General features: G+C 71.9%; 58 protein-coding genes (2 of these 58 cut by a window edge). 38 read left to right on the top strand and 20 right to left on the bottom strand.

All coding sequences use genetic code 11. From position 1 onward, the window contains the following. Together ASC58_RS11200 and ASC58_RS11195 are read right to left on the bottom strand one after the other, a co-directional pair. Positions 1-521, bottom strand: partial view of an alpha/beta fold hydrolase gene (locus ASC58_RS11200; RefSeq protein WP_056919362.1) — the 5' portion only. It extends 352 nt beyond the left edge of the window; only the first 521 of its 873 coding nucleotides appear in the window; the start codon lies at positions 519-521; its stop codon lies beyond the left edge, outside the window. A 1-nt stretch (position 522) separates the two neighbouring features. Next, positions 523-1,308: an exodeoxyribonuclease III gene (locus tag ASC58_RS11195; protein WP_056919361.1), complete on the bottom strand. Its 786-nt coding sequence runs from the start codon at positions 1,306-1,308 to the stop codon at positions 523-525. A 37-nt stretch (positions 1,309-1,345) separates the two neighbouring features. On the opposite strand from ASC58_RS11195, the gene ASC58_RS11190 reads away from it, so the two are divergent. The 7 genes from ASC58_RS11190 (at position 1,346) to ASC58_RS11160 (ending at position 7,206) form a co-directional block, all read left to right on the top strand. Then, complete coding sequence (locus tag ASC58_RS11190) at positions 1,346-2,131, top strand: SDR family oxidoreductase (protein ID WP_056916257.1); 786 nt, start codon at positions 1,346-1,348, stop codon at positions 2,129-2,131. 22 nt (positions 2,132-2,153) lie between these two features. Then, positions 2,154-2,708: an orotate phosphoribosyltransferase gene (gene pyrE, locus ASC58_RS11185; RefSeq protein WP_056916258.1), complete on the top strand. Its 555-nt coding sequence runs from the start codon at positions 2,154-2,156 to the stop codon at positions 2,706-2,708. Positions 2,709-2,753: 45 nt separating this feature from the next. Beyond that, entirely contained in the window at positions 2,754-3,449 is a 696-nt protein-coding gene (locus ASC58_RS11180) for a LemA family protein (RefSeq protein ID WP_056916259.1), read from the top strand. A gap of 188 nt (positions 3,450-3,637) precedes the next feature. Further along, the gene (locus ASC58_RS11175) at positions 3,638-4,519 is read left to right on the top strand and encodes an ABC transporter ATP-binding protein (RefSeq protein WP_056916260.1); all 882 of its coding nucleotides are present in this window, start codon (positions 3,638-3,640) and stop codon (positions 4,517-4,519) included. Next, entirely contained in the window at positions 4,516-5,319 is an 804-nt protein-coding gene (locus ASC58_RS11170; protein ID WP_056919360.1) for an ABC transporter permease, read from the top strand. The genes ASC58_RS11175 and ASC58_RS11170 overlap by 4 nt, the downstream gene beginning before the upstream one ends. A gap of 7 nt (positions 5,320-5,326) precedes the next feature. Next, positions 5,327-6,550: a sensor histidine kinase gene (locus ASC58_RS11165; protein WP_056919359.1), complete on the top strand. Its 1,224-nt coding sequence runs from the start codon at positions 5,327-5,329 to the stop codon at positions 6,548-6,550. Next, the gene (locus tag ASC58_RS11160) at positions 6,547-7,206 is read left to right on the top strand and encodes a response regulator transcription factor (protein WP_082553213.1); all 660 of its coding nucleotides are present in this window, start codon (positions 6,547-6,549) and stop codon (positions 7,204-7,206) included. The genes ASC58_RS11165 and ASC58_RS11160 overlap by 4 nt, the downstream gene beginning before the upstream one ends. Here ASC58_RS11160 and ASC58_RS11155 read toward each other — a convergent pair. Beyond that, positions 7,203-7,775 carry a helix-turn-helix transcriptional regulator gene (locus tag ASC58_RS11155; protein ID WP_056916263.1) on the bottom strand — a complete coding sequence of 191 codons (573 nt, stop codon included), beginning with the start codon at positions 7,773-7,775 and terminating at the stop codon, positions 7,203-7,205. The two genes, ASC58_RS11160 and ASC58_RS11155, sit on opposite strands and share 4 nt — an antisense overlap. Before the next feature lie 50 nt (positions 7,776-7,825). Here ASC58_RS11155 and ASC58_RS11150 point away from each other — a divergent pair, with 50 nt between their 5' ends. After that, positions 7,826-9,061 carry an MFS transporter gene (locus ASC58_RS11150; RefSeq protein ID WP_082553212.1) on the top strand — a complete coding sequence of 412 codons (1,236 nt, stop codon included), beginning with the start codon at positions 7,826-7,828 and terminating at the stop codon, positions 9,059-9,061. Here ASC58_RS11150 and ASC58_RS11145 read toward each other — a convergent pair. Both ASC58_RS11145 and ASC58_RS11140 read right to left on the bottom strand, forming a co-directional pair. Beyond that, positions 9,042-9,728, bottom strand: a complete 687-nt coding sequence (locus tag ASC58_RS11145) for a DedA family protein (RefSeq protein ID WP_056916265.1) — start codon at positions 9,726-9,728, stop codon at positions 9,042-9,044. The two genes, ASC58_RS11150 and ASC58_RS11145, sit on opposite strands and share 20 nt — an antisense overlap. 56 nt (positions 9,729-9,784) lie before the next feature. Then, a complete protein-coding gene (locus ASC58_RS11140; RefSeq protein ID WP_255353301.1) occupies positions 9,785-11,707 on the bottom strand; it encodes a translation factor GTPase family protein in 1,923 nt (640 codons plus the stop codon). A 210-nt stretch (positions 11,708-11,917) separates the two neighbouring features. Between ASC58_RS11140 and ASC58_RS11135 the strand changes: the two genes are divergently transcribed. The 7 genes from ASC58_RS11135 to ASC58_RS11105 all read left to right on the top strand — a co-directional run bounded on the left by ASC58_RS11135 (position 11,918) and on the right by ASC58_RS11105 (position 16,532). Beyond that, on the top strand, positions 11,918-12,592 hold the full coding sequence (locus ASC58_RS11135) for a TrmH family RNA methyltransferase (protein WP_235529199.1): 675 nt from the start codon (positions 11,918-11,920) through the stop codon (positions 12,590-12,592). A 54-nt stretch (positions 12,593-12,646) separates the two neighbouring features. Then, entirely contained in the window at positions 12,647-13,006 is a 360-nt protein-coding gene (locus ASC58_RS11130; protein ID WP_056919356.1) for a YciI family protein, read from the top strand. A 10-nt stretch (positions 13,007-13,016) separates the two neighbouring features. Beyond that, on the top strand, positions 13,017-13,379 hold the full coding sequence (locus tag ASC58_RS11125) for a YciI family protein (RefSeq protein ID WP_056919355.1): 363 nt from the start codon (positions 13,017-13,019) through the stop codon (positions 13,377-13,379). Next, positions 13,376-13,738 carry a YciI family protein gene (locus ASC58_RS11120; protein WP_056916270.1) on the top strand — a complete coding sequence of 121 codons (363 nt, stop codon included), beginning with the start codon at positions 13,376-13,378 and terminating at the stop codon, positions 13,736-13,738. Before ASC58_RS11125 ends, ASC58_RS11120 begins: the two co-directional genes overlap by 4 nt. Next, complete coding sequence (locus tag ASC58_RS11115; RefSeq protein WP_235529198.1) at positions 13,735-15,003, top strand: RNA polymerase sigma factor; 1,269 nt, start codon at positions 13,735-13,737, stop codon at positions 15,001-15,003. The genes ASC58_RS11120 and ASC58_RS11115 overlap by 4 nt, the downstream gene beginning before the upstream one ends. 102 nt (positions 15,004-15,105) lie before the next feature. Then, positions 15,106-16,131, top strand: coding sequence for a class II fructose-bisphosphate aldolase (fbaA, locus tag ASC58_RS11110; RefSeq protein ID WP_056916271.1), 1,026 nt, complete (start codon positions 15,106-15,108; stop codon positions 16,129-16,131). Further along, entirely contained in the window at positions 16,128-16,532 is a 405-nt protein-coding gene (locus ASC58_RS11105) for a DUF3151 domain-containing protein (protein WP_056919354.1), read from the top strand. Before fbaA ends, ASC58_RS11105 begins: the two co-directional genes overlap by 4 nt. Positions 16,533-16,593: 61 nt before the next feature. Here ASC58_RS11105 and ASC58_RS11100 read toward each other — a convergent pair whose 3' ends face one another. Continuing rightward, positions 16,594-17,145, bottom strand: a complete 552-nt coding sequence (locus ASC58_RS11100; protein ID WP_056919353.1) for a hypothetical protein — start codon at positions 17,143-17,145, stop codon at positions 16,594-16,596. A gap of 369 nt (positions 17,146-17,514) precedes the next feature. On the opposite strand from ASC58_RS11100, the gene ASC58_RS11095 reads away from it, so the two are divergent. Next, complete coding sequence (locus tag ASC58_RS11095) at positions 17,515-18,354, top strand: hypothetical protein (protein WP_056919352.1); 840 nt, start codon at positions 17,515-17,517, stop codon at positions 18,352-18,354. A gap of 83 nt (positions 18,355-18,437) precedes the next feature. On the opposite strand, the gene ASC58_RS11090 is transcribed toward ASC58_RS11095, so the two are convergent. Then, positions 18,438-19,937, bottom strand: a complete 1,500-nt coding sequence (locus ASC58_RS11090; RefSeq protein ID WP_235529197.1) for a GAF domain-containing protein — start codon at positions 19,935-19,937, stop codon at positions 18,438-18,440. A gap of 209 nt (positions 19,938-20,146) precedes the next feature. On the opposite strand from ASC58_RS11090, the gene ASC58_RS11085 reads away from it, so the two are divergent. From ASC58_RS11085 to ASC58_RS11060, 6 genes are all read left to right on the top strand, one after another. Beyond that, positions 20,147-21,190: an amidohydrolase family protein gene (locus ASC58_RS11085; protein WP_056916275.1), complete on the top strand. Its 1,044-nt coding sequence runs from the start codon at positions 20,147-20,149 to the stop codon at positions 21,188-21,190. Positions 21,191-21,193: 3 nt separating this feature from the next. Beyond that, a complete protein-coding gene (locus ASC58_RS11080; RefSeq protein WP_056919351.1) occupies positions 21,194-21,982 on the top strand; it encodes an iron-sulfur cluster assembly protein in 789 nt (262 codons plus the stop codon). Further along, positions 21,979-23,013, top strand: a complete 1,035-nt coding sequence (locus tag ASC58_RS11075) for an NAD(P)-dependent alcohol dehydrogenase (protein ID WP_200947809.1) — start codon at positions 21,979-21,981, stop codon at positions 23,011-23,013. Before ASC58_RS11080 ends, ASC58_RS11075 begins: the two co-directional genes overlap by 4 nt. Positions 23,014-23,056: 43 nt before the next feature. Continuing rightward, positions 23,057-23,554 (top strand): DUF1097 domain-containing protein, encoded by a 498-nt coding sequence (locus ASC58_RS11070; RefSeq protein WP_056916276.1) that lies wholly within the window; start codon positions 23,057-23,059, stop codon positions 23,552-23,554. Between the two features lie 33 nt (positions 23,555-23,587). Further along, positions 23,588-23,920 (top strand): putative quinol monooxygenase, encoded by a 333-nt coding sequence (locus tag ASC58_RS11065; protein WP_056919350.1) that lies wholly within the window; start codon positions 23,588-23,590, stop codon positions 23,918-23,920. A gap of 176 nt (positions 23,921-24,096) precedes the next feature. Next, positions 24,097-25,398, top strand: a complete 1,302-nt coding sequence (locus ASC58_RS11060) for an adenylosuccinate synthase (RefSeq protein WP_056916278.1) — start codon at positions 24,097-24,099, stop codon at positions 25,396-25,398. 118 nt (positions 25,399-25,516) lie between these two features. Here the strand turns inward: ASC58_RS11060 and ASC58_RS11055 are convergent, their stop codons facing one another. Both ASC58_RS11055 and ASC58_RS11050 read right to left on the bottom strand, forming a co-directional pair. Beyond that, positions 25,517-27,751 carry an AAA family ATPase gene (locus ASC58_RS11055; RefSeq protein WP_056919349.1) on the bottom strand — a complete coding sequence of 745 codons (2,235 nt, stop codon included), beginning with the start codon at positions 27,749-27,751 and terminating at the stop codon, positions 25,517-25,519. Positions 27,752-27,850: 99 nt separating this feature from the next. After that, positions 27,851-28,849: a LuxR C-terminal-related transcriptional regulator gene (locus tag ASC58_RS11050; protein ID WP_056919348.1), complete on the bottom strand. Its 999-nt coding sequence runs from the start codon at positions 28,847-28,849 to the stop codon at positions 27,851-27,853. Between the two features lie 288 nt (positions 28,850-29,137). Here ASC58_RS11050 and purD point away from each other — a divergent pair, with 288 nt between their 5' ends. Then, positions 29,138-30,421 (top strand): phosphoribosylamine--glycine ligase, encoded by a 1,284-nt coding sequence (gene purD, locus ASC58_RS11045; protein WP_056916281.1) that lies wholly within the window; start codon positions 29,138-29,140, stop codon positions 30,419-30,421. A gap of 26 nt (positions 30,422-30,447) precedes the next feature. Here the strand turns inward: purD and ASC58_RS11040 are convergent, their stop codons facing one another. Beyond that, positions 30,448-31,848: an MFS transporter gene (locus tag ASC58_RS11040; RefSeq protein WP_056919347.1), complete on the bottom strand. Its 1,401-nt coding sequence runs from the start codon at positions 31,846-31,848 to the stop codon at positions 30,448-30,450. Positions 31,849-32,022: 174 nt separating this feature from the next. Between ASC58_RS11040 and ASC58_RS11035 the strand changes: the two genes are divergently transcribed. Together ASC58_RS11035 and ASC58_RS11030 are read left to right on the top strand one after the other, a co-directional pair. Further along, entirely contained in the window at positions 32,023-32,919 is an 897-nt protein-coding gene (locus tag ASC58_RS11035; protein ID WP_056916283.1) for a phosphoribosylaminoimidazolesuccinocarboxamide synthase, read from the top strand. A gap of 27 nt (positions 32,920-32,946) precedes the next feature. Then, positions 32,947-34,338 carry a pyridoxal-dependent decarboxylase gene (locus ASC58_RS11030; RefSeq protein ID WP_200947808.1) on the top strand — a complete coding sequence of 464 codons (1,392 nt, stop codon included), beginning with the start codon at positions 32,947-32,949 and terminating at the stop codon, positions 34,336-34,338. Positions 34,339-34,407: 69 nt separating this feature from the next. On the opposite strand, the gene ASC58_RS11025 is transcribed toward ASC58_RS11030, so the two are convergent. Beyond that, on the bottom strand, positions 34,408-34,848 hold the full coding sequence (locus ASC58_RS11025; protein ID WP_056919346.1) for a nitroreductase family deazaflavin-dependent oxidoreductase: 441 nt from the start codon (positions 34,846-34,848) through the stop codon (positions 34,408-34,410). Between the two features lie 181 nt (positions 34,849-35,029). Here ASC58_RS11025 and purS point away from each other — a divergent pair, with 181 nt between their 5' ends. The 6 genes from purS to ASC58_RS10995 all read left to right on the top strand — a co-directional run bounded on the left by purS (position 35,030) and on the right by ASC58_RS10995 (position 40,960). Continuing rightward, a complete protein-coding gene (gene purS / locus ASC58_RS11020; RefSeq protein WP_056916286.1) occupies positions 35,030-35,302 on the top strand; it encodes a phosphoribosylformylglycinamidine synthase subunit PurS in 273 nt (90 codons plus the stop codon). Beyond that, positions 35,299-35,970, top strand: coding sequence for a phosphoribosylformylglycinamidine synthase subunit PurQ (gene purQ, locus ASC58_RS11015; protein ID WP_056916287.1), 672 nt, complete (start codon positions 35,299-35,301; stop codon positions 35,968-35,970). The genes purS and purQ overlap by 4 nt, the downstream gene beginning before the upstream one ends. Next, a complete protein-coding gene (purL, locus tag ASC58_RS11010) occupies positions 35,967-38,267 on the top strand; it encodes a phosphoribosylformylglycinamidine synthase subunit PurL (protein WP_056919345.1) in 2,301 nt (766 codons plus the stop codon). Before purQ ends, purL begins: the two co-directional genes overlap by 4 nt. A 54-nt stretch (positions 38,268-38,321) precedes the next feature. Beyond that, positions 38,322-39,518 (top strand): ATP-binding protein, encoded by a 1,197-nt coding sequence (locus ASC58_RS11005; protein ID WP_082553208.1) that lies wholly within the window; start codon positions 38,322-38,324, stop codon positions 39,516-39,518. Positions 39,519-39,614: 96 nt separating this feature from the next. Continuing rightward, complete coding sequence (locus ASC58_RS11000) at positions 39,615-40,370, top strand: histidine kinase dimerization/phospho-acceptor domain-containing protein (protein ID WP_056919343.1); 756 nt, start codon at positions 39,615-39,617, stop codon at positions 40,368-40,370. 227 nt (positions 40,371-40,597) lie between these two features. Then, positions 40,598-40,960 (top strand): sterol carrier family protein, encoded by a 363-nt coding sequence (locus tag ASC58_RS10995; RefSeq protein WP_056916291.1) that lies wholly within the window; start codon positions 40,598-40,600, stop codon positions 40,958-40,960. Positions 40,961-41,032: 72 nt separating this feature from the next. On the opposite strand, the gene ASC58_RS10990 is transcribed toward ASC58_RS10995, so the two are convergent. The 3 genes from ASC58_RS10990 to ASC58_RS10980 all read right to left on the bottom strand — a co-directional run bounded on the left by ASC58_RS10990 (position 41,033) and on the right by ASC58_RS10980 (position 44,059). Further along, the gene (locus ASC58_RS10990) at positions 41,033-42,067 is read right to left on the bottom strand and encodes a Gfo/Idh/MocA family protein (protein WP_056919342.1); all 1,035 of its coding nucleotides are present in this window, start codon (positions 42,065-42,067) and stop codon (positions 41,033-41,035) included. A 64-nt stretch (positions 42,068-42,131) separates the two neighbouring features. Further along, the gene (locus tag ASC58_RS10985; protein WP_200947807.1) at positions 42,132-43,010 is read right to left on the bottom strand and encodes a spermidine synthase; all 879 of its coding nucleotides are present in this window, start codon (positions 43,008-43,010) and stop codon (positions 42,132-42,134) included. Between the two features lie 2 nt (positions 43,011-43,012). After that, a complete protein-coding gene (locus tag ASC58_RS10980) occupies positions 43,013-44,059 on the bottom strand; it encodes a zinc-dependent alcohol dehydrogenase family protein (RefSeq protein ID WP_056919341.1) in 1,047 nt (348 codons plus the stop codon). Between the two features lie 117 nt (positions 44,060-44,176). Here ASC58_RS10980 and ASC58_RS10975 point away from each other — a divergent pair, with 117 nt between their 5' ends. Next, entirely contained in the window at positions 44,177-45,235 is a 1,059-nt protein-coding gene (locus tag ASC58_RS10975) for a hypothetical protein (protein WP_056919340.1), read from the top strand. Positions 45,236-45,289: 54 nt separating this feature from the next. Next, positions 45,290-46,162 (top strand): LLM class flavin-dependent oxidoreductase, encoded by an 873-nt coding sequence (locus tag ASC58_RS10970; protein ID WP_056919339.1) that lies wholly within the window; start codon positions 45,290-45,292, stop codon positions 46,160-46,162. Here ASC58_RS10970 and ASC58_RS10965 read toward each other — a convergent pair. The 4 genes from ASC58_RS10965 to ASC58_RS10950 all read right to left on the bottom strand — a co-directional run bounded on the left by ASC58_RS10965 (position 46,155) and on the right by ASC58_RS10950 (position 50,043). Beyond that, on the bottom strand, positions 46,155-47,003 hold the full coding sequence (locus ASC58_RS10965; protein WP_056919338.1) for an anti-sigma factor domain-containing protein: 849 nt from the start codon (positions 47,001-47,003) through the stop codon (positions 46,155-46,157). The genes ASC58_RS10970 and ASC58_RS10965 overlap by 8 nt on opposite strands. Beyond that, positions 47,000-47,548: an ECF RNA polymerase sigma factor SigK gene (gene sigK / locus ASC58_RS10960; protein ID WP_235529196.1), complete on the bottom strand. Its 549-nt coding sequence runs from the start codon at positions 47,546-47,548 to the stop codon at positions 47,000-47,002. Before sigK ends, ASC58_RS10965 begins: the two co-directional genes overlap by 4 nt. A gap of 73 nt (positions 47,549-47,621) precedes the next feature. After that, the gene (locus ASC58_RS10955; protein WP_056916297.1) at positions 47,622-48,260 is read right to left on the bottom strand and encodes a fasciclin domain-containing protein; all 639 of its coding nucleotides are present in this window, start codon (positions 48,258-48,260) and stop codon (positions 47,622-47,624) included. 214 nt (positions 48,261-48,474) lie between these two features. Further along, on the bottom strand, positions 48,475-50,043 hold the full coding sequence (locus ASC58_RS10950) for a molybdopterin-dependent oxidoreductase (protein ID WP_157598461.1): 1,569 nt from the start codon (positions 50,041-50,043) through the stop codon (positions 48,475-48,477). Positions 50,044-50,139: 96 nt separating this feature from the next. On the opposite strand from ASC58_RS10950, the gene ASC58_RS10945 reads away from it, so the two are divergent. Both ASC58_RS10945 and purF read left to right on the top strand, forming a co-directional pair. Continuing rightward, complete coding sequence (locus tag ASC58_RS10945; protein WP_056916299.1) at positions 50,140-50,367, top strand: hypothetical protein; 228 nt, start codon at positions 50,140-50,142, stop codon at positions 50,365-50,367. 30 nt (positions 50,368-50,397) lie between these two features. Next, positions 50,398-51,936, top strand: a complete 1,539-nt coding sequence (gene purF, locus ASC58_RS10940; protein WP_056916300.1) for an amidophosphoribosyltransferase — start codon at positions 50,398-50,400, stop codon at positions 51,934-51,936. 25 nt (positions 51,937-51,961) lie between these two features. Here the strand turns inward: purF and ASC58_RS10935 are convergent, their stop codons facing one another. Then, positions 51,962-52,945, bottom strand: a complete 984-nt coding sequence (locus ASC58_RS10935) for a hypothetical protein (RefSeq protein ID WP_157581459.1) — start codon at positions 52,943-52,945, stop codon at positions 51,962-51,964. Positions 52,946-53,128: 183 nt separating this feature from the next. Here ASC58_RS10935 and purM point away from each other — a divergent pair, with 183 nt between their 5' ends. The 3 genes from purM (at position 53,129) to ASC58_RS10920 (ending at position 55,470) form a co-directional block, all read left to right on the top strand. Continuing rightward, entirely contained in the window at positions 53,129-54,244 is a 1,116-nt protein-coding gene (gene purM / locus ASC58_RS10930; protein WP_056916301.1) for a phosphoribosylformylglycinamidine cyclo-ligase, read from the top strand. 197 nt (positions 54,245-54,441) lie between these two features. Next, positions 54,442-54,894, top strand: a complete 453-nt coding sequence (locus tag ASC58_RS10925) for a hypothetical protein (protein ID WP_056919336.1) — start codon at positions 54,442-54,444, stop codon at positions 54,892-54,894. 54 nt (positions 54,895-54,948) lie between these two features. Next, the gene (locus ASC58_RS10920; protein ID WP_056919335.1) at positions 54,949-55,470 is read left to right on the top strand and encodes a hypothetical protein; all 522 of its coding nucleotides are present in this window, start codon (positions 54,949-54,951) and stop codon (positions 55,468-55,470) included. On the opposite strand, the gene ASC58_RS10915 is transcribed toward ASC58_RS10920, so the two are convergent. Beyond that, positions 55,467-55,859: the 3' portion of a cysteine hydrolase family protein gene (locus ASC58_RS10915; RefSeq protein WP_056919334.1), read on the bottom strand. The gene runs 156 nt beyond the window's last position; only the last 393 of its 549 coding nucleotides appear in the window; its start codon lies beyond the right edge, outside the window; its stop codon occupies positions 55,467-55,469. The genes ASC58_RS10920 and ASC58_RS10915 overlap by 4 nt on opposite strands.

Raw genomic sequence — 55,859 nt, 5'->3', positions numbered from 1 at the left:
ACGAACCGTCCGGCCCGGATCCGGGGCAGCCGCGCGATCAGCCCCATGGCCCGCCGCTGCCGGATCGACACCGGGCGGTCGAACGTCTCCGCCATCGTCGACACCAGCACGGTGCCCCGCACCCGCGTGGTGAACGCAGCCGGGTGCAGCCCGGCGTACGCCATCACGGTCATGCCGCCCATGGAGTGGCCCCCGAGGACGAGGGGGCCGTCGGGAGCCACGACCGCGAGCACCGCGGCGAGGTCGTCACCGAGGACCCGCACCGACGTCGGTCCGGTCAGGGCGCCGGACCGGCCGTGCCCGCGCTGGTCCCAGGTCACCACGCGCAGTCCCCGGGCGGTCAGGCGCTCGACGACCGGCAGCCAGGAGGCGTGGGTGAGGGTCCAGCCGTGGGCGAGCACGACGGTCGGGAGGTCAACCGGTGGTGCGGCGTCGAGGTGAGTAGGCGCGGCGGCACACACCTGGACGCGCAGGCGGACCCCGTCGGGCGCGGCAACGGTCAGGATCGAGGGGGTGGGCATCTCAGTCGGCCAGCTCGACGACGACCGGCGCGTGGTCGGAGGCGCCCTTGCCCTTGCGCTCCTCACGGTCGATCGCTGCGCCCAGCACGCGGTCGGCGAACGGCTGCGTCCCGAGGATGAAGTCGATCCGCATGCCGCGACGCTTCTGGAAGGCCAGGCGGGTGTAGTCCCAGTAGGTGAACGTGCCCGGCTCCGAGGTGTGGGGGCGGACCACGTCGACGAACCCGGCGTCCAGGATCGCCTGGAAGGCGGCCCGTTCGCCGGGGGAGACGTGGCTCTTGTCGAGGTAGTACTCCATCGACCAGACGTCCTCGTCCTGCGGCGCGATGTTCCAGTCGCCCATGATCGCGGCGGTCTCCCCGGCCTCGGCGGACCGGATGGCGTCCTCGCGGAGCGCTGCCAGCCACGCCAGCTTGTAGACCATGTGCGGGTCCTCGAGCTGGCGGCCGTTGGGGACGTAGACGGAGGTGACCTTGACCCCGCCGCAGGTCGCGGTCAGCGCGCGGGCCTCGACGACGGCCGGGTCGCCCCAGGCGGGGGCGTCGGCGAACGACGGCACGGCGTTGGTGAGGCCGACACGGGAGATGATGGCCACGCCGTTCCAGTGGTTGAGGCCGTGGTGGGCGACCTCGTAACCGAGCGCCTGCAGCCGGTCGAACGGGAACTGCGCGTCCGTCGCCTTGGTCTCCTGGATCGCCAGGACGTCGACGTCGCTGCGCTCCAGCCACGCCTCGACCCGGTCGATCCGGGACCGGATGGAGTTCACGTTCCACGTCGCAATTCGCACGATGCCAACCTTATGTGGCGCACCTAGAGTGGGCCCCATGAGCACCGCCCTCGTCACCGGCGCCACCGCCGGCATCGGACTGTCCTTCGCCCACCAGCTCGCCGAGCGCGGGCACGACGTCGTGCTCGTCGCCCGTGACCGGGTCCGGCTGGAGAACCTGTCCGACGACCTGCGCGCGAAGTACAAGGTCGGCACCGAGATCCTCGTCGCAGACCTGTCCGACCGGGCCGACACGGGCAAGGTCGCCGAACGTCTGGCCGACGCCGCCCGGCCCGTGGACCTGCTCGTCAACAACGCGGGCTACTCGCTCAAGAAGCGGTTCCTGGACAACGACATCAGCCAGGAGGAGGCCCTGTTCGACGTGCTCTGCCGAGCCGTGCTCGTCCTCTCCCACGCCGCGGCCCGGGCCATGCGCGAGCGCGGCAACGGAGCCATCGTCAACGTCTCCTCCGTGGCCAGCTTCATCACCTCCGGCACCTACTCGGCCGAGAAGTCCTTCGTCACGGTCTTCACCGAGGGCCTGTCCGGCGAGCTCGCCGGCTCCGGGGTGACGGCGACCGCGCTGTGCCCCGGTTTCACGCACACGGAGTTCCACGACCGGGCCGGCGTCAACATGTCGGGCGTCCCGAAGTTCATGTGGCTCGACGCCGACCGCCTGGTCCGTGACTGCCTCGACGACGTGGCCAAGGGCAAGGTCGTGTCGGTCCCCGGACCGCAGTACAAGGCGATCGTCGCCGGCCTGCGCCTCGTGCCCCGGGCGCTGGTGCGCTCGCGGGCCAGGACGGTGCACCGCCCGAAGGACGGGTCCAAGGGCAGTCGCTGAGTTCTCGCTAGGCTGCTGAGCCGTGACCGACTCCACCGCCGCCCGTGCCCGCCTCCTCGAGCTCGTCAAGGACAAGGCCATCGTCCACGGCCGCGTGACGCTGTCCTCCGGCAAGGAGGCCGACTACTACGTCGACCTGCGCCGCATCACCCTCGACGGCGAGGGGTCCCCGCTCGTCGGGATCGTCATGCGTGACCTCATCAGCGACCTCGACTACGACGCCGTCGGCGGGCTGACGCTGGGCGCCGACCCCGTGGCCACCGCGATCCTGCACGCCAGCGCGGCCGCGGGCGACCGCAAGGACGCGTTCGTGGTCCGCAAGGCAGGCAAGGCCCACGGCCTCCAGCAGCGCATCGAGGGTCCGTCCATCGAGGGCCGCCGCGTCGTCATCGTCGAGGACACCTCGACCACCGGGGCCTCACCCCTCGATGCAGCGAACGCCGCGCGTGAGGCCGGCGCCACGGTCGTCGCGGTCGCCACCATCGCCGACCGTGCCACCGGCGCGGCCCAGGTCTTCGCCGATGCCGGCTTCGAGTACCGCCACGTCTACGGCCTCGAGGAGCTCGGCCTCGCCTAGGATCGGGCGCAGCGCCAGTCGCCGCGCCTGAACAAGGGGAGTTCCATGATCAAAGCGATCGTCTTCGCCGTCGTCGTCGTCCTGCTGGTCCTGTGGGGCGTCAGCATCTACAACGGCCTGATCAAGCTGCGCAACCTCGTGCAGGAGGCCTGGCGCCAGATCGACGTCGAGCTGACGCGCCGCCACGACCTCATCGGCAACCTCGTCGAGACGGTCAAGGGTTACGCGGCCCACGAGCGCGGCACCCTCGAGGACGTCATGAAGGCCCGGTCCGCCGCGATGGCGGGCGGCCAGTCACCGGCGCAGCAGGCGCAGAGCGAGGGGCTGCTGAGCCAGGCGCTCGGCCGCCTCATCGCCGTGGCCGAGGCCTACCCCGACCTCAAGGCCAACCAGAACTTCCTCGCCCTCCAGCAGGAGCTGACCTCGACCGAGGACCGCATCGCCTCCGCCCGGCGCTACTACAACGCCAACGTCCGCGAGCTCAACACCAAGGTCGAGACCATCCCCTCCAACATCATCGCCGGCCTCGCCCAGGTGAAGCGCGCGGAGTACTTCGAGGCCGAGGGCGAGCAGCGCGACCCGGTGAAGGTCGACTTCGGCCAGCGCGACGCGACGATCCCCCCGCCGAGCGGGTATGCCGCCGGGACCGAGGCCGGCGTCCCTGCGGCCCCGCCGGTGGCCGCCCCGGAGAGCGCCCCGCCGACGACCCCTCCGCCCGCGCAGCCCCCCACCCAGTCCTGACGTTCCGGCACAAAGCCGGTTGCGCTGCATACCGCGGGTTGTCGTCCCGAGGTCTGCCCCGCAACCGGCGTTCTGCGTGAGCGCACGGAGGGCGGGCGGAGTGCAGGGCGGGGGTCCACCGGTCGGTGGACGGCGATTCCACCGGCTGATGCTGCCGCGATGCGGTCCGGCCGCGGGAGGGTGGTCCCATGGACGCACCGATCACCGTCACCGGACTGCGCAAGACCTATGGAACCCGTGAGGCCGTCGACGGCCTCGACCTGACGATCGAGGCGGGCGAGGTGTTCGCGCTCCTCGGGCCGAACGGCGCCGGCAAGACCACCACGGTCGAGGTGCTCGAGGGGTTCCGGCGCCGGGACGGCGGTGAGGTGAAGGTCCTCGGCGTGGACCCGGAGGCGGCCGACCTCGCCTGGCGCAACCGCATCGGCATCGTCCTGCAGTCCTCCACCGGGCTGGACCTGATCACCCCACGAGAAGCCATCACCAGCACGGCGAAGGTGTACCGCAGCCCGCGGGACGTCGACGAGGTCATCGCCGCGGTGGGCCTCGAGGACAAGGCCGACGACCGGATCGGCAAGCTCAGCGGCGGCCAGCGGCGTCGACTCGACGTGGGGCTCGGCATCGTCGGTCGCCCTGAGCTGCTGTTCCTCGACGAACCCACGACGGGGTTCGACCCGCAGGCCCGCCGCGACTTCTGGGACCTCATCCGGTCGCTCGCCGACGGCGGCACGACCATCCTGCTCACGACCCACTACCTCGACGAGGCCGAGCAGCTCGCCGACCGGGTCGGCGTGATCGCCGCCGGCCGGATGCTCGCCCTCGACACCCCGGCCAACCTCGGCGGCCGCGCCTCCTCGGAGGCCACGGTCTCCTGGGAGGAGGGCGGCACCCGACACAGCGAGAGGACCAGCATGCCCACGCAGTTCGTCACCGCACTCTCCGCACGGCTCGGCGGGGAGGTGCCCAAGCTGACCGTCACCCGGCCGTCCCTGGAAGACACGTACCTGTCGCTCATCGCCCCGCACCTCGGTGCCGACGCCGCGGTCGAGCCCGTGGGGGTGTCGGCATGAACGCCGCAGCCATCGGCTGGGACCGGACGGTCCTCGAGCTGAAGATGTACTTCCGCGAGAAGGAGGCGGTCTTCTTCTCCTTCGTCTTCCCGATCCTCATGCTGTCGATGTTCGCGACGATCTTCGGCGACCAGTTCGGCAAGGAGGACCAGTCCGGCGTCAATGCCGCACGGTTCTTCCTCCCCGGGATGGTGGCCGCCGGCGTGATGCTGACGAGCTTCCAGTCGATGGCGCTCAGTGTCGCCGTGGAGCGCGACGACGGCACGCTCAAGCGGCTGCGCTCGACGCCGATGCCTCCCGTCGCCTACTTCCTGGGCAAGGTCGGCCTGGTCGCCTTCACCTCGCTGGCTCAGTTCGCCCTGCTCATCGCCATCGCGAAGATCGGTTTCGGGGTGCAGCTGCCGAGCAGCGCGAGCAACTGGGTGACGTTCATCTGGGTGTTCCTGCTGGGCGTCGCGACAGGCACGGTGCTCGGGATCGCCTACTCCTCCATCGCCTCCTCGTCCCGCTCCGTCGGGGCGGTCGTCATCGCGCCGACGCTGATCCTGCAGTTCATCTCGGGCGTCTACTTCGCCTTCACCGACCTGCCCGACTGGCTCAAGCAGGTCGCCTCGGTCTTCCCGCTCAAGTGGATCGCGCAGGGCATGCGCTCGGTGTTCTTCCCCGACGACTGGCAGACCCAGGAGATGGCGGGCGTGTGGGAGCACGGCCGCACCGCCCTCGTCCTCGGCGTCTGGCTCGTGGCCGGCCTGCTGGTGTGCGCGCGGACCTTCCGCTGGACCAAGCGCGGCACGACATGATGGGCAGATGAGCACCGACCAGCCTGTCGACTGCCGTCCCCTGCCGGGGACGTCGTCCGGCGAGCTCGACGAGATGTGGCGGCGCCAGCTGGTCTGGTGGCACGTGTTCTTCGCCGTCCTGCTGGCGACGACGGCGGGCGTCCTCGTGGCCGCCGAGGCCGACCACCTCGGGTGGTCGCTCCTGGGCGTCGGTGTGATCGCTGTGGCCTACCTCGTGTGGGGTCGGCGCGGCATCGGCGAGCAGCAGCCGCCCGCGGGGATCCTCTACGTGACGGTCTCCTGGGTCGCCCTCATCGCGCTCATGGCCGTGGACGGGTCGGGTACGGCGTGGATCCTCACCTTCGGGCTGTTCCCACAGTCCTGGGCGATGCTGCGTCGCAACCAGGCTGCCGCCGTCGTGGTCGTGGCCGTCCTGGCGATCGGCGGGGTCCGGCTCTGGCAGGGGCCTCGGACCGGGGACGACCTGGTCGGCATCGCGATCAGCACCGCCATCACGCTCTCGTTGTCCCTCGTCATGGGCCTGTTCATCCACAAGATCATCGGGGAGGCCGACTCGCGTGCGTTCACCATCGACGAGCTGCGTCGCACCCAGGCCCAGCTCGCGGCTGCCGAACGTGCGCAAGGCGTTGCAGGAGAACGGGAACGCATCTCCCGCGAGATCCACGACACCCTCGCCCAGGGGTTCACGTCGGTCGTCACCCTGGCCCGCGCCACGGAGGCGGCGCTGGACCGCGGCGACCTCGACGTGGTGCGGGAGCGGGTGCGACTGATCGAGCAGACGGCGGCCGACAACCTCTCCGAGGCGCGTCTCATCGTCGCCGAGATGACCCCGGGCCACCTCCAGTCACGCACGCTGTCCGAGGCGCTCGGGCGCCTCGTGGACGCCGTCGCGGCCGAGTCCGGCATGACGGGGAACCTCGTGGTCCAGGGCGAGCCGACCGTCCTGCCGGCCAACTCCGAGGTGGTCCTGCTGCGCACGGCCCAGGAGGGTCTCGCCAACGTCCGCCGCCACGCGCGGGCCCGCACCTTCGAGGTGCGCCTCACGTATGCCGCCGACGCCCCCGTGTCCCTCGAGGTCGCCGACGACGGGGTCGGGTTCGCCCCCGACACCCCGGACCGCGGCTACGGGCTGGACGGTGCGACGGCCCGGGCCGACGAGGTCGGTGGCCGGTTCGAGGTGCAGAGCACCCCGGGTGCGGGTACCCGGCTGCGGATGGAGGTTCCGCGGTGACCTCGGTGACCCCGAGCCCGGTGCCCGCTGCGACGCTGCGGCTGCTGGTCGTCGACGACCACCCGGTCGTGCGGATGGGACTCGTGGCGATGCTGTCGGAGCACGAGGACTTCGAGGTCGTGGGGGAGGCGGCCGACGGTGCCGAGGCGGTCCTGCTCGCCGAGCGACTGACGCCCGACGTCGTCCTCATGGACCTGCGGATGCCCGTCCTCGACGGGGCTGCCGCCACTGCCCGGCTGCGGTCGCGTGCCGATGGACCGGCGGTGCTGGTGCTCACGACCTACGACACCGACGCCGACATCGTCCGTGCGGTCGAGGCGGGGGCGAACGGCTACCTGCTCAAGGACTCGCCCCGCGAGGTCCTCGCCGACGCGATCCGGCGGGCGGCCCGCGGCGAGACGGTGCTGGCGCCGCCGGTCGTGGCGAGGCTCGCCAGCCGGATGCGGGCACCGGCGGGTCCGTCCCTGACCGACCGCGAGACCGACGTGCTGCGGTGCGTCGCCAGAGGTCTGTCCAACGCCGCGGTCGGCCGGGAGCTGCACATCGGTGAGGCGACGGTGAAGACCCACCTGCTCCGGGCCTTCGAGAAGCTCGGTGTGGCCGACCGCACCGCGGCGGTGACCGCGGCGCTGCGGGCGGGCATCATCGAGCTCTAGTCCGATCCCTCGGTCGGGAGCAGGAGCCAGTACGCGTTCCTGGCGCGAGCGCCTTCCGGGTGGTTGCGTGAGGTCCGGCCGCGATACCGGTCGAGCACCCCGGTCATCTCCTCGCGCAGGGCGACGGACTCCTCTGCGGTGAGCCAGAGCCGGCCCCGGCTGAGGGTGGTCCAGTCGTCCGCGTCGTCGTCGGCCAGGCTGTCCGCAGCCCGCTCGAGACCCGCCTGGAGCTCACCCACCCAGGGCAGGAGGAACGCCTGGCTGGCTGCGGTGCCGGCTGCCCGGTGGGTGCGGGGCGCGATGGAGAAGTGGTCCGCCGTGGCACGCCAGGGCCGCTCCCGGCCGTCGGCCGAGGTGTCACGCTCGACGATGCCCCACTGCTCGAGGGCCCGGAGGTGGTAGCTCATCGCGGACGGCGTGATCCCGCACAGCCGCGCGGCCTCCGTGGCGGTGAGGACCTCCCCGTTGAACAGCTCCTCGATGACGCGCTGGCGCGCGGGGTGGGCCAGCGCGCGCAGGGCGTGGGGGTCGTCGATGGTGAGCGTCGTGCGCTGGCGTGGCCGCGGCATACGGGAAGGGTAGTTGACCGATGCAGATGTGAAGGGCTACCTTCACAAATATGAAAGACACGCTTCACACATCGTGGCCCTGGGACGTGCGCCTCGCCGTCCCGGCCGGCGCGGTCTCGGTGGCCGGCGACGCGATGGCGATGGTGGCGCTCACCCTGCGCATCCACTCCACCGGCGACGGCCCGTATGCCGTGGCGGTGCTGCTCGCGTGCTTCTCCCTGCCCGTCGTGCTCACCATGGGGGTGGCGGGGTCACTGTCGGACCGGGCCGACCCGCGGCTCGTGCTGGGCGTGGGAGGGGCGGTCCAGGTCCTCGCCGCGGCCGGCCTGGCGACGTGGCACTCGGTGCCGGCGACGCTCGCGCTCGTCCTGCTGCTCCAGACGGGGTTCGCCTTCACCAACCCGGTGTGGTCGTCGGTGCTCACCCGGGCGGTGGGGGACGAGCGCGTCGGCGGCCTCGTCTCCACCCAGCACGCGCTGGCCGCGATCGCCGCACCCGTCGGCGCCGCGCTCGGTGGGGTCCTCGTCCAGCTGCACGGCGACCCGGTCGTGTTCGTCCTCGACGCCCTCACCTACCTGGTGCTCGTCGCGGTGGGGGTGTCGTTGCGGATGCGGTCCGAACCCTCGCCCGGGATCGGCGGCGGGGCGCGCGCCGGGCGGGTGGCGCGCGTCCTGGGTGGGGTGTTCCCCCGGGCCGGTCTGGACGTCATCCGGGGTGAGCTCGTGGTCTGGGTCCTGGTCCGGGCGCTGCTGCCGTTCGTCGTGACCCTCGAGGGGATGAACACCGTGGAGGTGTTCCTGCTCCGCGACGTCCTCGGCGCCAGTGAGGCGCAGTTCGGGCTCGCGCAGGCGGTCACCGGGGCCGGCGCGGTGGTCGGGGCCGGCCTCGCGGGCCTCATGGCGACCGACACGGCCCGGCTCCGGGCGGTGGTGGCGTGCGTGGCAGCCATGTCGTCGGCGCAGGTCGGTCAGGGCCTCGCCCCGGGGCTCGGGGTCTTCCTCGGGTTCGCGGTGGTGCTGGGGCTCACGAACGCGACGAGCAACGCGGCCATCATCGCGGTGCTGGTGCGACGGGTGCCGGCCTGCGACCGGGGCAAGGCGATGGCCGTCGTCAACGGCCTGGCCCGCTCCTGCACGATGCTGGCGCTCGCCCTCGGAGGCGTCGCGGCGACGCTGCTCGGGCCGCGTCCGTCGTTCGTCGTCGCGGGGACCCTGGGGATCGCGGTCGCGGGCTGGGCGTGGTGGTCGCTGCAGAGGGTCGGAGCCCTCAGCGGCGCTCGTCCCTGAGGTCGCCCAGCGCCTCGCCGGTCTCCTCGACCACGGCCTCGGCGGCGGTGTCGCCACGACGGGCGCGCACGACCTCGATGACCATGGGGATGACGGACACCGCCACGATGGCGAGGATCGCGAGCTCGAGGTGGTCCTTGAGGGCGGGGAACGCGTTGCCCAGGAAGTAGCCGAGCAGGGTGATGACCCAGACCCACAGCACCGCGCCGACGCCGCTCCACACGAAGAAGTGACGACGCTCCATCCGGCTCACGCCGGCCACCACCGTGATGAAGGTGCGGACGATCGGCACGAAGCGTCCGATGACGAGGGCCTTGGCGCCGTGCTTCTCGAAGAAGGCGTGGCTGTCGTCGAAGTACTTCTTCTTGAGGATGCGGCCGTCACGCTCGTACAGCGGTCGGCCCACCGCGCGCCCGATCTCGTACCCCACCACGTTGCCGGCGAATGCGGCGACGCTCAGGAGCACCAGGGCGACGACGAGGTTCATGCTGAAGTCACCGGTGCTGATGAACAGGCCGATCGCGAAGAGCAGCGAGTCCCCGGGGAGGATCGGGAAGAGCAGCCCGCACTCCACGAAGACGATGGCGACGCTCACCCAGAAGAACTGCGATCCGAAGTGGTCGAGGAGCCACTGGGGGTCCATCCAGTTGGTGCTGAGTGAGTGCATGGCCCCAAGGGTACGGGTCGAGGGGGCCTGCTTCCTGAGCGCCGGCTGAGGCCCGGTCAGTCGGCTGGCCAGGCCCGCTTCACCCGGGCCCAGTCACGCACCTGGGCGAACGGGTCGGGTCGGGCCCGCGAGCGCTCCGGGGGCGGGCCGGTGACGGGCGCGTGGTGGTCGAGGACCGTGGTCAGGACGGCCTCGCCCCGGGTGAGGTGCGGCAGGCGCTGCGCCAGGCCGTGCACCTCCCCGGCCGGGACGTCACCGCTGAGCACCGCTGCGGCGCCCAGCGAGCGGTCCGGCACGCGGGTGGTGTGGGGCACCGCCCGGTGGTGGGGCAGCTCGGCCAGCACCACGCCCACCAGGTCCTGGGGCACCTCGAGCTCGAACCGGTGGACGGGGACGCAGACGACCGTGCCGGCCCGTGCCAGCGCCTCGGCGAGCACGAGCCGGGCCAGGCTCCGGAAGTCGGCAGCCGTGCTCGACATCTTCTTGTCGAAGCCCGCGTGCATCGCGCTCTGCCGCGGGTAGTAGCCCGAGTGCGTCACGACGACCCGGCAGTCCGGCACCGCCCAGCCGTGCACAGCCTCCCCGAGGGTGAGCCCGGCCCCCTCCCGCACCGCCGCGAAGAAGGCCGGCGGCATCGACCCCAGCTCCACCTCGAGGCCGAGCTCGATGCCGTGGCCGACCTCGGCCGGTTCGACTCGCAGCCCCACGGTGGCGAGGAACGGGTTGGGGCTGACGTCGATGAGCTGGTGCGCGGCGGCCACCGCCCGGACCCGCTCGACGCAGATCGGGGTCGTCGGCCGGAACGTCGCCGCGACGCCGTGGTCCTCCTCGAGGAACGTCGCGATGACCTCCTTCTGCACCTCGCCGTAGAGCGAGACCGCCACCTCGCCGCGACCGTCGTCGAGCCGCAGGTCGATGAGCGGGTCCTGCTCCGCCAGCTCGGTGAGGGCGGTGAACAACCGCCCCCGCTGTCGCGGGTCGACCGGGTCGACCACGGTCTCCAGGCTGGGCCGCCCCAGCTCGACGTCCCGGGTCCCCTGCCCGTGCGGACCGAACCGGTCGCCCACGCGGGCCGTGGTGGGGCCGCGGAGCACGGCGATCCGCCCGGCCTGCACTTGCCGGGCGCGCTGCAGCCCGTCAGGTCCGAACACCTCGACGCCGGTCACCCTCTCGGGCTCGCGGCCCGCCAGTGCCAGCCGGTCGCGCACCCGGAGCGTGCCGCGCCTCAGGCGCACGTAGGTCAGGCGAGTCCCCGAGGGGGACCGGTCGAGCTTGAACACGGTGCCGGCCGGCGCCTCGAGGGCGTCGTCCTCGGTCGCGAGCGCTGGGCCGTTCTCCTCGGCGACGAGGTCCGTGAGCGCGTCGAGCAGGGCCGGGACACCCGCCCCCGTGATGGCCGACCCGAAGACGACCGGCTGGACGCGGGCCGCCCGCGTCCCCTCCCGCAGGTCGGCCTGTTCGCCGTCGGACGCGGCGAACGCCAGGTATGCCGCGTGCGGGCTGCCGGGGGCGTCCGCGGCGCCGAGCGGGACCGCCTCCGCCGTGAGCCGTTCGCCCACCTGGGCCAGGACGCGGTCCGGGTCGGCGCCGGCGCGGTCGAGCTTGTTGACGAACAGCAGGGTCGGCAGCCCCAGCCGCTGCAGCGCGCGCATCAGCACGAGGGTCTGCGCCTGGACCCCCTCGACGGCGGAGACGACGAGCACGGCGGCGTCGAGCACCGCCAGCGACCGCTCGACCTCGGCGACGAAGTCCGAGTGCCCCGGGGTGTCGACGAGGTTGACGAGGGTGTCGTGCCACTCGAAGGACGCGACGGCGGAGCGGATCGTGATCCCACGGCGGCGCTCGAGCTCGAGGGAGTCGGTGCGGGTGTCGCCGGCATCGACGCTGCCGGGTCGGTCGAGCACCCCTGCCTCGTGCAGGATCCGTTCGGTCAGGCTGGTCTTGCCGGCGTCAACATGCGCCACGACCCCGACGGTCAACGTACGCAACTGCCTTCACATCCATTCGGTAGGTGGGTACCTGGCGGGACGTGGAAGCAGCTCGCATGGGTTTCTCCGGTCTGGTGTCGGTGGTGCGTACCCACTCATGGCAGCAGACCCACCCCGCAGGCGACAAAGGGTTTTCGGGCTGACCCGGAGCGACCCGGGAGTGACCCCGGGGCGGCGCCGGGCGCGCCTAGGGTGGGACCCGTGAGCGAGCAGACCCCCGACGTCGAGGTGTCGGACGTCGAGGTGGGGGTCGGTCCCTGGGCCGGCGAGTGGCCCGTCGGTGACCACTGGGACCCCGACCTGCTGCGCGAGGGGGACCGGCGCAACGTCGTCGACGCCTACCGCTACTGGCGGCACGAGGCGATCGTCGCCGACCTCGACACCCACCGCCACGACTTCCACGTGGCCGTCGAGAACTGGGGCCACGACTTCAACATCGGCTCGGTCATCAGGACCGCGAACGCCTTCAACGCCAAGGCCTTCCACATCGTCGGCAAGCGCCGCTGGAACCGTCGCGGCGCGATGGTGACCGACCGCTACCAGCACGAGCACCACCACCCGACCGTCGACGACCTCATCGCCTGGGCCGCCACCGCGGGGCGGGACGAGCAGGGCCGTCCGCGCGCCATACCGCTGATCGGGATCGACAACCTGCCGGGCTCGGTGCCGCTGGAGACCCACGACCTGCCGCGCGAGTGCGTCCTGGTGTTCGGGCAGGAGGGGCCGGGCCTCTCGGCGGAGGTTCGGGAGGCGTGCGAGGTCGTGCTGCACATCGAGCAGTTCGGCTCCACCCGCTCGATCAACGCCGGGGCAGCGGCAGCCGTGGCGATGCATGCCTGGGTCCGGAGACATGTTTTCGGGCAGGCTGTCGATTAGCGCGGAGCTCGTGCGTCATCAGGGTGGAAGCACCCACCGATGAGAGGACCAGCCATGACCGAGTACCTCGTGCTCCTGCCGAGCCCCGAGGCCAGGTACGCGACAGCGACCGACCAGGAGAAGCAGGACCTGCACGCCGCCCACACCGAGTTCGTCCAGCTCCTCGCCGAGCGCGGGCACAAGATGACCGGCGGCGCCCAGCTCACGCCGTCCCCGATGGCCAGGGTCGTGCGCGGCACCTCGCTCGACGAGGTGACCCTGACCGACGGTCCCTTCGCCGAGAGCGCCGAGCAGGTCGCCGGCTACTACCTGGTCGAGTCCGACGACGTGGAGGACCTGGCCCGTGTCTGCGGCCGGCTCCTCGCGACGCCGTTCCACCCGGCCGTCGAGATCCGCCCGACCGTGGGCATGTGAGGGGAGCGCCATGACCGAGTACGTCGTGTTGATCGTGGGGGACGCCGACCGCTGGTGGACCACCATGAGCGTCGAGCAGCGCACCGCCGGGTATGCCGAGTACAACCGCTTCGGGGAGGAGCTCGCCAAGCGGGGGCACAAGATCACCGGCGGGGCCGAGCTGCACTCCTCGAAGGAGGCGCGCAGCATCCCGGCCGGCGGCGGCAGCCCCACCGACGGGCCGTTCGCCGAGGTGACCGAGCAGGTCGGCGGTTTCTACCAGGTGGAGACCGAGGACCTCGACGACCTCGTGGACTGCTGCCAGATCATCGCCGCGCTCGGCGACGGCATCGAGGTCCGACGGGTGGTCAAGCCCCAGGACCGTCCGTCGTGAGGTACGTCGTCCTCATCGCCTACGCGCCGGGGCGGTGGGAGGCGGCCGGGGCCGAGGAGCGGCAGGAGTTCTTCGACGCCCACCACGCGTTCGAGCGGTTCGTCGACGAGCGGGGCCGACGGCTCGAGAGCGCAGCCCTGTGCGACGCCGACCTGGCGACGACGATCCGGCACGGTGAGGACGGCACGCCTGTCGTCACCGACGGCCCGTTCGTCGAGCTCACGGAGCAGGTCGGCGGCTACTACGACGTCGAGCTCCCAGACCTCGACACCGCCATCGCGGCCGCGAAGCTGCTGCCGAGGTCGTACACCGTCGAGGTGCGCCCGACCGTGCAGGTCGAGGGGTACCAGAGCCTGTGACGTCCCTCCCTCCGCACGACCCGGCCGACCTGCTCGCCCGGGTCGTGCGCGAGGAGTGGGGGCGCCTGGTGTCCCTGCTCCTCGCGCGGTTCCGTCGCCTCGACCTCGTCGAGGACGCGCTCGGCGACGCCGTGGAGGCCGCCGCACGGCGCTGGCCGCAGGACGGGGTGCCCGACAACCCGGTCGGCTGGCTGCACACGACGGCACGGCGCCGGATCCTGGACCGCCTCCGCGGCGAGGCGATGGCCCAGCGCAAGGTGCCGCTGCTCGTGGTGGCGTCCGAGGAGGGAGGGGTGGTGAGGGCAGACCCGGGTGACCTCGTCGAGGACGACCTGCTGCGGCTGGTCCTCATGTGCAGCCACCCCGCCCTCGACCCCGCCGCCGCCAGCGCCCTGACCCTGCGGCTCGTGCTCGGTGTCGGGACGCCCGACGTGGCGCGGCTCTTCCTCGTGCCGGAACCGACGATGGCGGCCCGGATCACGCGGGCCAAGAAGAAGATCGTCGCCGCCGGCATCCCCTTCTCCGTGCCCTCGGCCGCCGAGCTGCCCGAGCGCCTCGACGTCCTGGCCCAGACCGCGTACCTCGCGTTCACCGCCGGGTACGCCCCGGGAAGCGGCCCGGACGCGGTCCGCACCGAACTCGCCGGCGAGGCCATCCGCCTCGTGCGCGTGGTGCTCGGCCTGCGCCCCGGTGAACCGGTGCTCACCGCGCTGCTCGCCCTCATGCTGCTCCAGCACTCGCGACGGGACGCGCGCGTCGACGCCACCGGGGCGATCGTGCTGCTGCCCGACCAGGACCGCAGCCGGTGGCACCGCGACGAGGTCCACGAGGCGCTGGCGCTCCTCGACTCGGCCGTCCTCACCGGACCGGTCACCGTCCAGACCGCCGGGTATGCCGTGCAGGCTCGGATCGCGGCCGAGCACGCGACGGCCCCAGATGCCCGCTCCACCCGCTGGGACCGGGTCGTCGCCCACTACGACACGCTGCTCGCCCTCGCGCCGACCCCCAGCGCCCAGCTCGCGCGGGCGGTCGCCGTGGCCGAGTCCGACGGTCCCCGGGCCGGGCTCGCCCAGCTGGACGGTCTCGACGACCAGCTCCCGCACAGCCACCGGCTCCCCGCCGTGCGCGCCGAGCTGCTCAGCCGCGCCGGCGACGACGAAGGCGCCCACGCGGCATACGCGCTCGCGATCTCGCGCTGCGCGAACGACGCGGAGCGGGCGCTGCTCACGGCCCGCCTCGAGGCCCTGGACGCCGCGCCCGGCTGAGACACGGGTGTCGCCGGCGGCGACCGACGTGGAAGGATCGGTGGCGACGCAAGGCCTTGCTGCCCTCGCCGTGCCCGTCGCCGTGCCAACGAAGGAGAGACCATGCCCATCGCCACCCCCGAGGTGTATGCCGACATGCTGGACCGCGCGAAGGCAGGCTCCTTCGCGTACCCCGCCATCAACGTGTCGTCCTCGCAGACGCTCAACGCCGCGATCCGCGGGTTCGCCGAGGCCGGCAGCGACGGCATCGTCCAGGTCTCGACCGGTGGCGCGGAGTACCTCTCCGGCCCGACGGTCAAGGACATGGTCGCCGGCTCGCTGGCGCTGGCCGCGTACGCGCACGAGGTCGCGAAGAACTACGACGTCAACATCGCGCTCCACACCGACCACTGCCCCAAGGACAAGCTCGACGGGTTCGTGCGCCCGCTGCTGGCCGCCTCGGCCGAGCGGGTCAAGGCCGGCGGCACCCCGTGGTTCCAGTCGCACATGTGGGACGGCTCGGCCGTGCCGCTCGACGAGAACCTCTCGATCGCACGTGAGCTGCTCGACGCCTGCAAGTCCGCCCACGTCATCCTCGAGATCGAGGTCGGCGTCGTCGGTGGCGAGGAGGACGGGGTCGCCAACGAGATCAACGACAAGCTGTACTCCACGCCGGAGGACGCCATCGCCACGGCCAAGGCCCTCGGCACCGGTGAGAACGGCTACTTCATGACGGCCCTGACCTTCGGCAACGTCCACGGCGTCTACAAGCCGGGCAACGTCAAGCTCAAGCCCGAGGTGCTCAAGGCTGCGCAGGACGCCGTGCACCGGGAGTTCGGCACCGCCGACGAGAAGCCGTTCCACCTCGTCTTCCACGGTGGGTCCGGCTCGACCGCCGAGGAGATCGCGGCCGCGGTCGACTACGGCGTCGTGAAGATGAACATCGACACCGACACGCAGTACGCCTTCACCCGTCCCGTGGCCGGCTACATGCTGACCAACTACGAGGGTGTCCTCAAGATCGACGGCGAGGTCGGCAACAAGAAGCAGTACGACCCGCGTGCCTGGGGCAAGGAGGCCGAGGCCGGGATGGCTGCCCGGGTCGTCGAGGCCTGCCAGCACCTGCGATCGGCCGGCACCCACGCATGAGCGACAACCTGCTCGGCATCCCCGAGACCCGGCTGCCCGTCGACCCCGCAGCACGCCTGCTGGACGACGGCGTGGCTGCCGACCAGGTGGCCGCGGCGCACCCCACGTCGTCGCTCGCCTGGGCGACGCTCGCCGAGGACGCCCTCGCCGATGGCCGCACCGTCGAGGGTTACGCCTACGCCCGCACCGGCTACCACCGGGCCCTGGACTCGTTGCGCAAGAACGGTTGGCGCGGCCAGGGCCCGGTGCCGTGGGAGCACGAGCCCAACCGCGGGTTCCTGCGTGCGCTCGCCGCGCTGGCCAAGGCCGCAGGAGCGATCGGCGAGACCGACGAGCAGCACCGGTGCACCGAGTTCCTGCGCGACTCCTCGACCACCGGGGCGCGCGAGCTCGGCCTCTAGGTCACCGACCTGCCCGCAGTGGGCGGGTCATCGAGGGCGTGGGCGCACGGCGCCCACGCCCTCAGTGCTGGAAGACCACCTCGGTGACCGCGTGCGGCTGCCCCAGGGACGCAAGGTCGTTGCGGAGTCGAACCTGCATCGTGTACTCGTCGCCCTGCCAGGTGCAGTAGCTCGAGCCGGCCGCCCCCTCGCAGCGGACGAACCTCGGCATGGTGTCGACCCGGCTGGCGAAGGCCGCCTTGACCGACGCCGGGGTCCCGAGCTGGTCGGCCCGGGTGCGGTCGTCGTCGACCCAGGCCTTAACGAACGCCGTGCCGTAGTCCTGCGCCGATCGAGGGATGGCGGGGGCGTCCTTGGCTGCCGGCGGCGTGGTGGGCGACGGGTCGATGTGCGGGGTGCGAGTGGGGGAGCCGGCGGTGACGGTGACGGTGACCGTCGTGGGGCTCGGTCCAGCGGTCGAGCTGGTGGACGAGGGGCTCGAGGTGGTGGACGAGGGGTTCGAGGTGGCCGACGAGCCGGACGCCCCACCCGGGCTGCCGCAGGCAGCGAGCGCCCCCACGACGAGCAGTCCCGCGGTGGCGGTCAGGGCGGTGGTCGTGCGCTGGCTGGTCATCGGTCTCCCCTGTCGTGCGGTCCGGGCGCGTGCCCCCTCACCCTCGTCGACGCCATACGGGGCCGTGGGGTTGGGTGCCCCGTGGTCGTGACGGGTGCGTGCTGCCCGGTCGTGACGCATCGGTGGACCGGCGGAGGGGCCCCCAGCGAAGCCCCACGCTGTGAAGCCGGGGGGTGGGATCCATCGGATCCCACCCCCCGGCGTCGCCCCCTGCGGACTGGTCCGGAGACCGGCCCTGCGTACCGCCCGTCTGGTCGTCCCCTGCCGATTCGACGAGCTGGCGGACTCATTGTGCCCTGCCGTACCGGCGGGCAGGTGGCACTATGGTGTCAATGGCCAGATGATGACGAAATGTCGGGGGAGGGGCCTGTGACCAGCAAGGACGTACCCGCGCACGAGCTCGAAGCCCTGTTCGCGGGCCCGCTCGAGCGCATGCACCGCATCCTCGAACGCGGGGAGCGCAACCTCGAGGTGCGTCGGGCCGAGCTGGCCGAGGTGCGCTACGCGTTGTTCGAGCTCGCCGCCCACCCCGCGACCTCGGCGGCCCGGGGGCAGGTGGTCCTCGAGGCGCTCCCCGCGCACCTGGCGCCGCCACTGCTGCGCCACCTCATCGACGCCACCACGACCATCGCCCGCAACTGCGCCCTGAGCATCGACATCGGTTCGGGCACCGACGCCGACAACATCCGCAACACCCAGTCCCTCATCAGCAGCGGTGCCTTCCGCCAGCAGACCATCTACCCGATGGACATCCTCGACAGCGAGGCCGGTCGGGCGTGGGTGCGGTCGTGGGCCGATGCCGGGGAGGAGCAACGGGTCAGCCTCGTGCCGCCCAGCGAGTTCGCCATCTTCGACGACCAGGCGCTGGTCGCGGTCGCGGAGTGGGCCAACCCCGCGGCCGACTACGTCCTCATCCGGGACCCCATGGTCATCGCGGCGTTCACCGCCCTGTTCGACCGCTCGTTCGCGCGGGCCCTGCCGATCGCGTCCGACGGGCCGGGCAACGACGACGACGCCGAGCTGGTCCGCCTGCTCGAGCTGGGCCTGAAGGACGAGTCCATCGCGCGCTACCTCGGGTGCAGCCTGCGCACCGTCCGGCGGCGGATGGCGCAGCTGATGGACCAGTACGGCGTGCAGACGCGGTTCCAGCTCGGCGTCGCCGCTGCGCGGGCCGGACTCGTCGCCCTCGACCGCTCCACGGACCGGTAGCCCTCACCTCCTTCATCCTCTCGCGAGCGGCGTCGACCCGGGCCGGTCGGGACCTCAGGCGTCGGGACCTCGGCGTCGGGACCTCAGCCGGGCCGCGTCACCCCGTAGTAGCGCAACTTGCGGTACAGCGTTGCGCGGCTCATGCCGAGCCGGGTGGCGGCGTCCCCGACCGACGCGGGGTGACCGGCCATGACGCGCACGATCTCGTCGCGCTCCACCGTCTCCATCCGCGTCAGCCGGTGCCCGCCGGGAGCGGAGAAGGCGGGCGGGAGGTGGCGGACGTCGATGGTCTCCGCCCTCGTCGCGGCGTCGTGGACGACCGCGACGAGCTCGTCGACGTTGCCGGGCCAGTCGTGGGCGAGCAGCGCCTGCTCGGCGGCGGCGGTGAAGTCGACCTCGCGCATCCGGGCCTGGTGCGCGGCCCACCTGGCGAGGAGCAGGAGGTCCTCGCCGCGTTCACGCAGGGGCAGGACCGGGACGACGGTGTCGACCAAGGGGCCGAGTGGCGCCGGAACGGCGTCGAGGTCGACGGCGGTCACCGCCCACGTCAACGGGTGCACACCCTCCGGAGACCTCTGCTGCAGGGCGGCCACCGCCCGCTGCCGCAGCTCGTGGGCCGCCCACGCGGGGAGGCGGTCGACGTTCTCGACGACGACCGCGGTGTCGGGCTTGGCGAGCTCTGGGGTCCAGAGGCTCAACCAGGCCTCGACGTCCTCGGGGGCCGGGACGTCGGCGCTGAGGATGCGGATCCGTGGGTGGGCCCGGCGCAGGGCCTGACCCAGCAGCGTCGCCCGCCCGGACCCGGGCTCGCCCACGGCGGCCACGACCCGGCCGGAGCGCAGTGCCGCGCAGGCGGCGTCGAGCGCATCCACCCACGGCGCCGACATCGCCCGCACGGTCCCGGCCGCGGGCTCGAGCCGTGCCCGCTGGACCCGGAAGACGCCGCCTCGGGTCGCGGGTCGTGGCGTGCGCCCGCTCGACCGGGCGAGCATGAGCGCACTGGTGGTGCTGGCGGCCGACTCCGCCAGGGCGAGCAGCAGGCCCGCGGAGGAGCGCGACCACGTCGTGATGTTGACGCAGCCCTCGAGCTGGCCGCCGACGGGGTCGATCACGGGCACGGCAGCACAGGTGTAGGTGCACAGGCTCGCGCTGTAGTGCTCCTCGGCGCGGACCAGGGTGGGCGAACGGTCGGCGAGCGCGAGGCCGAGGCCGTTGGTGCCGGCCTCCCGCTCCGAGAAGGCGAACCCCGGTGCGAGGTGCACCCTGTCGAGCGCCCGCAGCAGGCTGGTGTCACCCGAGAATCTGTTGAGCACCAGGCCGTCGGCGTCGGTCAGCATCAGGCTGAGCGGCTCGTCGGCGAGGGTCTGGTACAGGTTGGTGAGGACCTCGTGACCGCACTCGCTGAACAGCGAGTCGGTCACGGGTGACCCGGCCCACACAGGCTCGACCTCCTCGAGGGACACGCCGTACTCCGCGCTGCGGCGCCACGACGCGAGCAGGCGCTTGGACGGCGCGGCGACCGCGCCCACGCCCGGGGGCGCGGTCGCGCGCTGCGGCAGGGCCGCGTCGTCCTCGGCGGTCACCCTCGACCTCCTCTCGCTGGTCCGACGGTAGCTCCGCCACGCCCGGATGACGAGGGGTCGCCGTCTCAATGTGAGACGAGCGGGTCGTCTCACATTGAGACGCCGACCCCCTCCCGGCCGGATCGATGCCTGCCTAACTTCGGGAGCACCCGGGACGACGACGTCAGGGGAACGGTCCGCGACGACGAGGTCGCGGGAAGGAGAAGTCCATGTACACCAAGGACGGCGAGAGCTACTTCATCGTCGACGCGCACATCGCCCTGTGGGACGCGCGTCCGGAGAACCTGCGCAACGAGCACGGCAAGCAGTTCATCGACTGCTTCTACGACTACCACCGAAACCTGTCCCCCGAGGCCGAGGTGTGGAGCTACGAGGACTACCTCTACCAGGGCGGCCAGCGCCTCATGAAGGACCTCTTCGAGGACGGGTACGTCGACCACGCGATCTTCCAGCCGGCAGCGCTGACCGAGTTCTACAACACCGGCTTCGGTCAGACGAAGGAGGCGTACGAGCTCGCCGCCGCCAACCCGACCAGGCTCACGTACAACCACAACTTCGACCCGCGCAACGGCGAGCAGGGGCTGGACCAGCTGCGCGCCGACCACGAGGCGATGAAGTTCACCGGAGTGAAGCTGTACACGGCCGAGTGGCACGGTGAGTCCCGGGGTTGGAAGCTCACCGACCCCTGGGCCTACCGGTACCTCGAGGAGTGCCGCAAGCTCGGTGTCACCAACATCCACGTGCACAAGGGCCCCACGATCCGCCCGCTCGACCGGGACGCCTTCGACGTGGCGGACATCGACGCCGTGGCAACGGACTTCACTGACCTCAACTTCATCGTCGAGCACGTCGGCCTCCCCCGCCTGGAGGACTTCTGCTGGATCGCGACGCAGGAGCCGAACGTCTACGGCGGCCTGGCCGTCGCGATGCCCTTCATGCACACCCGCCCGCGCTACTTCGCACAGATCCTCGGCGAGCTCCTCTACTGGATCGGCGAGGACCGGATCTTCTTCTCCAGCGACTACGCGATCTGGACCCCGAAGTGGCTCGTGGAGCAGTTCGTCGACTTCCAGATCCCTGCGGACCTGACGGAGTACGCCCCGCTCACGACCGCGCAGAAGAAGAAGATCCTCGGTCTCAACGCGGCGAAGATGTACGGCATCGAGGTGCCCGCGGAGCTGCGCCTCCCGGAGGCCGACACCACCGAGACCGGTCCGCGCGACCCGGCCGCGGCCGACCTGGCGACGGTCTGAGCGATGACCGTCCTCACCGACCGGCAGACGGTGTCGAGGGCTGACGTCCGCCGCGCCCTCGACACCGTCATCGACCCCGAGCTCGACGAACCGGTCACCGACCTCGGTTTCGTCCGCTCGGTCGACATCGACGGCGACGACGTCACGGTCCACCTGCGGCTGCCCACGTCGTTCTGCTCGCCGAACTTCGCCTACCTCATGGCCTCCGACGCCAAGGACGCCCTCAGCGCACTCGACGGTGTCGGCGTGGTGGTCGTCGAGCTCGACGACCACCACGACTCGGCCCTCATCAACGCCGGGCTGGCCGCCGATGCCGGGTACGTCGGCACCTTCGGCCACGAGGCGGAGAGCAGCCTCGACGAGCTCCGGATGACCTTCCGCCGCAAGGCCCACACGGCCGCCGCGGAGCGGGTGCTGACCGAGCTCCTGCGCTCGAAGCCCACCCTGCCCGAGAGCATGGTGGGTTCGGTCCGGCTGCGACACCTCGGTCCGGGTCGCACGACCGAGGCGCTGCTGCGCCGGCGGGAGGCCATCGGCCTGCCCGACGACCCCGACGCGCTGGTGCTCGTCGACCACGAGGGTCGCGGGTACTCGCCCGACGAGGTGCCGATGGCACTGCGCCGGGCACGGTCGACCCGGATCTCGATCGACGGCAATGCGCACTTCTGCCGGGGTCTGCTGCGGACCCGCTACGAGGGGTCGGGTGCGGACCAGGCGCCTCGCCCCGACGGTGCGGAGCCGGCAGACCACCACCACCTGATCCCCGTGACCGTGAAGGAGATTCCCCGATGAGCACCATGCGAGCCGTCCAGGTCGTCGCTTACCACGAGAAGCTCGAGATGACCGAGGTCCCCGTGCCCGAGGCGCAGGGTCCGTGGGACGTCGTCGTCCGGATCGGCGGCGCCGGAGTGTGTCGCACCGACCTGCACATCCTCGAGGGTCAGTGGGCCGAGAAGTCCCAGGTGACCCTGCCCTACACGATCGGCCACGAGAACGCGGGGTGGGTGCACGCGGTGGGCTCGGCCGTGACGAACGTCAAGGAGGGCGACAAGGTCATCCTCCATCCCCTCATCACCTGCGGCCTCTGCCGCGCCTGCCGCTCCGGCGACGACGTCCACTGCGAGAACAACGCCTTCCCCGGCATCAGCACCAACGGGGGGTATGCCGAGTACCTGCTCACGTCCGCCCGTTCCGTCGTCCGCATCGACGACTCCCTCGAGCCCGCCGACGTGGCCGCGCTCGCGGACGCCGGGCTCACGGCATACCACGCCGCTGCCAAGGCGGCCCGCCGCCTGACCCCGCGCGACACGTGCGTGGTCATCGGCGCAGGAGGTCTGGGGCACATCGGCATCCAGGTCCTCCGGGCCCTCTCGCCCGCCCGTCTCGTCGTCGTCGACCGCAACCAGGCGGCGTTGGACCTGGCGACCACGATCGGGGCTCACGAGGGAGTGCTCGCCGACGGCGGCCAGGTGGACGCGGTGCTCGGGCTGACCGGTGGCTTCGGTGCCGAGGTGGTCGTCGACTTCGTGGGGGAGAACGGGTCAACCTCCGAGGGCATCGCCATGACCCGACAGGCCGGCGACTACCACGTCGTCGGCTACGGCGAGAACGTCGACGTCCCCACCATCGATCTCGTCTCCACCGAGAAGAACGTCGTCGGCAACCTCGTCGGGTCCTACAACGACCTCCAGGACCTGATGGCCCTGGCGGCGACCGGGGCGGTCACGCTGCACACCCAGAAGTACGCGCTCGACGACTTCCAGCAGGCGGTCACCGACCTCGACAACGGCGACGTCCGCGGGCGCGCCATCCTCGTGCCGTGACCCGGCCGGAGCCCCACCCACCACTCGGACAAAGGAGTCCGTCATGAAGAACTACCTCGGCGTCGCCGTGTCGATCGGCGTCCTCGCAGCAGTCTGGACCCAGGTCAGCGTCAGTCTCGACCTCGTGACCTGGGTCGGGTTCCTCGCCTGGGCCTGCTACTTCGCCGCCGGCACGGGGCGCGTGGGCTTCACCCGCGGCCTCGCGGCAAACCTGTCCGGGCTGGCGTACGGCTGGCTGGTCGCCGCGTTCATCGGTGTGGCGTCGTTCCCCGGCGCCCTCGCCATCGCCGTGGGCGTCGTGGCCGCCCTCATGTGCCTGCAGGCCGGATGGTCGACGCTCTCGTTCATCCCCGGGGCGTTCGTCGGCGCCGCCGCCTACTTCGGCACGGCCTTCTCCTTCTGGCCCACGGCGATCGCCCTCGTGGTGGGTGCCCTGCTCGGCTGGGCGTCCGGGGTGCTCGGTACCCGGCTGCAGGTGGCCGTGGACGGACGGACGCGGACGACCGAGCCCCCGGTCGCCCCGGCCCAGGCCGCGGCCTAGGTCAGCCCAACCCCTACCCAAGGAGCGAAGCCGATGATTCTCATCACCGTGAAGTTCCCGATCCGCGAGGACAAGCTCGACGAGTGGGGCGAGCTGTCGTCCTTCTACGCCAAGGCCGTCAACGAGGAGCCCGGGTGCGTGTTCTTCGAGTTCTCCAGGAGCCTCACGGAGCCGCAGACGTACGTCTGCATCGAGGGTTTCCGTGACTCGGACGCCGGCCGGGAGCACATGGGCCAGGAGCACGTCGCGCGGTTCATGGCCGAGATGCCGGACATCGTCTCTGCCCAGCCGCAGATCATCTACGTTGACGCGGACGAGGTGACCGGCTTCGGTCCGATGGGGGAGATCTCGCCCCGCGGGTCCTGACGGTGCCCATCGGCCCCGCCGCAGCCGGCGCGGCGGGGCCGACGCCACGGCTGCGTGGTCGCCGGTGCCCTGCCTCCCCACGGACCGGTAGCCTTCACCGGTACGGGCCCCGCGCTGTACGCGAGGGGCTCGCTGCATGACCGCAGGACAACCGTAGTGATGGAAGAGGTGCTGGTATGCCGGCAATCGTGCTCGTGGGCGCGCAGTGGGGCGACGAGGGCAAGGGCAAGGCGACCGACCTCCTGGGCAGCGACGTCGACTACGTCGTGAAGTTCAACGGTGGCAACAACGCCGGTCACACGATCGTCATCGAGAAGGACGGCAAGCGCGAGAAGTACGCGTTGCACCTGCTGCCCTCCGGCATCCTCACGCCGACCTGCACCCCCGTCATCGGCAACGGCGTGGTGGTCGACCTCGCCGTCCTGTTCGAGGAGCTCGACGGGCTCGAGGCCCGCGGCGTCGACACCTCGCGCCTGCTCGTCAGCGCGAGCGCGCACATCATCGCGCCGTACAACCGGGTCCTCGACAAGGTCACCGAGCGCTTCCTCGGCTCGCGCAAGATCGGCACGACCGGTCGTGGCATCGGCCCCACCTACGCCGACAAGATGTCCCGCAACGGGATCCGCGTCCAGGACCTCTTCGACGAGAAGATCCTGCGCCAGAAGGTCGAGGCCGCCCTGGCCTTCAAGAACCAGATCCTCGCCAAGATCTACAACCGTCGCGCCGTCGAGGTCGACGAGGTGATGGACGAGCTCCTCGGGTATGCCGAGCGGTTGCGTCCCATGGTCGCCGACACCTCCCTGGTCCTCGAGAAGGCCCTCAACGAGGGCAAGACGGTGCTGCTCGAGGCCGGCCAGGCGACCCTGCTCGACGTCGACCACGGCACCTACCCGTTCGTCACGTCGTCCAACGCGACCGCCGGTGGCGCCTGCACCGGTTCCGGCATCCCGCCGACTCGCGTCGACCGGGTCATCGCGATCCTCAAGGCGTACTCGACCCGTGTGGGCGAGGGGCCCTTTCCCACAGAGCTGTTCGACGCCAACGGCGAGTTCCTGCGCAAGACGGGGGCCGAGTTCGGGACGACCACCGGCCGCCCGCGTCGCTGCGGCTGGGTCGACACCGTGGTCGGCCGCTACTCCACCCGGATCAACGGCACCACCGACTTCGTCATCACCAAGCTCGACGTGCTCACGGGTCTCGACACCGTGCCGGTCTGCGTCGCCTACGACGTCGACGGGGTGCGGCACGACGAGATGCCGGTCAACCAGACCGACTTCCACCACGCGAAGCCGATCTACGAGGAGCTGCCGGGCTGGTGGGAGGACATCACCGAGTGCCGCAGGTTCGAGGACCTGCCGGCGAACGCGCAGGCCTACGTGCTGCGCCTCGAGGAGCTCATCGGCGCCCGCGTCTCCGCGATCGGTGTCGGCCCCGGCCGCGACGAGATCATCAGCCGCCACTCCCTGCTCGGCGACTGACCCTCGGCCCTGCGCCTCACTCAGCACAGGCTGCTGCCCGAGCCGTAGGCAGCAGCGTGATCCTCCTGCAGCAACCTCTGCTAGCAGAGGTTGCTGCAGGGCAGGCGGGCTCGACCTGTCAGGCGGGTCGCAGGACGGTCATGCGGTGCGCTGCTCGGGTCAGCGCGACGTAGAGGACCCGCACGCCACCGGGTGACTCGGCCGTGATCTCGTCCGGGTCGACGACGACCGTGGCGTCGTACTCGAGGCCCTTGGTGGACATCGGGTCGATGACGACCACGCGGTCGCCGAGCTCGCCGACGGCGGCCAGCGCCGAGTGGTGGCGTTCGGGGGTGATCACGGCGATCGAGCCCTCGACCTCGCCGAGCAGCACCTCGACGGCCTCGGTGGCCACCGCCGCCCAGTCGCCGTCGCCGACCGTGAGGTCGAGGGGGTGCGCGCCGGTCTCACGGACGGCCTGCGGGATGTCGGCGTCGGGGACCTGCGCCTTCACGACCGCAGCCGCGTAGTCGAAGATCTCGCGGGCGTTGCGGTAGTTGGTGTCCATGTGGAACAGCCGTCGCGCCTGCGTGCCGAACGCCTCCTCCCGGGCGCGCCCCGACTCGGCGGCGTCGGGCCACGAGGCCTGCGCGGCGTCGCCGACCACGGTCCACGACGAGTAGCGGCCGCGGCGGCCGAGCATGCGCCACTGCATGGGGGAGAGGTCCTGCGCCTCGTCGACGAGGACGTGGGCGTACTCGCCGGGGCCCTCGACCCGTCCCTGCAGCAGCCGTTCGCGCGGGTCGGTGACGGCGATCCGGGACCAGGCGTTGGCCGAGCCCGCTCCCGACTGCCGGGTGGCCCGCACCTCCGCGACGCCGAACTGCGAGACGTCGTCGAGCTCCTCGATCTCGTAGAAGCCGCGCTCCTCGACCGCGGCTTCCTGGACCGACCCCATGCGGGCGGCCAGGTCGTCGACGAGGGCTGCGTCGGCCACGGACCAGGTCCCGGTCCGCAGGGCCTCCCGCATGGAGGCTGCGAACGCCTCGCACTCGGAAGCGGTCAGCACACCGCGCCCGTGGCGGGTGGCCAGCTCGGGGTCGGCGAGCCAGAGCAGGACCTCGCGCGGGTCGACCTGGGGCCACCAGCGCTCGAGGAACGCGTCCACCTCGAGGTGGTCCTCGAAGTGGTCCATGAACTCGCCCCGGTCGCCCTCGCGCACGCTGTTCCAGGCGGCCTCCGCCAGCTGCGCGCGGACGGCCTTGGCGGAAAGGTTGCGCTGGTGGCTGCGCAGGACCTGGGCGCGGATGCGGTCGAGGGCAGGGGTGTCGATGCGGACGGCGTTGCCTCCCACGAACGCCCGGAACTGTGTCGGCGCACCGGGAGGGCTGTCGGCGGCGGCCCTCGACAGGAGGCGTCGCACGCGCAGGGACCCCTTGACCGCCGCGACCTGGGGGCTGTCGAGGCGCACCGCGGTGACCCCGTCCACGACGTCGCCGAGGGAGCGCAGCGTCACCGACTCCTCGCCGAGCGAGGGGAGGACGCGCTCGATGTAGGCGGTGTAGGCCGACGACGGCCCGACGACGAGGATCCCGCCGTTCTCGAAGCGGCGCCGGTCGGAGTAGAGCAGGTAGGCGGCCCGGTGCAGGGCGACGACCGTCTTCCCGGTACCGGGTCCGCCGGTGATCTCGGTGATGCCGCGGGCGGAGGCGCGGATGGCCTCGTCCTGGTGGCGCTGGATCGTGGCGACGATGTCGCGCATCTGGGCGCCGCGGCTGCGGGTCAGCGCCGCGAGCAGGGCGCCGTCGCCGACCACGACGAGGTCGTCCGGTGCCTCCGCCACCATGAGGTCGTCTTCGACGCCGACGACGTCAGGGCCCTTGCAGCGCAGCACCCGGCGGCGCAGGACGTCCATCGGCTCCACGGGGGTGGCGCGGTAGAAGGCCGCCGCTGCCGGCGCGCGCCAGTCGACGACCAGCGGCTCGTAGTCGTCGTCGCGGACGCCGAGCCGGCCGATGTAGCGGGTCTCGCGGTCGCTGTCGGCGCCTTCCTTGGACAGGGCGTGGTCGAGGTCGAGCCGGCCGAACACCAGGCCCTCGAACTGCGTGTCGAGGGTCGAGCGGCGTCGGGCGGCGTTGAACACCAGGGCGTCGCGCTCGAACAGCCCGGTCAGCTCCTCGTCCCGGACGTCGCCCGTGCGGTCGGTGCGCCCCCGCGCGAGCCCGTCGGTCTCGACCAGGCCCGCCCGGAGCTTGGCCTTCGCGAGCTCGGCGTAGACGACGTCGACGTGCGCCTGCTCGACGGCGATCTCGCGCGCCACCTCGGCGGTGGTCGCCCTGTTGGAGGTGGAGGACTGGTGATCCGGAGCGGTCACGGTGGTGACTTTCTTGTCGAACGGCCTGCTCGTCCCGCAGAGAACGCACGAGTCTAGCCCCGCGTCCCCGGGTGTCTTCGCGCCATCCCACGCCGGGCCTCAGATCAGGCCCCGCCTCCCTGCCTGGACGCCGGCCTGGAACCGGGTCCCGGCGCCGAGCTGGTCCATGAGCGCGCGCACCCGCCGCTCCACGGTGCGTTGGGAGACGCCGGTCTGGCGGGCGATCGTCGCATCGGGCGCGCCGGCCGCGAGCAGCGACAGGATGAGCTGGTCGCGTTGCTCGGCGGCGCTGCCCGTCCCCGCACGCTGCAACGGCGAACCGAGCGTCCACAGGTGGTCGAACAGCGAGATCAGCGCCAGGACCATCGCCCGCGCGCGCACGAGCGCCGACCCGAACCCCGTCGGGTCGAACGAGCTGACGTCCACGATGGCGGCCGACTCGTCGACGATCACGCAGGAGAACGGGACGCTGGTCGTGAGGCGGAAGCGTTCGCCGCCGCGCTCCCGGGCCTCGAGGATGGTGAGAGCGTCGGGGATCTCCAGGATGCGGGAGTCGTACACCGAGGCCATGTCGAGGACGATCCCGCCGGCGCCCCTGCTCGGCTCCTCGTGGCTGTGCATCGGGCTGTCGAAGATGGCGTCCGTCCGTGGCGACGGCGCGCGGAAGACGCGGACGATCTCCGTTCCTGCCGCAACGGCCTCGGCGGTCACCGCAGCCATCTCGTCCAGCGAGGCGAGGATGCGTATGGTGCCCGCGTCGGGGGTCGTCGTAGCGGCCCGGGCCTGGAAGAAGACCTGCGCGAGCTCGTGCGCCGCCGACCGTGTCTCGCGTGCCCGTCGTTCGTAGCTGAGTGCGAGCGTCGGCAGGGAGATGTCGGGCGGGATGACCTCGATGACACCACCGGGCTGCAGACGGACGAGGCCGCGCTCCTGCAGCACCTCCAACGAGTGGTCGACGAGAGGCGCCTTCATCCCCTGCGCCACGAGCAGGGACCGGGTCGGCTCCGGGTGCTGCAGCGCCGCGAGGTAGACCCGCGTCACCACGGCGTCACCGTCACCGTGGTTGCCGAGTCCCAAGGCGGCGACGGCGTCGCTCACGAGGTCCTGCCCATGCTCTGCTCCTCGGTCCGAGGTGAGTGGCCGCGACCCATGGTGCTGTGTTGGCGAGATCCCGTCAATGGCGCAAGTCCGCCACGTCGAGACTTTACGTGCGGACCCGTCATGGTCCAATCTGGGCCGAGTCGATTCGTCGACCCACGTGCCCGGTCGCAGGTTCCCCCGCCAGGCGACCGCACGTCGGCTGCGCGGCGTCCCCGGGAGAATGTCCCCCCTGCCTCCCCGGGACGCCGCGCACTCATCTCCCGCCCGGTTCTCTACGCTGGGCGCGTGAAGGTTCTCGTCGTCGGGTCCGGTGCTCGTGAGCACGCCATTGTCAAGGCGCTCGGCGCGGACCCGGACGTCGACGCCGTGGTGGTGGCTCCCGGCAACCCCGGCATGGACGCCGTGGCCCTGTGCGAGCCGCTCCCCGCAGGCCTGCTCGACGGCGACGGTGTGGTCGAGCTGGCGCGCCGGCACTCGGTCGGCCTCGTGGTCATCGGCCCGGAGGCCCCGCTCGTCGCCGGAGTGGCCGACGTGGTGCGCGCGGCCGGCTTCCCCGTCTTCGGCCCGTCCGCCGAGGCCGCCCGCCTCGAGGGCAGCAAGGCCTTTGCGAAGGAGGTCATGGCTGCCGCCGAGGTGCCGACGGCCCTCGCCCGCGTGTGCGCGACCGAGGACGAGGTGGCCGACGCGCTCGACGCCATGGGCGCGCCATACGTGGTCAAGGACGACGGCCTCGCCGCGGGCAAGGGCGTCGTCGTCACGGACGACCGTGACGCCGCCCTCGAGCACGCCCGGGGCTGCCTCGCCAAGGAGGACGGGCGGGTGGTCGTCGAGGAGTTCCTCGACGGGCCGGAGGTGTCGTTGTTCGTCCTCTGCGACGGGGAGACGGTCGTGCCGTTGGCTCCGGCGCAGGACTTCAAGCGGGTCTTCGACGAGGACCGCGGCCCCAACACCGGCGGCATGGGTGCCTACTCCCCGCTCGACTGGGCGCCGGCCTCGATGGTCGACGAGCTCGTCACCCGCGTCGCCCAGCCGACCGTCGACGAGATGCGCCGCCGCGGGACGCCGTTCTCCGGGGTGCTGTTCATCGGGCTGGCGCTGACGAGCCGTGGTCCTCGGGTGATCGAGTTCAACGCGCGGTTCGGCGACCCGGAGACCCAGGTGGTGCTGGCGCGGCTGCAAACCCCCCTGGGTGGGCTGCTCCTGTCAGCGGCCACCGGACGGCTGGCCGAGGTCGGCGCGCTGCACTGGTCGCCGCAGCACGCGGTGACCGTCGTCGTCGCCTCGCACAACTACCCGGGCACCCCGCGCACGGGTGACCCCGTGACCGGGATCGAGGCCGCCACCGAGGTGCCGACCGTCTACGTCCTGCACGCCGGTACCGGCCGCGCCGACGACGGCACTCTGGTCTCGGCGGGCGGCCGCGTGCTGTCGGTCGTGGCCCTCGGGGAGAGCCTCAGCCAGGCCCGGGAACGGGTCTACGAGGGGGTGGCCTCGATCGAGCTCGACGGGTCCCACCATCGCACCGACATCGCCCTGGCGGCCGAGCGCGACGAGCTCCACGTCGGCTGACGACCCCGCCGACTGAGCGGCACGGTCTACCCGGCTCGGCGGGCGGCGGCCCACCCCAGGGCCCCGAGCGCTGCACTGCCCACCATCACGGCGGCGAAGAGCCACCCGGGCAGTGCCGGGGCCTGCCAGGCGATCAGCGCGCCGGCGCCGGCCAGCGCCACGGCCTGGGCCACCGACGCGGTCAGGCTCGACGCAGCGGTGATCCGGCCCTGGTCGGACACGGGTGCGAGAAGGAGCAGCTGGGTCGACAGCGTCGGCGACACGATCCCCATGCCGAGCCCGGCGACCCCCCACAGCACGAGTCCGGGTGCGACCGGGAGCAGCCCGAGGCTGGTCAGGGCGGGTCCGGCGATCCCGACGGCGATGAGGGCGAACCCGACCTGCAGCCGCCGCACGGCCCCCACCCGTCGCTGCACCGCGTCGAGCCCGTGCAGCTGCGAACCCGCCGCCCAGCACAGCCCCGTCACCGTGAGGCTCACGCCCGCGGCGGCCGGCCCGAGGTGGTGGATGGTCGTGAGCATGAGGGGCAGCAGGCTCCCCGCGGTCCCGAACGCCGCGGCGACGAGCCCACGCAACGCCACGAGGGCCGGTATGCCGTGGACGAGCCGCAGCGTGCCGGCCGGCAGCACGGCGCGCACCGCCGGGACGGTGCAGGCGAGTCCGGTGGCCACCAGGATGAGGCCGAGGACTCGGGCGGTGCTGCTGCCACCGAAGAGGGACCCCCCAGCGGTCAGGGCGCCGAGCCCGACCGCGGCGAGGGCCGCTGCCCGCACGGCTCGGTGCTCCTGTCCCGTCCACGGCGTGGCAGGACCGGTGGCCGCCGTGGAGGCGCGCATCGACGGTCGGAGCAGGAGGGCGGCCGGCACCATGAGGGCGATGCCGACGGCGAAGACGGATCGCCACGACCAGGTCTGCGCCAGGAGCCCGGCCACCGGCGGCCCGAGCAGGGAGGGAAGCACCCAGGCCGCTGCGAACGCGGCGAAGACCTTGGCCCGCAAGGCCTCTGGCAGTGCCCGCGCGAGCAGGACCGTGAGCGACACGTCCATGAACGCCTCACTGATGCCGGAGCCGAACCGCCCCACGGTGAACAGCGCCATACCGGGGGCGACGGCCATGAGGACCTGGGAGGCGACGAAGACCGCCATCCCGGCCAGCAGGGGGCGGACGGGCCCGCGGTGGTCGGCCCAGGCGCCGGCGACAACGGTGGCGAGGACGAACGACACGAGCGGTGCGGCGCTGGCCGCACCGAACAGCCACAGCCCGTCGAGGTCGCGGGCGACGGTGGGCAGCACCGTCGTCGTCGCGCGGTTCTCGAACGCCCCGAGCGTCACGAGCGCCACCGCCCCGATGGCGAAGGGGAGGTGCGCTCGGGTGAACAGGCTCGGGGGCAGGTCGGTGGGTCGGCTCTGCGCCGTGTCGGTGGACATGCCCGCCATCCTCAAAGATGAAGTGGACTTCAAGTCAAGCCGCACGAGGATCGGTTGAGTGAGCAGCAGCTGTCGGTATGGCACGCGGACTCCGACGGTTGCTGCTCACTGAACACGGGCGAGGGCGCCGGACCGGCACGCGCGGACCACCGGTCGGCTGGGAGGATGTGGTGCATGACGTCCTCCCAGCCGCTCACGGTGCCCGGCTACGCCCACGTCTACTCGGGCAAGGTCCGCGACCTCTACGCCCCGCTCGACGAGTCGGGGACGCCGCGGAACGACCAGCTGCTCCTCGTCGCCAGCGACCGCATGTCCGCCTACGACTTCGTCCTCGACACCCCGATCCCCGACAAGGGTGCCGTCCTGACGCAGCTGTCGCTCTGGTGGTTCGAGCGGCTGCAGGACCTCGTGCCCAACCACGTGGTGTCGGCCGACGTGCCCGATGCCGTTGCCGGGCGGGCGGTGCTGGTCAAGCGGCTCGCGATGCTCCCCGTCGAGTGCGTCGCCCGCGCCTACCTGACCGGTGGCGGACTCACCGAGTACCGCGCCGACGGCCACGTCTCCGGGGTGGCGCTGCCCGAGGGCCTGGTCGACGGCTCGCGCCTGCCCGAACCCGTCTTCACCCCGTCCACCAAGGCGCCGATGGGGGAGCACGACCAGCCGATGCCGTATGCCGCCGTGGAGGCCGAGATCGGCGCCCCCCTCGCGTCGCGGGTGCGGGACCTCACGACCGCGATCCTCGCCCGCGGCAACGAGATCGCCGCCGAGCGCGGCATCCTCATCGCCGACACCAAGGTCGAGTTCGGGCTCGACGGTGACGAGGTCGTCCTCGCGGACGAGGTGCTGACGCCGGACTCGTCCCGGTTCTGGCCGGCCGAGCTCTGGGAGCCGGGCCACCCGCAGCCGTCGTACGACAAGCAGTACGTCCGCGACTGGTTGACCTCGTCCGCCAGCGGCTGGGACAAGGCGTCGGGCGAGGCTCCGCCCGACCTGCCCGAGGACGTCGTGGCGCAGACGCGGGCGAAGTACGTCGAGGCCTACGAGCGCCTGACCGGCCGCACCTTCTCCTGACCGCCGCGCGGGCGTAGCCTCACCGACGTGGAGGACCTGGAGGGCCACCCGGCCCTCGCCGCGGCGTCGGCCGCTGCGCGCGCCCACCTCGACGGGCTGCGGGAACGCCGGGTCGGGGCGCCTCCGGACGTCACGGCGCAGAGCCTGAGGGCGGCGCTCGGCGGACCTGTGCCGGTCCGCGGCTCCGAACCGGCGGAGGTCGTCGAGCGCCTCGCCGCCGCCGTCGGCCCGGGACTGGTCGCCTCCAGCGGGCCGCGCTACTTCGGGTACGTCGTGGGCGGCACCCTCGAGGCCGCCATGGCCGCTGACTGGCTCGCGGTCGCCTGGGACCAGGTGGCCGGCCTCGAGGTGATGTCGCCGGCTGCGGCCGCCGTCGAGGAGGTCGCCGGCGGCTGGCTGCTCGACCTGCTCGGCCTTCCGGCGCAGGCGTCCTTCGGGTTCCCGACCGGCGCCCAGATGGCGAACTTCACGGCGCTCGCGACAGCCAGGCACGCGGTGCTCGAGCGGGCGGGATGGGACGTCGAGGCCGACGGTCTCCAGGGCGCACCCCGCATCCAGGTCGTCGTCGGCGGCCAGGTGCACGCGACCGTGCCTCAGGCCCTGCGCTTCGCCGGCCTGGGCAGCCGTCCCGACGTCGCCGCCAGCGACGAGCAGGGTCGGATGCGACCCGCGGCCCTCGCGCAGGTCCTCCGGCGGGACGGGGGACCGGTCATCGTGTGCGCACAGGCCGGCAACGTCAACACCGGTGCCTTCGACCCGTTCGGGGAGCTGGCAGACCTCTGCGCGCAGGCAGGTGCGTGGTTGCACGTGGACGGAGCGTTCGGGCTGTGGGCAGGGGCGAGCGAACGGCTGCGACCGCTGGTCGACGGCGTGGAGCGCGCCGACTCCTGGGCCACGGACTGCCACAAGTGGCTCAACGTCCCCTACGACTCCGCCTTCGTCGCCACCCGCGATCCCGTCGCCCACGTCGCCGCCATGTCGTGGGAGGCGCCGTACGTCGTCCCCGGGGCGGGCCGCGACCCCTACAGGTATGTCGTCGAGTCCTCCCGTCGCGCAAGGGGATTCGCGATCTGGGCCGCCCTCTCCCAGCTCGGCCGGGACGGCGTCGCCGACCTCGTGGACCGCTCCTGCGCCCACGCGCGCCGCTTCGCCTCGGCCCTGGTGGCCGCCGACGCACGGGTCGCGGTCCTCAACGACGTGGTGCTCAACCAGGTGCTGGTGCGGTTCGACGACTCCGACGACGTCACCCGCGCGGTCCTCGCTGGGGTCCAGGCCGGCGGCGAGGCGTGGATCGGTGGCAGCACCTGGAACGGCGACGCGGTCATGCGGATCTCGGTGTCCGGCTGGATGACGACCTCGCAGGACGTCGACCGCTCCGTCGAGGCGGTCCTGGCTGCCCTCGCCGCAGCGCGCACCTGACGCCGGCTGGCCCCGGCGAGGCCCCCGCGCAGCCGACGCCGCCCGCGCAGCCGACCCCGCCCCGCTGGACTAGCCGCGCGTGGGGGTCAGGAGGGCGAGGGGCATGGTCCGCGACGTCTTCAGCTCGTACTTGCCGAAGGGTGGACAGCGGACGAGGACCACGTCCCGCCAGGCAGCATCCCGCTCGTCCCCGGTCAGCTCCCGGACCGTGACGGCCTCGGTGGCCCGGCCCCGCTGCACCTCCGCGCGACCGGCGGCCCGCAGGTTGCGGAACCACTGCGGGTCCTCCGGCATCCCGCCCGCCGACCCCACGACGAGGTAGCCGCCCTCGTGCTCGAAGTACCCGACGGGGGTGGTGTGCGGCTTCCCCGTCTTGCGGCCGGGGACGGTGAGCAGCAGGACCGGGACACCGCCGGAGCCCTTGCCCCCCACCTTGCCGCCCGACACCCGGTAGACACCGACGCCCACCTTGTTGGCGGTCCGCATCACGGTCTTCATCACGGTGTTCATGGCGCCTCCCGGGCTCTCCCCACGGACGCTCCTCCGGGCGCCACGACGTGTCAACCACTCGCCCGGCCGTGCGGGGACGTCCGGGAGGTGACCACGCGGCATACCTGCTCCGTGGCCCGGATAGACTGCGGTCGCTTCCATCCCCCGCGCTAGTCCCGTGCTGAACCCAGGAGACACCCGAATGGGCCACGTCGTCATTGACGTCATGCTGAAGCCAGAGATCCTCGACCCCCAGGGTCAGGCCGTGAACGGGGCGCTCCCCCGGCTCGGCTTCGAGCAGTTCACGGATGTGAGGCAGGGCAAGCGCTTCGTCCTCACCGTGGACGGCGAGGTCACCGACGAGGTGCTCGCGGCGGCGCGGGAGGCAGCGGACAAGCTGCTCTCCAACCCCGTCATCGAGGACGTCGTGTCCGTCCGCGCGAGCGACGGCGAGACCACGGACCCCGGCCAGTGAAGGTCGGGGTCGTCACGTTTCCGGGCTCCCTCGACGACCGTGACGCCGCCCGCGCGGTGCGCGCCGTCGGCGCCGAGGCCGTCAGCCTCTGGCACGGCGACGCCGACCTCAAGGGCGTCGACGCCGTGGTCCTCCCCGGCGGTTTCTCGTACGGCGACTACCTGCGCTGCGGTGCCATCGCCCGTTTCGCGCCGGTCATGGACGCCCTCATCCCCGCAGCCCAGGGAGGGCTGCCGGTGCTCGGCATCTGCAACGGCTTCCAGGTGCTCTGCGAGAGCCACCTGCTCCCCGGTGCGCTGATCCGCAACGACCACCGCAAGTTCAACTGCGTCGACCAGCGGCTCGTCGTCGAGAACGCCTCGACCACCTGGACCTCCGACTTCGAGGCCGGGCAGGAGATCACGATCGTCCTCAAGAACGGCGAGGGCGGGTTCGTCGCCGACGAGCGAACCCTCGACGAGCTCGAGGGTGAGGGCCGCGTGGTCTTCCGGTATGCCGGTGACAACCCGAACGGCTCGTACCGCGGCATCGCGGGCATCAGCAACGAGCGCGGCAACATCGTGGGCCTCATGCCCCACCCCGAGCACTGCGTGGAGGAGGGCTACGGCCCCTCGACCGATGGGCTCCCCTTCTTCACTTCTGTTCTGCGACAGGTGGTTTCAGCATGACGGCCCAGGTCGACCGTCCGACGCTCGACACGGTCTCCCACGCGGCGACGACCCCCGACACCGAGCAGCCGTGGAGCGAGCTCGGGCTCAAGCCCGACGAGTACGCCGAGATCCGCGAGATCGTCGGCCGCCGCCCCACCAGCGCCGAGCTCGCGATGTACTCCGTCATGTGGAGCGAGCACTGCTCGTACAAGTCGTCCAAGGTGCACTTCTCCCTCTGGGGCGAGAACACCACCGACGAGATGCGCGAGAAGCTCCTCGTCGGCATCGGTGAGAACGCCGGGGTCGTCGACATCGGCGACGGCTGGGCGGTCACCTTCAAGGTCGAGTCGCACAACCACCCGTCCTACGTCGAGCCGTACCAGGGCGCCGCCACCGGCGTCGGCGGCATCATCCGCGACATCATGTCGATGGGTGCCCGGCCGATCGCGGTCATGGACCCGCTGCGCTTCGGCAACCTGCACCACCCCGACACCCAGCGCGTGCTCCCGGGCGTCGTCGCCGGTGTCGGTGGCTACGGCAACTGCATCGGCCTGCCCAACATCGGCGGCGAGGTCGTCTTCGACGACTGCTACCAGGGCAACCCGCTCGTCAACGCCCTGTGCGTCGGTGCCATGCGCATCGAGGACATCCACCTCGCCAAGGCCTCGGGCGTCGGCAACAAGGTGATCCTGTTCGGCGCCAGGACCGGTGGCGACGGCATCGGCGGCGTGTCGGTCCTCGCCTCGGAGACCTTCGACGAGGGTGGTCCCACCAAGCGTCCTGCGGTCCAGGTCGGCGACCCGTTCGCCGAGAAGGTGCTCATCGAGTGCTGTCTGGACCTGTATGCCGCGCACGTCGTGGACGGCATCCAGGACCTCGGCGGTGCGGGGCTGTCCTGCGCCACCAGCGAGCTCGCCTCCAACGGTGACGGGGGCATGCAGATCGAGCTCGACCGCGTGCCGCTGCGCGACGCCTCCCTGCGACCTGAGGAGATCCTCATGTCGGAGAGCCAGGAGCGCATGATGGCCGTCGTCGAGCCGGGCAAGCTCGACGAGTTCATGGCGATCACCGACCGGTGGGACGTCGAGGCGACCGTGCTCGGGGAGGTCACCGACGGCGACCACCTCGTCATCACCTGGCACGGCGAGGTCATCGTGGACGTGCCGCCGCGGTCGGTCGCCCACGAGGGCCCGACCTACCACCGGCCCCTGGCCCGTCCGGACTACCTCGACCAGCTCCAGGCGAACGGCACCGGCACGCTGGCCCGTCCCGTCGACGGCGAGGGCCTGAAGTCCGACCTGCTCACCCTGCTCGGGTCGCCGAACCTGTGCGACAAGTCGTGGATCACCGACCAGTACGACCGCTACGTCCTCGGCAACACCGCGCTCGCGATGCCCGACGACGCAGGGGTGGTGCGCGTCGACGAGGAGACCGGCCGCGGTGTGGCCATCTCGACCGACTGCAACAGCCGGTTCGCCAAGCTCGACCCCTACACCGGGGCCCAGCTCGCGCTCGCCGAGTCCTACCGCAACGTCGCGACCGCCGGCGCCGTCCCGCTCGCCGTCACCGACTGCCTCAACTTCGGTTCCCCGGAGGACCCGGGCGTCATGTGGCAGTTCCGTGAGTCGGTCAAGGGCATCGCCGAGGGCTGCAAGACCCTCGGCATCCCGGTGACCGGCGGCAACGTCAGCTTCTACAACCAGACCGGTGACACGGCCATCCACCCCACGCCCGTCATCGGTGTCCTCGGGGTCATGGACGACGTCTCCCGCCGCACCCCGTCTGGCTGGAAGGCCCCCGGCCAGGTGATCTACCTGCTCGGCTCGACCCGCGACGAGCTCGCAGGCGGCGAGTGGGCGCACGTGGTCCACGGCCACCTCGGCGGGCTGCCGCCGAAGGTCGACCTCGGGGCCGAGCAGCTGCTCGGCGACATCCTCGTCAACGCGAGCCGGGACGGTCTCGTCGACGCCGCGCACGACCTCTCCGACGGTGGCCTCGCCATCGCCTTGGCCGAGGCGACCATGCGGTACGGCGTCGGCGCGCGGATCTGGCTCGACGAGGTCTGCGAGCGCGACGGCATCGACGCGTTCACCGCGTTGTTCAGCGAGTCGACCGCCCGTGTCGTCGTCAGCGTGCCGCGCTCGGAGGAGGTGCGGTTCACCGACATGTGCACCGCCCGCGGCCAGGTCCACGCGCGCATCGGTGTGGTCGACGACGAGACCGACGGGCTGGACGTGCAAGGTCACTTCACGGTGGGTCTGTCCGCCATGACGCAGGTCCACACGCGTACGCTGCGAGAGGTCTTCGCCGGCTGATTCGTCCGGTTTCCGGGTCGACGACGATGTCGACGGGTCCCACTGAGGAGTGTCGTGAGTTCAGGGCAGGACCTCGCCAGGCGCGAGGCGATCGAGGAGTACGAGGTCGTCGGACGCCCGGCGGAACCCGACCTCCAGCGCCTCGTCGAGCTGGCCGCCGCCGTGTGTGACGTCCCGACGGCGGTCATCAACATCATCGACGACCGTCAGCAGCACCAGATCGCAGCGATCGGGCTGTCTGCTGCGGTCTGCTCCCGCGAGGACTCGATGTGCGCCCGGGTCCTGCACGACCCCCAGCTCGTGGCGGTGCCCGACGCGAGCCTCGACGAGCGCTTCGCGGACAACCCGTTCGTCACGGGCGTCATCGCGAACGTCCGCTTCTACGCCTCCAGCCCGCTCGTCACGCCGGCGGGCGTGCCGATCGGCACCCTGTGCGTCTTCGACGACGTGCCTCGCCGCTTGTCCGTGGCAGCGGGCAAGGCCCTGGGGGTGCTGGCCGAGCAGGTGGTCGACGTCCTGGAGCTGCGCCGCCTCACCCGTGAGCTGGCGCGCTCCAACGAGCAGCTGACGCAGTTCGCCGGGCAGGTCAGCCACGACCTGCGGAACCCGCTCGCGGCGCTGACCGGTTTCCTCGAGCTGGCCGCCGACAGCCCGGAGCTCGCTGACGCCCCTGACGCTGCCGAGCTGCTGGCGCGGGCCGAGTCGTCCGCAGCGCGGATGACCGCGATGATCGGCGACCTGCTCGACTTCGCCCGCATCGGTGGCGGTGGGCGCAAGGGCATCGTCGACCTCCAGGGCGAGGCCGACGCCGTGCTCGAGGACCTGTCCGCCCAGATCGCCGACGCCAGGGCCGACGTCCGCGTGGAGGGCCTGCCCAAGGTGTCCGGCGACGCCACGCTGCTTCGCGCCCTGCTCCAGAACCTCGTCGCCAACGCCGTGAAGTTCAGTGCCGCAGCCGGTACCGGGCAGCCCGTGGTCCGCGTCGGCGCCGAGCGCATCACCGGCGGCTGGCGGGTGACCGTGGACGACAACGGTCCCGGGGTGCCCAGGCAGGACCGCGACCGCGTCTTCGAGCTGCTCGCCCGGGGGGACGACAAGCAGGACGTCGAAGGACTGGGCATCGGCCTGAGCACGTGCCGCCGCATCGTGCAGTCGCACGGCGGCCGCATCGGCATCGTCGACTCCGAGCTCGGCGGCGCCAGCGTCTGGGTGTCCTTCCCGGACCGGCCGCAGTCACAGGGCAGCGGGTAGGACGAGAACGGCCACGGGGACCGGGGACCGAGGGGGCGACCGGCCGGCAGCTGACGAGAGGGGGACGTGGGTGTGGGAATCCCTGGGGGGAGCGAGATGAGCACGGTCCAGGACCTCGCACGCCGCGAGGCGATCGAGGAGTACGACGTCGTCGGCGCTCCGGCCGAACCGGATCTCGAACGGCTCGTCGAGCTGGCGGCAGCGATGTGCGACGTCCCGACCGCGGTCATCAACATCATCGACGACCGCCACCAGCACCAGATCGCAGCGGTGGGCCTGCTCGCTGCGGTGTGCTCGCGTGAGGAGTCGATGTGCGCCCAGGTCCTCAGCGACCCGGTGCAGGTGGCCGTCCCGGACGCCCGGGTCGACGAACGCTTCAAGGCCAACCCGTTCGTCACCGGTGAGATCGCCAACGTCCGCTTCTACGCCTCGAGCCCGCTCGTCACGCCGGCCGGGGTGCCGATCGGGACCCTGTGCGTCTTCGACGACGTCCCGCGCAACCTGTCCGTCGCAGGTGGGCGCGCGCTCGGAGCCCTGGCCGACCAGGCCGTCGACCTCCTCGAGCTGCGGCTCGTGTCCCGTGAGCTGGCGCGCTCCAACGACCACCTGCTCAAGTTCGCCGGACAGGTCTGCCACGACCTTCGCAACCCGCTCGCCGCCCTCACGTGGTTCATCGAGCTCGCGGCGGGCAGTCCCGAGCTGATCGACTCCCCGAACGCTGCCCAGCTGCTGGCCCGGGCCGAGTCCTCGGCGGCAGGGATGGGCGCCATGATCGCCGAGCTGCTGGACGTGGCCCGGTCCTCTGGTGCCGACGCCGGGCCGGCGGACGGCCGCAGACCGGACCGACGCTGACCCGACACAGCGAGCGGCCCGGTCACGCTTCCCCCTGCGTGGCCGGGCCGTTCGTCCCCTGTGGTGTCCCCTGTCGTGAACCATAGGCCTGCCCACCGACAGGCGTACATGGGTAGAAGTACCCATTCCCTGGAGCCGCCGCCGACAGGTCGCGAGCGACCCGCGCCGGCCGGTCGCGTCGGACCGCCGCGTCCGGCCGCCCCCTGCTCGCTGCCTACGATGGAGGCATGCCGCCGCGCCGCCGAGTCCCTGTCGCCGCTGGACGCTCGGCGGTGCAACGCTGGCAGGCAGAGGGTGCGGACCTCGCCCGCGCGGACCTGGCCACCGCCGTGCGCTACGCGCTCGAGGAGCTCGCGACGGTCGCGCCCGGTCGCAGCGTCGAGGTGCGCGTGCCACCGTTCGGCGCGGTCCAGTGCGTGTCCGGCACGACCCACACGCGAGGCACCCCGCCCAACGTGGTCGAGACCGACGCGCAGACGTGGCTGCAGGTGGCCACCGGCTCCCTGAGCTGGGACGGGGCCTGGGAGGCGGGCAGCCTGCGGGTCAGCGGCCACCGGGCCGACCTCACGGCATACCTCCCCCTGGTCTGACCCCACCACCTGCGCGCCCTGCCCACGTCCCGGACCTCGGCGCAGCACGCGCGGGCAGCGTACGGGCGCGGATCACTCGCCGGGCAGGCGGAACCCGATCTGCTCGCGCACGGCGTCCATGGCGTCCATGACCCGCAGCGTCTCGGCCCACGGCAGGAGCGGCGACTCGAGCAGCCGGGCGTCGACGCAGGCAGCCACCTCAACGATCTCGTGGTGCAGGCCGTGCTCGCGGTCGCTGGGTTCGAGGACGTCGAGCACCTCGTCGTGGGGCGACAGCAGGGTCATGGTCGACTGGCCGTAGAAGGCGCCGGTGAACTCCAGACGCGCCCGGGTCCCGGAGATGGACGCGGTCGTGGGGGTGCTCGAGACCATGCTGGCGCTGAGCAGCCCGAGGGCCCCGGCGGCGTTCTGCACCGTGACCACCTCCTGGGCGTCCACGCCCTCGGTGGTGAGGAGCCCGGTCGCGGACAGCGAGTCGAACTCGCCGAGCACCATGGAGGCGAACGAGATCGGGTAGACGCAGAGGTCGAGGAGGGCACCCCCGGCGAGGGCCGGGTCGCTGAGCCGTTGGGGTCCGTCGGGATAGAGCTTCTGACCGTGGTCGGCGGCGACCACCTGCACCTCACCGAGCAGCCCCTGCTCGAGGACCTGGCGGACGACGTCCATGTGGGGGAGGAACCGCGTCCACATCGCCTCCATGGCGAACAGCCCGGCGCGCTCCGCCGTGTCGAACACGGCGCGCGCCTCGGCACCGGTGCGCGTGAACGCCTTCTCGACCAGGACGGGCTTGCCCGCCTCCAGGGCGAGCTGGGCGTGGGCCAGGTGTTCGGAGTGCGGCGACGCGACGTACACGGCGTCGACGTGCGGGTCCGCGACCAGCTCCTCGTAGGAGCCGTAGGCGACCTCGACGTCGAACTCCCGCTGGTACTCCTGCGCCCGGTCGAGGCTGCGCGAGGCCACCGCCCGGAGCTCCTGGCCCGTCCGTGCGCGCAGTGCCCGCCCGAACGTGCGGGCGATGCCGCCCGGGGCGATCACGCCCCAGCGCAGCACCGGTGCGGAGCGGGGGTCGGGGACGCGCGGGGCGGGCAGCCTGAGGGCGGAGGTCATGGACTCCATCCTGCCGCGTCGACCCCGGCATGGCGCGGGGCAGCCGCCCGTCAGCCCGTGCGCCTCAGCGCACGCGCCAGCCCTCGACGCGGGGTGGCTCGGGGGAGGCCTCGGCGTCCTCGTCGGTGAACGGCTGCGCCGACCCGAGGGTCCTGGCCAGCGACGGACCGTGCAGCAAGGTGGCCGAGAAGGCCGTCATGGCGACCCTGCGGGCCAGGGCCGTCAGGGGCAGGGGCTGGGCGCTCGCGACGAGGACGGTGTTGCCGAAGCGTCGACCCTTGCGGACCTCGGAGGTCGCGATCGCCGCCGTGTGCGGCAGGACGGTGGCGATCGTGGCGTGCAGGCGGGCGAGGTGGCGACGACTGGGCTCGTCGGCGGTGTTCATCGCGAGGAGACCGCCCGCCCCGAGCACCCGGGCGACGTCGGTGAACCACTCGGTCGAGGTGAGCTCGGCAGGGACGCGGCCGGCGGCATACGCGTCGACGGCCACCAGCTCCGCACTGCCGTCGGCGAGCTGGCGCAGCCCGCTGCGACCGTCGACCGGGCGCACCCGGATCCGGTGACCACGCGGCAGCGGCAGCGTCTGGCGCACGGCGCTGGTCACGTCCTGCGCAGGCTCGAGGACGATCTGCGGCGACCCGGGTCGGGTGTGGGCGACGTAGCGGGGGAGGGTCAGGCCGGCCCCACCCACATGGGTGGCGGCCACGGGTCCCTCCGGCAGCACGTCGACCACGGCCGCGAGGAACTGGACGTACTCGAAGACGAGGAGGCGGGGGTCGCCGAGCTGGACGTAGGACTGCGGGTGCCCGTCGATCATGACGACCGTGCCGCCGGTGCCGTCGTCGACGAACTCGACCGGCGAGGTGCCGGCCTCGTCGGCGGGGTCGGCGCGGGTGTCGGCGCGGCTGTCGGGCGTGCGCCTCGACCCACGGTCGCGGCCCATCGTCAGGGGCGCAGCAGCGACTTGATCGCGCGGCGCTCGTCCATCGCGGCATACGCCTCGGCGACCTCGCTGAGCGGCAGCTCGAGGTCGAACACGGCGCCCGGGTTGATCGTGCCGGCGAGGACGTCGTCGCGCAGCTGCGGCAGGTACTGGCGCGCGGGGGCGATGCCTCCCGCGATCCCGACGTTGCGCACGAACATGTCGCGCACCGGGTACTCGATGCCGTGCGGCACACCGACGTACCCGACGGTGGCGCCGGGCCGCGCGACGGCGATGGCCGTGTGCATGGACTCGTTGGTGCCGACGCACTCGAGCACGGCGTCCGCACCGACGCCGTCGGTGAGCTCCTTGACCGCGGCGACGGCCTCGTCGCCGCGCACCTCGACGACGTCGGTGGCCCCGAAGTCGCGGGCGACCGCCTGGCGCGAGGCGTGCCGTGAGAGCGCGATGATGCGCTCGGCCCCCATGCGGGCGGCAGCGAGGACCCCGCTGAGACCGACCGCCCCGTCGCCCACGACGACGACGGTGTCGCCCTCGGAGACCTTGGCGGCGACACCCGCGTGCCAGCCCGTGCCCATGACGTCGGACAGGGTGAGCAGCGACGGGACGAGCGAGTCGTCCGGGACCTCACGGGTGGACACGAGCGTGCCGTCGGCCAGCGGGACGCGGACGTACTCGCCCTGGCCGCCGTCGGCCAGCACACCGTCCCGGTCGTTGCCGCCCCAGAACCCGCCGTGCGAGCACCGCGACTGGATGCCGACCCGGCAGTGCGGACAGGTGTTGTCGGAGTACATGAACGGTGCGATGACGAAGTCGCCCGGGCGCAGGCTGCGCACCTCGGCGCCGACCTCCTCGACGATGCCGACGAACTCGTGCCCGATGCGGGTCGGCTCGGTCACGTCGTTGATGCCGCGGTAGGGCCACAGGTCGCTGCCGCAGACGCACGAGGCGGTGACGCGAACGAGGGCGTCGGTGGGGGCGACGAGGACGGGGTCGGGGACCTCGTCGAGACGGATGTCGCCGGGCGCGTGGAGGATCGTGGCCTTCATGGACCCAGCCTCCCACGGGGCGTGCGGAGGGACGCTACGTGGTTCCACGGATGCCGTGCGGGCACTGCCTCGGGCATGGTGGTCAGGTCTGCGTGCGTTCCGACCCGGAGGAGAGCCATGGCGGTGTTGAGCAGTCGAGGTGGCCGCCGCCGCTGGCTCGTCGCCGGTGCCGTCCTTGCCTGCCTGGGCTCGGCCGGCTGCAGCGGTGCGACCGATGGCCCGGGCAAGGCGTCGTCGTCTTCGTCCGCCGTCACGACCTCGGCACCCTCGACGAAGGGCTGGCCACCGGTCAGCGACCTCGTCGGGGCCGGCGGGACGGCACTCAGTGTCCAGGACGCCGACTGGATGCAGGTCGTCGAGGGACACCTGTGGACGGCCGTGAGCAGACCCGAGGGCGGGGTGGTCCAGCAGCTCGATGACCGCGGACGTCCGCGGACGTCCATCGCCAACGCAGGTGCGGAGACGTGCACGGCGATGGACTCCGGCTTCGGTTCCCTCTGGGCAGCGGCCTGCGACCCGACGTCGGCATCGGTCCTGCGCATCGATCCGTCGAACGGCAGGGTGCAGGCACGCGTCACCTTGACAGGGCTGCAGATCCTCGAGGAGGGCTCTGTCGCCAGCGGGGAAGGGGCGGTGTGGGTGGTCACCGCCCCGCCGCAGCACCAGCTCGTCAGGATCGACCCGAAGAGCAACACGGTCGTCTCGCGGACAGCCATCCCCGACGGCGTCGTGGCGGCACGGGCAGGGCTGGGTGGGCTGTGGCTCACCGACCCGATCAGGGGCGAGCTGCTCCGCCTCGATCCGCGCACCCAGAAGGTCGTGGCGAAGGTGGCGGCAGGTCAGGGGGCCCGGTTCTTCGCGGTCGGAGCGGGGGCGGTGTGGGTGCAGAACAACATCGACGGGACGGTCTCGCGGATCGACCCGTCCACCAACGCCGTCGTGGCGACGGTGAAGGTGGACGGCGGGGCGGTCGACGGTGGCGACCTGGCCGTGGGGGGCGGGTTCGTCTGGGCCCGGGTGTCGGACGCCCTGGTCGCCAAGATCGACCCGGCGACGAACGAGGTGGTCGCGCGGTACGGACCTGCCGGCGGCAGCGGGAGCGTCGCCGCCGACGACTCGGCCGTGTGGATCTCGGCCCACGACCTCGACGTCGTCTACCGGCTGCCGCTGGGGTGACCGTGGGCACGGGTGGGACGGGCCGCGTCCTGTCGCGCGGCATACCCTCCCTGCATGCGCCTTGGCATCACGATCCTTCCCGAGCACCGCTGGTCCGTCGCCGAGCCGTTGTGGCGCCGGGCCGAGGAGTACGGCTTCGACCACGCCTGGACCTACGACCACCTCGTGTGGGCCGGCCTGCCGGACTCCCCGTGGTTCGGGGCGCTGCCGACCCTGACCGCAGCCGCCACGGTGACCTCGACGATGCGGCTCGGCACCTTCGTCAGCTCACCGAACTACCGGCACCCGTACACGTTCCTGCGCGACCTGCTGGCCGTCGACGACATCTCAGGGGGTCGCCTGATCTGCGGCCTCGGCACCGGTGGCGACCTCGACTCGCGGATCCTCGGCGAGGAACGGCCCCTCAAGGAGCGGGTGCAGAGGTTCCACGAGTTCGTGGAGGTGCTCGACCGGCTGTCCCGCGAGGACCACGTGTCGCACGACGGTGCTCACTTCACGACGGTCGACGCGCGCACCCTGCCGGGTTTCGTGCAACGACCACGGGTGCCGTTCCTCGTCGCGGCGAACGGACCGCGGTCGCTGCGGCTCGCGGCCCGGCTCGGGCAGGGCTGGGTCACCTACGGCCGGGGTGGCGACACCCTGGAGGAGTGGTGGTCGGGGGTGGCCGCGCTGAGCGAGCTGCTCGACGAGGCCGAGTCGACCGCTGGGCGTGAGCGACCGATCGACCGCTACCTGTCGCTCGACGGCTCGCCGAGGTTCTCGCTCGAGAGCCCCGAGCTCTTCGAGGAGCTGGTGGGTCGGGCCGCGGAGCTCGGCTTCACGGACGTGGTGACGCACTGGCCCCGGACGAGCGCGCCGTACGCGGGGTCCGAGGCCGTGCTGGAGCAGGTGGCCGGGCGTCTCGACGCCCTGCGCCGACTCAGCTGAAGGCGAAGAGCGCCAGGGGCGCGGTCGTCGGCGACTTCGAGCCACCCGCCGGCTCGAGGGTGATCCCGGCAGCCAGGGCGCTCCTGGCGTCGCCGTCGAGCATGACGGCCACGGTCGGTGCGCTGCCGTGCGGCATGACTCCGGCGCTGACCATGCCCTGGTTGGGCTGGTTGAACCAGACCTGGAAGTCCTTGCCGTCGGGGGCCGCCGGCATGTTGTCGGCGATGATCACGGCCTTGCCCAGCGACGGGCTGCGGACGATGGTCACCTTGGCGCCGTCGACGGTCTGGACCACGCGCTGCGCGTCCTTGGCCTCGAGGACCTGCTCGGACGCGGAGATCTGCTGGTTCCCGGTGCCGTTGTCCCAAGGGCTCCACGCGATGCCACCGGCGATGAGAGCCACTGCGGCGGCTGCGCCGACGAGCCACTCGGCGACGGGGCGGCGACGGCGCATCGGCACGACGTTCGATGGCAGGGCAGCCGGACCGACGCCGGGTGCCGGCTCGGTCTCGCCGTCGTCGCTGACGACGGGGATGCGGGCGACAGGGGTGCCGGTCGGGCCGGCGGTGCTGGTGGTCAGGGAGTGCTGGGCGTCCCCGGGCTGCTCGAGCGGGGGCAGCGGGCGCACCGTGCGGATGCCGGCCAGGACCGCGTCACGCAGGGCGGCCGGGGGAGCGACCTCGCTGACGAGCGACAGGCTGGCAGCAGCGGCGCGAAGGCTCGTCACCTCGTCCATGCACTCGGGGCACTCGGAGAGGTGGAGCTCGAACGCTGCGCGCTCATGCTCGTCGATGGCATCGACGGCGTAGGCACCGACCAGGCTGTGGACGTCGGCACTCATTGCTGCACCCCCAGGGTGTCTCTCAGACGGATGAGTCCGTCACGTATTCGGGTCTTCGCCGTTCCCAGGGGAACGCCGAGGAGGGAAGCGACCTCGGTATGGGTGTAGCCACCGAAGTAGGCGAGCTCGACCGCCTTGCGCTGGGTCTCCGTCAAGGAGTCCATCGCGTTGCGCACGCGCTGAGCGTCCAGCCGACGTTCCACCGTCTCGACCGTCTGGTCGAAGGACCGCTCCTGGTTCCGGGAACCGTAGCTGTCCTCGCGGTTGGTGGACGCCTGCGCGGACCGCACCCGGTCGACCGCCTTGCGGTGGGCGATGGTGAGCATCCAGCTCACCGGGGTCCCACGCTCGGGGTCGAACCGGGCGCTGGTGCGCCAGATGTCGAGCAAGGCTTCCTGGGCGACCTCTTCGGACTGCGCCGGATCCCGTACGACGCGCAGCACCAACCCGTAGATCCGGGAGGACACCGCGTCATACAGCTTGGCGAACGCGGACTCGTCCCCGAGGGAACACATCCGCAGCAGTTCGCTGAGGTCCGGTGCCACGGCAGGACCTCCCCAAGTCGGGTTGGGACCTGAGGAAGTCGCTGCCATGGACACCATCATCGCTGATCCGGGCTTACTTGGGGAGCAGGACGCCGTCGATGATGTAGACGGTGGCGTTGGCGGTCTGCACGTTGCCGCAGACCACGTTGGCCGTACCGACCTTGAAGGACTCGCCGGAACCCTCGACGGTGATGGTGCCGCCACCCAGGGTCTTGTGCTCGCCGGCCAGGGTCTCCGGGGTCAGGCGACCCTCGACGACGTGGTTGGTGAGGACCTTGGTGAGCAGACCCTTCGGGTCCTTCATCGCGGCGTCCATCGTGGCCTTCGGGACGGCCTTGAACGCGTCGTTGCTCGGGGCGAAGACGGTGATGTCCTTGGCCGAGTTCAGGGTCTCGCCCAGGCCGGCCTCGCCGACGGCGGTGACCAGGGTGGACAGCGCGGGGTTGTTGCTCGCGGCGGTGGCGACCGGGTCGGTGGCCATGCCGGAGAACGAGCCCTTGCCGCTCGTGGGAACGGCGGCGCAACCGGAGCCGAACGGCTTGGCGGCCATGTCGTCGGTGGTGCTGGAGGACGAGGAGCTCGAGCTGCTCGACATCGGGGACGAGGAGGAGGACGTGGAGGCCGCGTCGGAACCGGAGTTCCCACAGGCGGCGAGGCTCAGGGGAAGGGCGAGGCCGAGGACGGCGATGGTGCTGCGGCGTGCGAGTCGCATGATGTGGCTCCTTGTTTCAGTGACGTTCTGACATCTGGCATTCGGCCCTGCTCGGGAGGCGGATTGGACTCTGGTGAAAGTTTTTTCGAGTTTTTGCCCCGGCGGTCCCTCGAAACCGTTGCGGGACAACGCCAAAGCCCCTGCCGAGCCAGAGCGGCTCAGCAGGGGCCTCGGTGCCGCATCACTTCAAAGTGTTGCGGCTGTTGATGATTCGTCAGGAGACGAGCACGACGATCGAGTGGTAGCCGGACGCTCCACCGGGGAACGGGTCGGCCTTCTCCTGGGTCTGGACCGTGCCGGTGCCGTCGGTGGCGCGCACCGTCAGGTCGTGGCGACCGCTCTTTGCATCCCACTCCCAGAACCACTGGCGCCAGTAGTCCGTGCCGCCGTCCGGTCCGAGGGTGGCCTTCTGCCACGGGCCGTCGTCCACGCGGACCTCGACCTTCTCGATGCCGCGGCCCTGGGCCCACGCGACCCCGCCGACAGCCATCTTCCCGGGCTTGTAGGTCGCGAGGCCTCGGGGCGTGTCGATGCGAGCCTGCGTCTTGACCTTCCCGTCGATGAGCCAGTCGCGCTCGGTCCAGTAGGCCTTGTCCTTGGCGTACGTCGTCGCGGTGAGCTTGGTGACCCACTTGGTGGCGCCGACGAACCCGTAGAGGCCCGGCGTGACCATCCGCGCGGGGAACCCGTGCTTGGGCGGGAGCGGCTCGCCGTTCATCGCCACGGCGATGATGGCGTCGCGGTCGTCGGTGAGAGCCTCGATCGGGGTCGAGATCGTCATGCCGTCGGTCGACTCGCTCAGGATCTGGTCGACGTTCGCCTTCACCCCGGCGCGCTCGAGGAGGTCCTTGATGCGGACGCCCTGCCACAGGGTCGAGGAGATGTAGGGGCCGCCGACCTCGTTGCTGACGCAGTTGAGGGTGATGTACTTCTCGATCATCGGCATCTTGAGCAGCTCGTCGAAGGTGATCGAGTAGGGCTTGTCCACGTCCCCGCCGATCTCGAGCTTCCAGCTCTTCACGTCGATGCGCGGGATGACCAGGGCCGTGTCGACGCGGTAGAAGTCCTTGATCGGGGTGCTGAAGGCGCTGATGCCCTTGACCTTGGTCTCCAGCCCGGCCGGCAGGGCCGGCGCGGTGTTCTGCGGGGTGGGCAGGGACACCGAGGACGGCAGCGTGGGCGGAACGGCCAGCTTCTGGCCGAGCGTGCCGACGGCGGCTGCACCGACCGTGGCGCCGGCCGCACCGATGAGGAAGTTGCGTCGCCCGGTCGTCGAGGCGACCCCCGGGGCCTGCGCGGAGTGGTCGAGCGGGGACTCGTGAGCGGCCGCCTCGGTGGCGCCGGTGCTCAGCAGGCGCAGGAGCCCGAACAGGACCCCGACGCCGACGACCGCCGCGGCGAACGCGGGCAGGATGTCGACCGGCGAGGCGGTGGGTCGCAGCATCGCGGCCAGTCCGGCCAGGCCGGCGAGCAGCACGACGAGGACGCCGGCTGCACTCGGCCGCTTGCGGGCCAGCAGGCCGATGCCGAGGGCCGCGAGGGCCGTGACCAGAGCGACGCTGGAGAGCAGGACGGGCTTGTCGTTGGTGCCGAAATGCTGGATCGCCCATTCCTTGACCGGGGTCGGGGTGGCGTCGATGACCGTCGAACCCACGGACAGCACCGGCGAGGCCGCCGGGTTGACCAGGGCTGCGACGAGGTGACCCACGGCCATACCGGTGAGGGCCGCGAGCAGGCCGCTGACGGCATACCTGAGGCGTTGGCTCTTCGAAGTGGGTTCCATGACCTCCATTCGTACCCGCCGGGGGCAACGGATGGGTAGGGGTGGCGTCGATCAGGGCCCGGCAAGGCCTCTGGGAGGGGGAGGTAGCGTGGACCCGTGCCTCCCACCCGTCGCTACCCGAACTTCGTCGCCTTCATCTCCACCGGGGCGATCCTCGGTTTCATCGTCGGTTCGGTGTTCGCCTACTACGGCGGCAGCAACACCACGGAGTTCGGCCGTTCCTACAGCGAGTCGTCGTCGGTGCTGTTCCTGGGGGTCCTCGGCGCCTGCGTGTTCGGGCTCCTGGCCGCGGTGGTGGCCGTGCTTCTGGAACGCCGCGACTGACGCCGTTCCCCCTGTGGGACACTGAGCCACGTGGCACGTGGCGACGGACAGCTGACGCACGACCTCCTTCCGAACGAGAAGGGCCCGCAGGACGCCTGCGGGGTCTTTGGCGTCTGGGCTCCCGGGGAGGAGGTCGCCAAGCTCACCTACTACGGCCTCTACGCCCTGCAGCACCGCGGGCAGGAGTCGGCCGGCATCGCGACCTCCGACGGGCGCAGCATCCTCGTCTACAAGGACATGGGCCTGGTGTCCCAGGTGTTCGACGAGCGGTCGCTCGCCTCCCTGCGCGGACACCTCGCCGTCGGCCACTGCCGCTACTCCACGACCGGCGGCTCCACGTGGGAGAACGCCCAGCCCACCCTCGGCGGCCACGCCGAGTCGACGGTGGCCCTGGCCCACAACGGCAACCTCATCAACTCCGCCGAGCTGCGCGAGCTGGTCGCTTCCCGCGCCGAGGAGGGGTTCGCCCACGGCGGCGGCGAGCTGGTCCGGGGCAACACGACCGACACCGCCCTGGTCACCGCCCTGCTCGCTGACGACCCCGACCGTTCGCTCGAGGCGGCGGCGATGGACATCCTGCCCAAGCTGCAGGGCGCCTTCTGCTTCGTGTTCATGGACGAGCACACCCTGTATGCCGCGCGCGACCCGCAGGGGATCCGTCCCCTGGTCCTGGGCCGCCTGGACCGTGGCTGGGTCGTCGCCTCCGAGACCGCCGCCCTCGACATCGTCGGCGCCTCGCTCATCCGCGAGGTCGAGCCCGGTGAGCTCATCGCCATCGACGAGGACGGCCTGCGCTCACAGCGGTTCGCCGAGACCGCGCGCAAGGGCTGCGTCTTCGAGTACGTCTACCTCGCCCGCCCCGACACGACGATCAACGGGCGCGGCGTCCACGAGTCCCGCGTCGAGATGGGTCGCACCCTGGCCCGTGAGCACCCCGTCGAGGCCGACCTGGTCATGCCGACGCCGGAGTCGGGAACACCTGCGGCCATCGGCTACGCCCAGGAGTCGGGCATCCCCTACGGCCAGGGCCTGGTGAAGAACTCCTACGTGGGGCGCACCTTCATCGCCCCGTCGCAGACGATCCGCCAGCTCGGCATCCGGCTCAAGCTCAACCCGCTGCGCGAGGTCATCAAGGGCAAGCGCCTCGTCGTCGTCGACGACTCGATCGTCCGCGGCAACACCCAGCGGGCCCTCGTGCGGATGCTGCGTGAGGCCGGGGCGGCCGAGGTGCACGTGCGGATCTCGAGCCCGCCGGTGCGCTGGCCCTGCTTCTACGGCATCGACTTCGCCACTCGGGCGGAGCTCATCGCGACCGGCATCGGCGTCGAGGAGGTCTGCACCTCGATCGGCGCCGACTCCCTCGGCTACATCAGCGAGGAAGGCATGATCGCGGCGACCGAGCAGCCGGCCGACCAGCTGTGCACCGCGTGCTTCTCCGGCAAGTACCCGCTCGAGCTCCCCGACTCCAGCCGGCTGGGCAAGAACCTGTTCGAGACCCTGCCCCTCGACGTCGACGGGGTGACCCTGGGTGTCGGCGGCGGCGCCGCGGACGCCCTCACCCGCCCCTAGGACTCCCCCGGTTCGAGGTATTCGCCTACCGGGATCTGGTGGCTGAATACCTCGAACGAGGCAGGTGGCCGACGCTCAGCCGAGCGTGGGCGGTGACCACTTGGTCCATGAAGCGCCGTTCCTCGAGTCGCAGCCCGACGAGGTTCATGCGCAGGACGGTGTGATCGGTCAGGGCGAGCTCGTTCTGGCGGAGGTGGTCGTCAGTCACGGACAAGCCCATCTGGTGGCCGGCGCCATCGATCTCCACGGCGAGACCGATGTCCTCCCACGCCACGTCGAGGTACACCCGTCCGCGCACGCCGTGGCGCAGGACCTGGCGGCTCGGCTCCGGCAGGCCACGGTTCCGGCAGAGTCGGGCGAAGTCGAGCTCCCCGAGCGACTCTGCGCCGAGGGCGATGTCGCGTGCCAGCATCGGGATGAGCCGCCTGCGCGTGCGCCCGCGGGTCGTGTGGGCTGCCTCGAGCAGCTGGGCACCGGTGCAGAGGCGCTGTTGCACGGGCATCACCAGGAGGAGCGCCGCCTGGCGGTCGCTGGTGGCCCATCGGGCAGCTCGCACCGCGGCCAGCGCCGGGCGGGTTCTCGGCACCCCCGGCGTCATCACCTCGTCCTCGACTCTCCGGGCCAGCTTGTGCACGCGCACGCCTACGACGGGTTGGACTGCCGCGGTGTGCTTGACCGACACATGGACCATCGCGTCCTCGAACCCGGTGAGGCCGGCCGCCTGCAGGGCGCTCACCCCGTCGAGGGCAGCGATCCCGACGCCCACCTCCCACACCGCCCGTCGTCGCCAGCCGCCGGGACCCAGCGGGCCGGTGTGCAGGGCGACGGTCTGCCTGCCGTGCAGGCGCCAGCGTCCGGCAGACACCTCCCGACGGATCATGCGGTCGTCGATGCCGATCCCTGCCAGCAGGTCTCGGGACAGGACGCCATCGACGGCGTCGGGCAGCTGGGCGGCAGCACTCCTCCGCCAGCCGGTCGTCCGTGGGGTCAGGACGTCTGCCGTGGTCATGCGACGACGCTGTCCCGTGAAGCCCGTGCGGAGTGGCCTGCACCGACGAGCTGTGGAGGCCACGGCACCGCCTGACCCCCCTGTGGACGGGCGCCCTCCATCCGTTCGAGGTATTCGGCTACCGCATCCCGGTAGGCGAATACCTCGAACGGGGGGGAGCGGTGCGGGGGCTAGGCTGGCCGCGTGAGCGAACCGATCACCTATGCCTCCGCCGGCGTCGACGTCGAGGCCGGTGACAAGGCCGTCGAGCTGATGAAGGCCTCGGTCCGTCGGGCCACCCGCCCCGAGGTGCTGGGCGGCCTGGGCGGGTTCGCGGGCATGTTCGACGCCAGCGCGATCGCGCGGATGACCCGCCCGGTCCTCGCCACGAGCACCGACGGCGTGGGCACCAAGGTCGCCATCGCCCAGGCGCTGGACCGCCACGACACCATCGGGTTCGACCTGGTCGGCATGGTCGTCGACGACATCGTGGTCTGTGGCGCGGAGCCGCTGTTCATGACCGACTACATCGCCACGGGACGCGTGGTCCCCGAGCGCATCGCAGCCATCGTCTCCGGCATCGCCGCAGCGTGCGAGCAGGCCCGGGTCGCCCTCGTGGGCGGCGAGACCGCGGAGCACCCCGGACTGCTCGAGCCCGACGAGTACGACGTGGCAGGTGCCGCGACCGGGGTCGTCGAGCATGCCGACGTGCTGGGTCCCGACCGGGTGCGTCCCGGCGACGTCGTGCTGGCCCTCGGCTCGAGCGGGCTGCACTCCAACGGGTACTCGTTGGTGCGCAAGGTGATCGGGGCGGCCGGTTGGCAGCTCGACCGTCACGTCGAGGAGTTCGGGCAGTCGCTGGGGGAGGAGCTGCTCACCCCGACCCGCGTCTACTCCGCCGACCTGCTCGACCTCATCCGCACGGACGGCGTGGACGTGCACGCCCTCTCGCACGTGACCGGTGGTGGGCTCGCCGCGAACCTCGCGCGCGTCCTGCCCCGCGACGTCTTCGCCAGGCTGGACCGCTCCACCTGGACCCCGCCCGCCGTCTTCTCGACCGTCGGCAGCCTCGGTGGCGTCCCCCGCGCCGACCTCGAACGCACCCTCAACATGGGGGTCGGTTTCGTCGCCATGCTCCCGGCCGACCAGGTCGACGCGGCGACCCGGGAGCTCGCCGCGCGCGGCATACCGGCGTGGGCCATCGGTGAGGTGAGCGACCTCGAGGGAGCTGCGATCGCCGACGGCGTCGAGGTCGTCCACGGGGCCAAGGGCGTCGACGGTGGTTCGGTGCAGGTCGTCGGGGACCACCCCTCGGCCTGACCGGCCTGACCGGCGTGATCGGCCTGACCGGCGTGATCGGCCTGACCGGCGTGATCGGCCTGGCCGACGCGACGGGGTGACCTCGGGCGATCCCGGGGCGAAACCCCTATACCGTGCTCCGGACTCCACCACCTGACGCAGGGCTGGGCCGCGTTCTGGTGGAGGGCGACCGCCGACGGCCTGCCTAGCCTCGAAGCGTGAGCCTCATGCACTTCCTGCGCAAGCAGCCCGAGGAGCCGGCGCCGGTCGAGCGCCACGAGCTGCGCCAGTACCGCTACCTGTTGCGGACGGCCTCACCCGAAGCCCTCGACGCCCTGCACCTCGACGCCCTGCTGGTCCTCGACCCGGCGGTCCGCGCGATCATCCTGCGGACGGCGCAGGAACGCCTCCAGACCGGGCGCGACCTCACCGTGGACGACATCCACCGCCTCGCCCGCCTCATGACCGTCGCGGAGATCCGCACCCCCGGGGTGCTGGTGTCGGGCCTGGTCGACATCGCGCACGAACGCCTCGCCCGTGCCGTGCTCCGGCAGGCAGCGCAGACCGACCTCCTCGACGGGTACGACACCTGGGACGGTGTGGACCCCGACCTCGCCACCAGCGCACGGCGCCTGTCGCCGCCGCCGGAGCAGCTCCGTCGGGGTGCCTGACCCCGACCTCGCGAATGCCTGGCGCCCGGGACGACCACGGTCCTACCCTCGATCATGACGATCTTCGGTCGGGCCAAGGTGTCCGTGCAGCCGGCCGCCCACGCGGAGGACCCGGTCGAGCGGCAGTACCGGTACCTGTTGCGCACCGCCCCCACCGATGCCCTGGAGGAGGCGCACGTCGAGGCCCTCGAGGCGGTCACCGAGCAGGTGCGGGACGCTGTGCTCCGCACGGTCCAGGACGCCCTGGTCGCCGGGCAGCGGCTCACGACGGGTGACCGTCGCGCGATCGCGCGGCTGGTGACGGCCGGTGAGCGACGGGCGCCCGGGGTGTTCCTCGCCGCCTGCCCGGCCGGTCCGCGGCGCCGGCTGGCAGAGGCCGTCGTGGCGTCCGAGGCCGTGTTCGGCCTGTTCACCGGGTATGCCGCGTGGGACGGCGCCGATCCGGAGCCCGCCGACCTCGGGGTGGACCACGGAGGAGCGCACCCGGTGGACCGGGGCGACCCTGCCGCCGAGGCCAAGGCGTTCGCCTACGGACACGCCGCGGCCGTCAGCACGTGGGGCACCAGCGGCGGCTAGCCGCAGGTCGCGAGGACCTCGTCCGTGGTCGCGAGGTGGACGAGCGGACCGTAGAGGGCCATGACGTCCAGCGCCTTGGTGTGGTTCTCGTCGGTCGAGCCCGCGCAGGCGTCGGTCACCACGGTGACCGACGCGCCGGCGTCCGCCGCGGCCAGGACGGTCGAGATCACGCAGCAGTCCGTCGCGACCCCGGCGACCACGAGGCGGGGGTGCTCGCCCACGGCGGGACGCAGCACCCCCCACTTGCCGAACGTCGGTGCCGTCACGACGCGCGCCGGCAGGTCGGCCACCTCGTCGGTCAGCGCGTACAGCGGGTCGTCGTCACCGACGAGCGCCCACGGGAAGTCCTCGTAGTACGGCTTCCACGCACCGTCCGGGGCCGCCGGTGC

It is taken from the genome of Phycicoccus sp. Root101, assembly GCF_001426245.1.
GTDB lineage: Bacteria > Actinomycetota > Actinomycetes > Actinomycetales > Dermatophilaceae > Pedococcus.
Note: the sequence above shows the minus strand (reverse complement) of the source record. Positions and strands in the feature narration are given on the sequence as shown.

Coding starts and splice junctions, on each gene's coding strand:
- ASC58_RS11040 (WP_056919347.1), bottom strand. CDS start 31,848: ATGTCCACCGACACGGCGCAGAGCCGACCCACCGACCTGCCCCCGAGC.
- ASC58_RS10975 (WP_056919340.1), top strand. CDS start 44,177: ATGGCGGTGTTGAGCAGTCGAGGTGGCCGCCGCCGCTGGCTCGTCGCC.
- ASC58_RS11075 (WP_200947809.1), top strand. CDS start 21,979: ATGAGCACCATGCGAGCCGTCCAGGTCGTCGCTTACCACGAGAAGCTC.
- ASC58_RS11190 (WP_056916257.1), top strand. CDS start 1,346: ATGAGCACCGCCCTCGTCACCGGCGCCACCGCCGGCATCGGACTGTCC.
- ASC58_RS11035 (WP_056916283.1), top strand. CDS start 32,023: ATGACGTCCTCCCAGCCGCTCACGGTGCCCGGCTACGCCCACGTCTAC.
- ASC58_RS11000 (WP_056919343.1), top strand. CDS start 39,615: ATGAGCACGGTCCAGGACCTCGCACGCCGCGAGGCGATCGAGGAGTAC.
- ASC58_RS10955 (WP_056916297.1), bottom strand. CDS start 48,260: ATGCGACTCGCACGCCGCAGCACCATCGCCGTCCTCGGCCTCGCCCTT.
- ASC58_RS11060 (WP_056916278.1), top strand. CDS start 24,097: ATGCCGGCAATCGTGCTCGTGGGCGCGCAGTGGGGCGACGAGGGCAAG.
- ASC58_RS11155 (WP_056916263.1), bottom strand. CDS start 7,775: ATGCCGCGGCCACGCCAGCGCACGACGCTCACCATCGACGACCCCCAC.
- ASC58_RS10935 (WP_157581459.1), bottom strand. CDS start 52,945: ATGACCACGGCAGACGTCCTGACCCCACGGACGACCGGCTGGCGGAGG.
- ASC58_RS11070 (WP_056916276.1), top strand. CDS start 23,057: ATGAAGAACTACCTCGGCGTCGCCGTGTCGATCGGCGTCCTCGCAGCA.
- ASC58_RS10980 (WP_056919341.1), bottom strand. CDS start 44,059: ATGAAGGCCACGATCCTCCACGCGCCCGGCGACATCCGTCTCGACGAG.
- ASC58_RS11105 (WP_056919354.1), top strand. CDS start 16,128: ATGAGCGACAACCTGCTCGGCATCCCCGAGACCCGGCTGCCCGTCGAC.
- ASC58_RS10995 (WP_056916291.1), top strand. CDS start 40,598: ATGCCGCCGCGCCGCCGAGTCCCTGTCGCCGCTGGACGCTCGGCGGTG.
- ASC58_RS11165 (WP_056919359.1), top strand. CDS start 5,327: ATGAGCACCGACCAGCCTGTCGACTGCCGTCCCCTGCCGGGGACGTCG.
- ASC58_RS10920 (WP_056919335.1), top strand. CDS start 54,949: ATGACGATCTTCGGTCGGGCCAAGGTGTCCGTGCAGCCGGCCGCCCAC.
- ASC58_RS11100 (WP_056919353.1), bottom strand. CDS start 17,145: ATGACCAGCCAGCGCACGACCACCGCCCTGACCGCCACCGCGGGACTG.
- ASC58_RS11080 (WP_056919351.1), top strand. CDS start 21,194: ATGACCGTCCTCACCGACCGGCAGACGGTGTCGAGGGCTGACGTCCGC.
- purS (WP_056916286.1), top strand. CDS start 35,030: ATGGGCCACGTCGTCATTGACGTCATGCTGAAGCCAGAGATCCTCGAC.
- ASC58_RS11130 (WP_056919356.1), top strand. CDS start 12,647: ATGACCGAGTACCTCGTGCTCCTGCCGAGCCCCGAGGCCAGGTACGCG.
- ASC58_RS11125 (WP_056919355.1), top strand. CDS start 13,017: ATGACCGAGTACGTCGTGTTGATCGTGGGGGACGCCGACCGCTGGTGG.
- purL (WP_056919345.1), top strand. CDS start 35,967: ATGACGGCCCAGGTCGACCGTCCGACGCTCGACACGGTCTCCCACGCG.
- ASC58_RS10990 (WP_056919342.1), bottom strand. CDS start 42,067: ATGACCTCCGCCCTCAGGCTGCCCGCCCCGCGCGTCCCCGACCCCCGC.
- ASC58_RS11150 (WP_082553212.1), top strand. CDS start 7,826: ATGAAAGACACGCTTCACACATCGTGGCCCTGGGACGTGCGCCTCGCC.
- ASC58_RS11065 (WP_056919350.1), top strand. CDS start 23,588: ATGATTCTCATCACCGTGAAGTTCCCGATCCGCGAGGACAAGCTCGAC.
- ASC58_RS11170 (WP_056919360.1), top strand. CDS start 4,516: ATGAACGCCGCAGCCATCGGCTGGGACCGGACGGTCCTCGAGCTGAAG.
- ASC58_RS11145 (WP_056916265.1), bottom strand. CDS start 9,728: ATGCACTCACTCAGCACCAACTGGATGGACCCCCAGTGGCTCCTCGAC.
- ASC58_RS11175 (WP_056916260.1), top strand. CDS start 3,638: ATGGACGCACCGATCACCGTCACCGGACTGCGCAAGACCTATGGAACC.
- ASC58_RS10965 (WP_056919338.1), bottom strand. CDS start 47,003: ATGAGTGCCGACGTCCACAGCCTGGTCGGTGCCTACGCCGTCGATGCC.
- ASC58_RS11180 (WP_056916259.1), top strand. CDS start 2,754: ATGATCAAAGCGATCGTCTTCGCCGTCGTCGTCGTCCTGCTGGTCCTG.
- ASC58_RS11085 (WP_056916275.1), top strand. CDS start 20,147: ATGTACACCAAGGACGGCGAGAGCTACTTCATCGTCGACGCGCACATC.
- ASC58_RS10985 (WP_200947807.1), bottom strand. CDS start 43,010: ATGGGCCGCGACCGTGGGTCGAGGCGCACGCCCGACAGCCGCGCCGAC.
- fbaA (WP_056916271.1), top strand. CDS start 15,106: ATGCCCATCGCCACCCCCGAGGTGTATGCCGACATGCTGGACCGCGCG.
- ASC58_RS10970 (WP_056919339.1), top strand. CDS start 45,290: ATGCGCCTTGGCATCACGATCCTTCCCGAGCACCGCTGGTCCGTCGCC.
- ASC58_RS10950 (WP_157598461.1), bottom strand. CDS start 50,043: ATGGAACCCACTTCGAAGAGCCAACGCCTCAGGTATGCCGTCAGCGGC.
- ASC58_RS11025 (WP_056919346.1), bottom strand. CDS start 34,848: ATGAACACCGTGATGAAGACCGTGATGCGGACCGCCAACAAGGTGGGC.